The sequence below is a fragment of the Streptomyces sp. NPDC093544 genome (assembly GCF_040683495.1).
Classification (GTDB): Bacteria; Actinomycetota; Actinomycetes; order Streptomycetales; family Streptomycetaceae; genus Streptomyces.
On the sequence record NZ_JBFBEA010000010.1, the window covers coordinates 38,116 to 95,786 of the forward strand.

The 57,671-nt window shown below is 69.6% G+C and carries 50 protein-coding genes and 3 pseudogenes (1 of these 53 running past the window's edge); 14 read left to right on the forward strand and 39 right to left on the reverse strand.

From position 1 onward, the window contains the following. Nucleotides 1–719 precede the first annotated feature (719 nt). Nucleotides 720–1,922, forward strand: a complete 1,203-nt coding sequence (locus tag AB0N66_RS16700) for an amino acid deaminase/aldolase (RefSeq protein WP_365434598.1) — start codon at nt 720–722, stop codon at nt 1,920–1,922. A gap of 12 nt (nt 1,923–1,934) precedes the next feature. Here the strand turns inward: AB0N66_RS16700 and AB0N66_RS16705 are convergent. The 5 genes and pseudogenes from AB0N66_RS16705 to AB0N66_RS16725 form a co-directional block, all read right to left on the reverse strand. Next, nucleotides 1,935–2,127 (reverse strand): annotated as a pseudogene (locus tag AB0N66_RS16705) (hypothetical protein); the annotation flags it as partial. Nucleotides 2,128–2,534: 407 nt separating this feature from the next. Beyond that, nucleotides 2,535–2,828 (reverse strand): DUF2510 domain-containing protein, encoded by a 294-nt coding sequence (locus AB0N66_RS16710; RefSeq protein WP_365434601.1) that lies wholly within the window; start codon nt 2,826–2,828, stop codon nt 2,535–2,537. A 59-nt stretch (nt 2,829–2,887) separates the two neighbouring features. Continuing rightward, nucleotides 2,888–3,679, reverse strand: coding sequence for a 3-oxoacyl-ACP reductase (locus AB0N66_RS16715; RefSeq protein ID WP_365434604.1), 792 nt, complete (start codon nt 3,677–3,679; stop codon nt 2,888–2,890). Next, complete coding sequence (locus AB0N66_RS16720; protein WP_365434607.1) at nt 3,676–5,055, reverse strand: aldehyde dehydrogenase family protein; 1,380 nt, start codon at nt 5,053–5,055, stop codon at nt 3,676–3,678. The genes AB0N66_RS16715 and AB0N66_RS16720 overlap by 4 nt, the downstream gene beginning before the upstream one ends. An 8-nt stretch (nt 5,056–5,063) precedes the next feature. After that, complete coding sequence (locus AB0N66_RS16725; protein WP_365434610.1) at nt 5,064–6,434, reverse strand: glutamine synthetase family protein; 1,371 nt, start codon at nt 6,432–6,434, stop codon at nt 5,064–5,066. A 77-nt stretch (nt 6,435–6,511) separates the two neighbouring features. On the opposite strand from AB0N66_RS16725, the gene AB0N66_RS16730 reads away from it, so the two are divergent. Next, nucleotides 6,512–7,249: an FCD domain-containing protein gene (locus AB0N66_RS16730; RefSeq protein WP_365434613.1), complete on the forward strand. Its 738-nt coding sequence runs from the start codon at nt 6,512–6,514 to the stop codon at nt 7,247–7,249. Nucleotides 7,250–7,324: 75 nt separating this feature from the next. Next, complete coding sequence (locus AB0N66_RS16735) at nt 7,325–8,008, forward strand: gamma-glutamyl-gamma-aminobutyrate hydrolase family protein (RefSeq protein ID WP_365434616.1); 684 nt, start codon at nt 7,325–7,327, stop codon at nt 8,006–8,008. Here the strand turns inward: AB0N66_RS16735 and AB0N66_RS16740 are convergent. Next, nucleotides 7,977–8,942, reverse strand: coding sequence for an aminoglycoside phosphotransferase family protein (locus tag AB0N66_RS16740; protein ID WP_365434619.1), 966 nt, complete (start codon nt 8,940–8,942; stop codon nt 7,977–7,979). The genes AB0N66_RS16735 and AB0N66_RS16740 overlap by 32 nt on opposite strands. A 192-nt stretch (nt 8,943–9,134) precedes the next feature. Further along, nucleotides 9,135–10,166, reverse strand: coding sequence for a LysR family transcriptional regulator (locus AB0N66_RS16745; protein WP_365434621.1), 1,032 nt, complete (start codon nt 10,164–10,166; stop codon nt 9,135–9,137). A gap of 70 nt (nt 10,167–10,236) precedes the next feature. Between AB0N66_RS16745 and AB0N66_RS16750 the strand changes: the two genes are divergently transcribed. Beyond that, nucleotides 10,237–11,370: a TDT family transporter gene (locus AB0N66_RS16750; RefSeq protein WP_365434624.1), complete on the forward strand. Its 1,134-nt coding sequence runs from the start codon at nt 10,237–10,239 to the stop codon at nt 11,368–11,370. Here AB0N66_RS16750 and AB0N66_RS16755 read toward each other — a convergent pair. The 6 genes from AB0N66_RS16755 to AB0N66_RS16780 all read right to left on the reverse strand — a co-directional run bounded on the left by AB0N66_RS16755 (nt 11,339) and on the right by AB0N66_RS16780 (nt 18,481). Then, nucleotides 11,339–12,058, reverse strand: a complete 720-nt coding sequence (locus AB0N66_RS16755; RefSeq protein ID WP_365434627.1) for a helical backbone metal receptor — start codon at nt 12,056–12,058, stop codon at nt 11,339–11,341. The genes AB0N66_RS16750 and AB0N66_RS16755 overlap by 32 nt on opposite strands. Next, on the reverse strand, nt 12,058–12,855 hold the full coding sequence (locus AB0N66_RS16760) for a class I SAM-dependent methyltransferase (protein ID WP_365434630.1): 798 nt from the start codon (nt 12,853–12,855) through the stop codon (nt 12,058–12,060). The genes AB0N66_RS16755 and AB0N66_RS16760 overlap by 1 nt, the downstream gene beginning before the upstream one ends. A gap of 88 nt (nt 12,856–12,943) precedes the next feature. After that, nucleotides 12,944–13,522, reverse strand: coding sequence for an XRE family transcriptional regulator (locus AB0N66_RS16765; RefSeq protein ID WP_365434634.1), 579 nt, complete (start codon nt 13,520–13,522; stop codon nt 12,944–12,946). Between the two features lie 149 nt (nt 13,523–13,671). After that, nucleotides 13,672–14,643: a hypothetical protein gene (locus AB0N66_RS16770; RefSeq protein ID WP_365434637.1), complete on the reverse strand. Its 972-nt coding sequence runs from the start codon at nt 14,641–14,643 to the stop codon at nt 13,672–13,674. A gap of 156 nt (nt 14,644–14,799) precedes the next feature. Next, complete coding sequence (locus AB0N66_RS16775) at nt 14,800–17,409, reverse strand: ABC transporter permease/substrate binding protein (protein ID WP_365434640.1); 2,610 nt, start codon at nt 17,407–17,409, stop codon at nt 14,800–14,802. After that, nucleotides 17,402–18,481, reverse strand: coding sequence for a glycine betaine/L-proline ABC transporter ATP-binding protein (locus tag AB0N66_RS16780; RefSeq protein ID WP_365434643.1), 1,080 nt, complete (start codon nt 18,479–18,481; stop codon nt 17,402–17,404). Before AB0N66_RS16780 ends, AB0N66_RS16775 begins: the two co-directional genes overlap by 8 nt. Before the next feature lie 246 nt (nt 18,482–18,727). Between AB0N66_RS16780 and AB0N66_RS16785 the strand changes: the two genes are divergently transcribed. After that, entirely contained in the window at nt 18,728–19,657 is a 930-nt protein-coding gene (locus AB0N66_RS16785) for a 5'-3' exonuclease (RefSeq protein ID WP_365435263.1), read from the forward strand. Nucleotides 19,658–19,719: 62 nt separating this feature from the next. Further along, the gene (locus AB0N66_RS16790; protein ID WP_365434646.1) at nt 19,720–20,556 is read left to right on the forward strand and encodes a siderophore-interacting protein; all 837 of its coding nucleotides are present in this window, start codon (nt 19,720–19,722) and stop codon (nt 20,554–20,556) included. A gap of 70 nt (nt 20,557–20,626) precedes the next feature. Here AB0N66_RS16790 and AB0N66_RS16795 read toward each other — a convergent pair whose 3' ends face one another. The 3 genes from AB0N66_RS16795 to AB0N66_RS16805 all read right to left on the reverse strand — a co-directional run bounded on the left by AB0N66_RS16795 (nt 20,627) and on the right by AB0N66_RS16805 (nt 23,268). Then, complete coding sequence (locus tag AB0N66_RS16795) at nt 20,627–21,403, reverse strand: ABC transporter permease (RefSeq protein WP_365434649.1); 777 nt, start codon at nt 21,401–21,403, stop codon at nt 20,627–20,629. After that, a complete protein-coding gene (locus AB0N66_RS16800) occupies nt 21,400–22,413 on the reverse strand; it encodes an ATP-binding cassette domain-containing protein (RefSeq protein WP_365434652.1) in 1,014 nt (337 codons plus the stop codon). Before AB0N66_RS16800 ends, AB0N66_RS16795 begins: the two co-directional genes overlap by 4 nt. Nucleotides 22,414–22,611: 198 nt before the next feature. Beyond that, entirely contained in the window at nt 22,612–23,268 is a 657-nt protein-coding gene (locus tag AB0N66_RS16805; protein WP_365434654.1) for a PadR family transcriptional regulator, read from the reverse strand. A 223-nt stretch (nt 23,269–23,491) separates the two neighbouring features. Between AB0N66_RS16805 and AB0N66_RS16810 the strand changes: the two genes are divergently transcribed. Further along, nucleotides 23,492–25,045, forward strand: coding sequence for an amino acid permease (locus AB0N66_RS16810; protein WP_365434656.1), 1,554 nt, complete (start codon nt 23,492–23,494; stop codon nt 25,043–25,045). A gap of 4 nt (nt 25,046–25,049) precedes the next feature. Further along, nucleotides 25,050–26,018 carry an RluA family pseudouridine synthase gene (locus AB0N66_RS16815; RefSeq protein ID WP_365434658.1) on the forward strand — a complete coding sequence of 323 codons (969 nt, stop codon included), beginning with the start codon at nt 25,050–25,052 and terminating at the stop codon, nt 26,016–26,018. Here the strand turns inward: AB0N66_RS16815 and AB0N66_RS16820 are convergent. From AB0N66_RS16820 to AB0N66_RS16845, 6 genes are all read right to left on the reverse strand, one after another. Further along, on the reverse strand, nt 26,012–27,496 hold the full coding sequence (locus tag AB0N66_RS16820) for a cytochrome P450 (RefSeq protein WP_365434661.1): 1,485 nt from the start codon (nt 27,494–27,496) through the stop codon (nt 26,012–26,014). The genes AB0N66_RS16815 and AB0N66_RS16820 overlap by 7 nt on opposite strands. Before the next feature lie 93 nt (nt 27,497–27,589). After that, on the reverse strand, nt 27,590–28,210 hold the full coding sequence (locus tag AB0N66_RS16825) for an ATP/GTP-binding protein (RefSeq protein ID WP_365434664.1): 621 nt from the start codon (nt 28,208–28,210) through the stop codon (nt 27,590–27,592). Then, nucleotides 28,191–28,655 carry a DUF742 domain-containing protein gene (locus tag AB0N66_RS16830; protein WP_365434667.1) on the reverse strand — a complete coding sequence of 155 codons (465 nt, stop codon included), beginning with the start codon at nt 28,653–28,655 and terminating at the stop codon, nt 28,191–28,193. The genes AB0N66_RS16825 and AB0N66_RS16830 overlap by 20 nt, the downstream gene beginning before the upstream one ends. After that, the gene (locus AB0N66_RS16835; protein WP_365434670.1) at nt 28,652–29,059 is read right to left on the reverse strand and encodes a roadblock/LC7 domain-containing protein; all 408 of its coding nucleotides are present in this window, start codon (nt 29,057–29,059) and stop codon (nt 28,652–28,654) included. The genes AB0N66_RS16830 and AB0N66_RS16835 overlap by 4 nt, the downstream gene beginning before the upstream one ends. After that, on the reverse strand, nt 29,056–30,642 hold the full coding sequence (locus tag AB0N66_RS16840) for an ATP-binding protein (protein ID WP_365434673.1): 1,587 nt from the start codon (nt 30,640–30,642) through the stop codon (nt 29,056–29,058). The genes AB0N66_RS16835 and AB0N66_RS16840 overlap by 4 nt, the downstream gene beginning before the upstream one ends. Nucleotides 30,643–30,959: 317 nt before the next feature. Continuing rightward, on the reverse strand, nt 30,960–31,586 hold the full coding sequence (locus tag AB0N66_RS16845; RefSeq protein ID WP_365434676.1) for a helix-turn-helix domain-containing protein: 627 nt from the start codon (nt 31,584–31,586) through the stop codon (nt 30,960–30,962). Nucleotides 31,587–31,801: 215 nt separating this feature from the next. Here AB0N66_RS16845 and AB0N66_RS16850 point away from each other — a divergent pair, with 215 nt between their 5' ends. From AB0N66_RS16850 to AB0N66_RS16870, 5 genes and pseudogenes are all read left to right on the forward strand, one after another. Beyond that, complete coding sequence (locus AB0N66_RS16850; protein WP_365434679.1) at nt 31,802–32,626, forward strand: urea amidolyase associated protein UAAP1; 825 nt, start codon at nt 31,802–31,804, stop codon at nt 32,624–32,626. Continuing rightward, nucleotides 32,623–33,222 carry an urea amidolyase associated protein UAAP2 gene (locus AB0N66_RS16855; RefSeq protein WP_365434682.1) on the forward strand — a complete coding sequence of 200 codons (600 nt, stop codon included), beginning with the start codon at nt 32,623–32,625 and terminating at the stop codon, nt 33,220–33,222. The genes AB0N66_RS16850 and AB0N66_RS16855 overlap by 4 nt, the downstream gene beginning before the upstream one ends. After that, a complete protein-coding gene (locus AB0N66_RS16860) occupies nt 33,219–36,731 on the forward strand; it encodes a 5-oxoprolinase/urea amidolyase family protein (RefSeq protein ID WP_365434685.1) in 3,513 nt (1,170 codons plus the stop codon). Before AB0N66_RS16855 ends, AB0N66_RS16860 begins: the two co-directional genes overlap by 4 nt. A gap of 113 nt (nt 36,732–36,844) precedes the next feature. Further along, a pseudogene (gene atzF / locus AB0N66_RS16865) lies at nt 36,845–38,515 on the forward strand (allophanate hydrolase); the annotation flags it as partial. Nucleotides 38,516–38,755: 240 nt separating this feature from the next. Beyond that, the gene (locus AB0N66_RS16870) at nt 38,756–39,874 is read left to right on the forward strand and encodes an LLM class flavin-dependent oxidoreductase (protein WP_365434688.1); all 1,119 of its coding nucleotides are present in this window, start codon (nt 38,756–38,758) and stop codon (nt 39,872–39,874) included. Between the two features lie 239 nt (nt 39,875–40,113). Here the strand turns inward: AB0N66_RS16870 and AB0N66_RS16875 are convergent, their stop codons facing one another. The 12 genes from AB0N66_RS16875 to AB0N66_RS16930 form a co-directional block, all read right to left on the reverse strand. Continuing rightward, nucleotides 40,114–42,978, reverse strand: a complete 2,865-nt coding sequence (locus AB0N66_RS16875; protein WP_365434691.1) for a DEAD/DEAH box helicase — start codon at nt 42,976–42,978, stop codon at nt 40,114–40,116. Nucleotides 42,979–43,019: 41 nt separating this feature from the next. Further along, nucleotides 43,020–43,910, reverse strand: a complete 891-nt coding sequence (locus AB0N66_RS16880; protein ID WP_365434694.1) for a diacylglycerol kinase — start codon at nt 43,908–43,910, stop codon at nt 43,020–43,022. A 31-nt stretch (nt 43,911–43,941) separates the two neighbouring features. Continuing rightward, nucleotides 43,942–44,892, reverse strand: a complete 951-nt coding sequence (tatC, locus tag AB0N66_RS16885) for a twin-arginine translocase subunit TatC (RefSeq protein WP_365434697.1) — start codon at nt 44,890–44,892, stop codon at nt 43,942–43,944. A 47-nt stretch (nt 44,893–44,939) separates the two neighbouring features. Then, a complete protein-coding gene (gene tatA, locus AB0N66_RS16890) occupies nt 44,940–45,233 on the reverse strand; it encodes a Sec-independent protein translocase subunit TatA (RefSeq protein ID WP_365434700.1) in 294 nt (97 codons plus the stop codon). Nucleotides 45,234–45,472: 239 nt separating this feature from the next. Next, on the reverse strand, nt 45,473–45,667 hold the full coding sequence (locus AB0N66_RS16895; RefSeq protein ID WP_365434703.1) for a hypothetical protein: 195 nt from the start codon (nt 45,665–45,667) through the stop codon (nt 45,473–45,475). A 65-nt stretch (nt 45,668–45,732) separates the two neighbouring features. Beyond that, nucleotides 45,733–46,071: a hypothetical protein gene (locus AB0N66_RS16900; protein ID WP_365434706.1), complete on the reverse strand. Its 339-nt coding sequence runs from the start codon at nt 46,069–46,071 to the stop codon at nt 45,733–45,735. Nucleotides 46,072–46,091: 20 nt separating this feature from the next. After that, a complete protein-coding gene (locus AB0N66_RS16905) occupies nt 46,092–47,120 on the reverse strand; it encodes a WYL domain-containing protein (RefSeq protein WP_365434709.1) in 1,029 nt (342 codons plus the stop codon). 16 nt (nt 47,121–47,136) lie between these two features. Then, nucleotides 47,137–48,090 carry a WYL domain-containing protein gene (locus AB0N66_RS16910; protein ID WP_365434712.1) on the reverse strand — a complete coding sequence of 318 codons (954 nt, stop codon included), beginning with the start codon at nt 48,088–48,090 and terminating at the stop codon, nt 47,137–47,139. Between the two features lie 170 nt (nt 48,091–48,260). Next, entirely contained in the window at nt 48,261–48,632 is a 372-nt protein-coding gene (locus AB0N66_RS16915) for an FKBP-type peptidyl-prolyl cis-trans isomerase (protein WP_365434715.1), read from the reverse strand. A 69-nt stretch (nt 48,633–48,701) separates the two neighbouring features. Beyond that, nucleotides 48,702–49,703 (reverse strand): FKBP-type peptidyl-prolyl cis-trans isomerase, encoded by a 1,002-nt coding sequence (locus AB0N66_RS16920; RefSeq protein ID WP_365434718.1) that lies wholly within the window; start codon nt 49,701–49,703, stop codon nt 48,702–48,704. 213 nt (nt 49,704–49,916) lie between these two features. After that, nucleotides 49,917–51,278, reverse strand: a complete 1,362-nt coding sequence (gene pafA / locus AB0N66_RS16925; RefSeq protein WP_365434721.1) for a Pup--protein ligase — start codon at nt 51,276–51,278, stop codon at nt 49,917–49,919. A 9-nt stretch (nt 51,279–51,287) separates the two neighbouring features. Next, nucleotides 51,288–52,547 carry an MFS transporter gene (locus AB0N66_RS16930; protein WP_365434724.1) on the reverse strand — a complete coding sequence of 420 codons (1,260 nt, stop codon included), beginning with the start codon at nt 52,545–52,547 and terminating at the stop codon, nt 51,288–51,290. A 110-nt stretch (nt 52,548–52,657) separates the two neighbouring features. Here AB0N66_RS16930 and AB0N66_RS16935 point away from each other — a divergent pair, with 110 nt between their 5' ends. Next, the gene (locus AB0N66_RS16935) at nt 52,658–53,674 is read left to right on the forward strand and encodes a LacI family DNA-binding transcriptional regulator (RefSeq protein ID WP_365434727.1); all 1,017 of its coding nucleotides are present in this window, start codon (nt 52,658–52,660) and stop codon (nt 53,672–53,674) included. A 283-nt stretch (nt 53,675–53,957) separates the two neighbouring features. Here AB0N66_RS16935 and prcA read toward each other — a convergent pair whose 3' ends face one another. From prcA to dop, 5 genes and pseudogenes are all read right to left on the reverse strand, one after another. Beyond that, on the reverse strand, nt 53,958–54,704 hold the full coding sequence (gene prcA / locus AB0N66_RS16940) for a proteasome subunit alpha (protein WP_365434730.1): 747 nt from the start codon (nt 54,702–54,704) through the stop codon (nt 53,958–53,960). A 122-nt stretch (nt 54,705–54,826) separates the two neighbouring features. Next, nucleotides 54,827–55,642, reverse strand: coding sequence for a proteasome subunit beta (prcB, locus tag AB0N66_RS16945; protein WP_365435266.1), 816 nt, complete (start codon nt 55,640–55,642; stop codon nt 54,827–54,829). Beyond that, a pseudogene (locus AB0N66_RS16950) lies at nt 55,624–55,704 on the reverse strand (recombination endonuclease VII); the annotation flags it as partial. The pseudogene AB0N66_RS16950 and the gene prcB, both read right to left, overlap by 19 nt. 115 nt (nt 55,705–55,819) lie before the next feature. Beyond that, nucleotides 55,820–56,038 carry a ubiquitin-like protein Pup gene (locus AB0N66_RS16955; RefSeq protein ID WP_365434733.1) on the reverse strand — a complete coding sequence of 73 codons (219 nt, stop codon included), beginning with the start codon at nt 56,036–56,038 and terminating at the stop codon, nt 55,820–55,822. Between the two features lie 168 nt (nt 56,039–56,206). Continuing rightward, nucleotides 56,207–57,671 carry the 3' portion of a depupylase/deamidase Dop gene (dop, locus tag AB0N66_RS16960; RefSeq protein WP_365434736.1) on the reverse strand. It continues 47 nt past the right edge of the window, so the window shows 1,465 of its 1,512 coding nt (coding positions 48–1,512); its start codon lies beyond the right edge, outside the window — the gene reads right to left on this strand; the stop codon is at nt 56,207–56,209.

The window sequence follows — 57,671 nt, forward strand, 5'->3', positions numbered from 1 at the left end:
GCAGGCTGATCGGGAGTCCACGGCCGGCCCGGAGTCGGCGACTGATCCGGCCTCGGAGGCTGAGCAGGCGTCGGAGGCTGGTCCGGTGGCGGCAACTGGTCCGGCCTCGGCGGCTGGTCCAGCCTCGACGACTGACCGGTCGTCGGAGACTGCTCCGGCCGCGACGAATAACCCGGCCCCGCAGGCTGATCGGGAGTCCACGGCCGGCCCGGAGTCGGCGACTGATCCGGCCTCGGAGGCTGAGCAGGCGTCGGAGGCTGGTCCGGTGGCGGCAAGAGGTCCGGCCTCACGGGCTGGTCCGGAGTTCGCAGGTTGTCCGGAGTCGAGGGCTGGTCCGGAGTCGGAGGCTGGTCCGGGTGGGGAGGGGTCGCCGGGCGGGGTGGGACCGGTGGGCGTGGGGGAATTGAGGCGCGGCGCGCTTCCGTGCTCATGCACCCCCCGTTCCCTCGTACCCGGGCCATCGGCTCGCCTCGGAGCTCTTCCGGGCCGTCGTAGCTGTGCGGGGAGGGCGTCCGTTCGGGTCGCCCGTCACGGGCACGCATACCCGCACCGGGGGGCCGTCACCCCGGGCGCACCCCGCCCGGGCAAGGTCGTTCCTCCCTGCGTGCGCGTCACTCTACGGGTTGACGTGGGCCCGAAGGGAACCAGTCCGCAGGCCCGTGGCATCTGCCCGGATCGTCCCCCTACCCTGCGGTAATCCTGTCTGGCAGGCTTCGGTCATGACTGCCCGCGCCGCAGACCGGGCCCGCTACGACCGGGCCACCGCTCACCTCGACGCCCCCGTTGCGATCGTGGACCTGGAGGCCTTCGACGCGAACGCGGACGATCTCGTCCGCCGGGCCGGTGGCAAACCGGTCCGCGTCGCCAGCAAATCCGTCCGCTGCCGCGCCCTGCTCGAACGCGTCCTCGCGCGGGACGGCTTCGCCGGAATCATGTCCTTCACCCTCGCGGAGTCGATCTGGCTGGCCCGCTCCGGCTTCGACGACATCCTGCTCGCCTACCCGTCCGCCGACACCAAGGGCTTCGCCGAGCTGGCCTCCGACCCCAAGCTCGCCGCCGCCGTGACCGTGATGGTCGACGACCCGGCCCAGCTCCACTTGATCGACGCGGCACGCCAGGGCGGCACCGAAGTCGTGCGCGTCTGCCTGGAGTTGGACACCTCCCTCCAACTGCTCGGCGGGCGGGTCCGCGTCGGCGCACTCCGTTCGCCGCTGCGCTCCCCCGCCCAACTCGCCGAGATGGCTCGTACGGTGACCCGACGGCCCGGGTTCAAGCTCGTGGGGATCATGGCGTACGAAGGCCACATCGCCGGCGTCGGGGACTCGGTCGACGGGCGGCCCTTCCGCTCGCGTGCCGTCCGCCTGATGCAGGCCACGGCCCGCAAGGAACTCGTCCAGCGGCGTGCCGAGGTCGTTCGCGCCGTACGGGCCGTGGAGCCCGACCTGGAGTTCGTCAACGGCGGCGGTACCGGCAGCGTGCAGCACACGGCGGCCGAGGACGCGGTCACGGAGATCGCGGCGGGGTCGGGACTGTACGTACCGCGGCTCTTCGACAACTACACCTCGTTCAGCGGGCGTCCGGCCGCGCTCTTCGCCCAGCCCGTGGTCCGCCGGCCGGGCGTCGGAATCGTGACCGTCCTCGGCGGCGGCTACCCGGCCTCGGGTGCCGCCGGTCCCGACCGGCTGCCCGTGCCCTACCTCCCGGAGGGGCTGAAGTACGACCCCCAAGAGGGTCCGGGCGAGGTGCAGACTCCGCTGATCGGCGCCCCCGCGGACGATCTGCTCATCGGCGACAAGGTGTGGTTCCGGCACGCCAAGGCCGGGGAGTTGTGCGAGCGGTTCGACACGCTCCAACTGGTGACGGGCGACTCGGTGACGGCGTCCGTCCCGACATATCGCGGAGAGGGGCACACCTTCCTCTGACGCCCCCGGTGTCTACTGGGACGGGCCGATACTGCTGCCCACACCCCCACCGATGTCCGCGTCGCCCACCGGCCGGAACCCCTTGGTGATCCTTTCTATGCCAGTGAGCGGCGGCCCGTCCTCGTCCGCGCATCGAAGACGAAGCGGACGGTGACGAGCGCCTGCGAGCCATGCTGGACGAGAACGCCAGCGACTGGACGTAACCGTTCCTCTCGACTGGGCGGGGTTGTTGATCCCGGTCAGCCGCACGCCCCGAACGGTCTTGGGCGCACTGGTCCCCGGCATACTCAACCCCGGGGCGGCGACACGGATCCTGTCCGTGGTCCGGGCCCGGGAGGCCAGTTCCCTGTACGACCTGGCCTGGTGGACGCGGCCAGAGGCGACGGGGAAGCCCTGACCCATCACTCCGGTGGAGCAGTGGCCCCGCACGCTGGCACCGCACCCGGCGTCCCAGATCGCACAATCACGCTAACCCGGACGGCCCAGGACACCGCAAGCATTGGAGTCGACCATCACACGATCGAGCTAACTGGGCGTGGGTACCCGGCAGGGTCACCACAACGACGTCCTCGGCGACCTACCGAGGTCTGACCAAGCCGGCGAGCAACGACGTCACGATGCCGCTGAGTTGATCGACAACGCCGGACGGGTCTTCGGGCGTCGGTTGGAAGGTGAACGGCGAGGGTAACGGAGTAGCGGCCACCATGGACGGGCGTGGTCCGCGGCAGTGAGCGCCACGGACTTGACACGGCCGGGGCCGTCGCTGACGAGTTCCGGCGGCACCAGGGACACTTGAGGTACCTCTAGCCGACGCCGGTGGTCGGTCCAGGCGGTCCTGCCCCACCAGCGCTCGACGAGCGGGTACGACGGATCGCGGTACCAGCCGGGCGGCGGCGTCATGCTCATCCCGGCACTCCAGGACGTGCGCCGAAGATCGGTACACGGTATCCAGGCCACGTCGTCCGCTACAGCGGCGTGACGTAGGCGCCCGAGATTCCGCCGTCCACCAGGAAGTCGCTGGCGTTGACGAAGGAGGAGTCGTCGCTGGCGAGGAACGCGACCGCCGCGGCGATCTCGTCCGGCTCCGCGAAACGGCCGACCGGGATGTGCACGAGCCGGCGCGCGGCCCGCTCGGGGTCCGTGGCGAACAGCTCCTGGAGCAGCGGGGTGTTGACCGGTCCCGGGCAGAGTGCGTTGACCCGGATGCCTTCCCTGGCGAACTGCACGCCCAGTTCACGGGACATGGCCAGCACGCCGCCCTTGGAGGCCGTGTACGAGATCTGCGAGGTCGCCGCGCCCATCCGGGCCACGAAGGACGCCGTGTTGATGATGGAGCCCTTGCCCTGGCGCCGCATGTAGGGGATCGCTGCCTTGCAGCACAGGTAGACGGAGGTGAGGTTGACGTCCTGGACCCGCTTCCAGGCCTCAAGTCCCGTCTCCAGGATGGAGTCGTCGTCGGGCGGTGAAATGCCCGCGTTGTTGAAGGCGATATCGACGGAGCCGTAGGTGTCGTACGCCGTCTTGAAGAGCGCCTCGACCTGCTCGGGGTCGGTGACGTCGACCTTGACGAAGATCCCGCCGATCTCCTCGGCGGCCGCCTTGCCGCTCGTCTCGTCGATGTCGCCGCAGACGACATGGGCGCCCTCGGAGGCGAGGCGCCGCGCGGTGGCGAGGCCGATGCCGCTGCCCGCGCCGGTGATGACGGCGGTACGGCCGACCAGACGGCGGCAGATGATGTCAGGGGTGTCTGCGGTCACTGTGCGGGGCCCTCCGTGCTGATGAAGACGTTCTTGGTTTCGGTGAAGGCGGTGAGGGCGTCCGGGCCGAGTTCGCGGCCGATCCCCGACTGCTTGAAGCCGCCGAACGGGGTCCAGTAGCGGACGCTGGAGTGGGAGTTGACGGACAGGTTCCCGGCGCGGACGGCGCCCGACACACGCAGGGCGCGGCCGACGTCACGCGTCCAGATGGAGCCGGACAGGCCGTACTCGGTGGCGTTGGCCAGCCGGATCGCGTCCGCCTCGTCCTCGAAGGGGAGGACGACGGCGACCGGGCCGAAGACCTCCTCGACGGCCACCCGCGCGTGGGGCTCGACGTCGGTGAGGACCGTGGGCGGGAACCAGAAGCCCGGGCCCTCGGGGGCCTTGCCGTGGATGCCCGGCGCGTCGGCGGCGACGTACGAACGTACGCGTTCCAACTGGACCTTGGAGATCAGCGGGCCCATCTGGGTGCGCTCGTCGGACGGGTCGCCGACGACCACGGACGCGAGGGCCGGGGCGAGGAGTTCGAGGAAACGGTCGTACGCGGAGCGCTGGACGAGGATGCGGGTGCGGGCGCAGCAGTCCTGGCCGGAGTTGTCGAGGAAGGACATGGGGGTGGCGGCCGCGGCGGCTTCGATGTCGGCGTCGGCGAAGACGATGTTCGGGCTCTTGCCGCCGAGTTCGAGGGTGACCCGCTTGAGGAGGGCGGAGCCCTTTGCCAACACCTGTTTACCCACGGCCGTTGACCCCGTGAAGACGATCTTCGCGACGCCGGGGTGTTCGACGAGCGCGTTGCCCGCGACGGGACCCAAGCCTGGGAGCACCTGGAAGAGGTGCTCTGGAAGACCGGCCTCCAGGCCCAGTTCGGCCAGTCTCAGAGCCGTCAGAGGTGTCGTCTCGGCGGGCTTGAGGATGACCGCGTTCCCGGCCGCGAGCGCCGGTGCGGTGCCCCACGCGGCGATCGGCAGGGGGAAGTTCCAGGGGGCGATGATCCCGACGACACCGAGCGGTTCGAGGATCGTGATGTCCAGGCCGCCGGAGACCGGGATCTGGTGGCCGGTCAGCCGCTCCACTCCCCCGGCCGCGTAGTCGAGCAGATCGCGGACGTTGCCGACCTCCCAGCGGGCGTTGCCGATGACGTGACCGGCCTCTCTGACCTCCAACCGGGCCAGTTCTTCGAGGTGTTCGTCGACGACGACGGCGAAGCGGCGCAGCAGCCGGGCGCGCTCGCCCGGAGCGAGGGCGGCCCAGCGGGCCTGTGCCGTTCCCGCCCGTACGACGGCGGCGTCGACGTCCTCCGCAGTGGCGCCCGGGACGGTGGCGATGACCTCCTCGGTCGCCGGGTTGAGGACATCCAGTTCGTGCAGCTGCGACAAGTTCGGCCTCACAGACGTTCGAAGGAGCGGCGCAGCTCCCAGTCGGTCACCGCGGCGTCGAAGGCGTTCAGCTCGACGCGCGCCATGTTGCGGTAGTGCGCGACCACCTCGTCACCGAAGGCGGCCTGGGCGATCGGGCTGTTCTCCCAGAGCTCGGCGGCCTCGCGAAGGGTGGTGGGGACGTGCTCGTAGTCGGCGGCGTACGCATTGCCCGCGCACACGTCCGGCAGCTCCAGCTTCTGCTCGATGCCGTACAGGCCGGCCGCGACGAGTCCGGCGACGGCCAGGTGCGGGTTGACGTCACCGCCGGGGAGCCGGTTCTCGAAGCGCATCGAGCGGCCATGGCCGACCACACGGAGGGAGCAGGTGCGGTTGTCGTAGCCCCAGGCGACGGCGGTCGGGGCGAAGGAGCCCGGCTGGAACCGTTTGTAGGAGTTGATGTTCGGGGCGTAGAGGAGCGAGAAGTCGCGGAGCGCGGCGAGCTGCCCGGCGAGGAAGTACCGCATGATCTCCGACATGCCGCCCGGGTCGTCGGAGGAGCCGGCCATCACATTCGTGCCGTCCTTGTCCGCGAGCGAGAGGTGGATGTGACAGGAGTTACCCTCGCGCTCGTTGTACTTCGCCATGAAGGTGAGCGAGACGCCCTCCTGGGAGGCGATCTCCTTGGCGCCGGTCTTGTAGACGGCGTGCTGGTCACAGGTGACGAGGGCCTCGTCGTACTTGAAGGCGATCTCGTGCTGGCCGGGGTTGCACTCTCCCTTGGCGGACTCGACGACGAGGCCCGCCGTCTGCATGTCGTTGCGGATGCGGCGCAGGAGCGGCTCGATCCGTCCCGTCCCAAGGACCGAGTAGTCGATGTTGTACTGGTTCGCCGGGGTGAGGTCCCGGTAGTGCGCGTCCCAGGCCTGCTCGTAGGTGTCCTTGAAGACGATGAACTCGAGTTCCGTGCCGACCTGGGCGGTGAGGCCGAGTTCGGCGAGGCGGTCGAGCTGGCGGCGCAGGATCTGGCGGGGCGCGGCCACCACCGGGGAGCCGTCGTTCCAGGCGAGGTCGGCGATGAGCAGGGCCGTGCCCTCGTTCCAGGGCACCCGGCGCAGCGTGCTCAGGTCGGGGTGCATGGCGAAGTCGCCGTAACCCCGCTCCCAGGAGGACATCGCGTACCCGTCGACCGTGTTCATCTCGGTGTCGACGGCGAGGAGGTAGTTGCAGCCCTCCGTACCGTGTTCGAGGACGTCGTCGAGGAAGAAGCGCGCGGCGAACCGCTTGCCCTGGAGCCGTCCCTGCATGTCGGGGAAGGCCAGGACGACCGTGTCGATCTCGCCGCCCGCGACCAGGCTGCGCAACTCCTCGACGGATAGCGGGGGTGTGCGGTCTGCCACCGGAAAAGCCTCCTTGGGTCAGCCGAGAGTCATAAGGTATTGCTGAGAACCATTGCTTGGGAAGGGGGCGCGACCGGATGACGTGGGCGGAAACCGACGGCGGGGCGGACGACCGGCTGACGCCGGTGCTGCGGCCGGTGCGGGCGGGCAACGGTTTCGAGGAGGCGCTGGAGCAGATCCTCCAGGTCGTCCGGCTCGGTCTGGTGCCGGGTGGTGAACGGCTGCCCGCCGAGCGGGAGTTGGCGGAGCGGCTCGGGATCAGCCGGGTGACGCTGCGCGAGGTGCTGAAGGTGCTGCAGGACCAGGGGCTCGTCGAGTCGCGGCGCGGCCGGTACGGCGGCACCTTCGTGCTGCCGAGGGCCGACGCGCCCGGCGAGCACGAGCTGCGGCGCCGGGTCGCCGAGGTCGACATCGAGGACGTACTGCGCTTCCGCGAGGTCCTTGAGGTGGGCGCGGCCGGCCTGTGCGCCACGCACGGCCTCGACGACGAGCAGGCCGACCGGCTGCGCGAGGCCCTCGCCCGCACCCAGGACGCGCCGCTGGCCGACTACCGCCGTCTGGACACCATGCTGCACCTCACCCTCGCCGAACTCTGCGGCTCCCCTTCACTCACCGCCCAGTACGCGGCCGTACGCGCCTCCGTGAACGACCTCCTCGACTGCATCCCGCTCCTCGTCCGCAACCTGGAGCACTCCCAGCAGCAGCACAGCGCGCTGGTGGAGGCGGTTCTCGACGGGGACGCGGACGGGGCGCGGGAGATGATGCGGGAGCACTGCGGGGGGACGGCGGCGCTGCTGCGGGGGTTCCTGACGTGAGCCGGTAGGGCTTGATTTCCATGCGAGCGTCCGGCAAAGGTACGGACGCGTTCCATTGAGTGCGGAGGAGGCAGCGTGGGCGGCAGACCGCTGATCGGCGTGAGTACGTATCTGGAGTCCGCGGCGCGCTGGGGCGTGTGGGAGCTGGAGGCGGCGTTGCTGCCGGTCGGCTATCCGCGTCTCGTGCAGCGGGCCGGCGGGCTCGCCGTGATGCTGCCGCCCGACGATCCCTCGTACGCGGCGGCGGCCGTCGCCCGCCTCGACGGGGTCGTCGTCGCGGGTGGGCCGGACGTCGAGCCCGCCCGCTACGGCGCCGAGCGCTCGCCGCGCACGGGGCCGCCCGCCGCGGAACGCGATGCCTGGGAACTCGCCCTGATCGAGGCCGCGTTGGCGTCCGACACCCCGCTCCTCGGCATCTGCCGGGGCATGCAGCTCCTCAACGTCGCCCTCGGCGGCACGCTCGTCCAGCACATCGACGGGCATGTGAAGGACGTCGGGGTGTTCGGGCACCATGACGCGACCCCTGTGCCGGGGAGTCTGTACGCCGGTGTCGTGCCAGAGACATCGGCCGTGCCGACGTACCACCACCAGGCGGTGGACCGGCTCGGCGAGGGGCTGCTGCCCTCGGCGCACGCGGCGGACGGGACGGTGGAGGCCATCGAACTTCCCGGACCCGGTTGGGTGTTGGGGGTGCAGTGGCATCCGGAGATGGGTGAGGATCTGCGGGTCATGACGGCCCTGGTCCGAGCCGCTTCCTGAGCCATTCCACGGCGGCGTCACCCTGGGCACGCTGGAAGGCGCGGATGGTCGGCAGACCAGGCGGGTCCGGTTGCAGCGACTGCTGTACGAAGTATCCGGCGACCGCCGCCAGGGTCGCCGTCACGCCCTTCGGATCGGCGTCGCGGCCCAGGAGGTGGGAGGTGAACACCTCGTCGGGATCGGGGCCGCCCTGGGCCCGGACACACGGCAGCATGACCAGCAGGTCGAACCAGGGCGCGGCGCGGACGGCGTGCGGCCAGTCGACGAAGACGACGCCGTCGTCGGCGGTGAGCAGCAGGTTGTCGGCGCGCAGGTCGCCATGCGCCAGGGTGTCACCGGACGCGAACTCGGCCCAGGGGGCGGAGAGTTCGGCCAGCCGGCGGAGGTTGCGGGCCACCCAGGGGTCGAGAGCCGAGACGTCGGAGTCCGCCGCCCCGATGAGGCGCTCCCAGCCACTGAAATGCTCGGCCAGGTGCTCGCCGACCGGCGGAGCGGCCACGGAGGACGGCGTGAGGGCTCGGCCGAGGTCGGCCACCGCGTGCAGGACCCGCTTCAACTCGTGCGCGCGCCAAGGGACATGAGGCTGGCGCCCGTCGACGTCCTCGAAGACGAGAGCGACCCAGGTGCCGTCGTCGTAGCTGCCGAGAAGGCGTGGCGAGGGGGTACCGGGCGGGAGCGCGGCGGCGTTTCTTGCCTCCCTGCGGTGGAGTGCGGGGCTGTGGGGGTTCGTGTCGCCGCTCACCGCCTTCACGAACGCGCGGTGCCGTTCCGCTGTGGTGACGCGGGCGGCCACGCCGGGTGAGAAGCCGCCGGATTGGGTCACCGCCTCGGTCACCGGGGCGCCGAGCAACTGCGCGACCGCGTCGCGGACGGGGTGAGGTAGGGCTTCCCAAGGGGTGCGGACGCCTGCGGCGGACGGGGCGGTCGGGGTCATGTCCCGCATGGTTGCGGGGGCGACTTGGGTTGCGCCAGCGGTTTTTTCGCCCCCTCCGCCCCAGACCCCGCTGCGCGGGGTTCAGCCCGTCCGGCGTTTGAGGACGAGGCCGTCCAGGCCGAGAGCGGGGGCCTCAGGGCGGCAGCCCCCAGATACGGGACGGGTAGGGGCGGAGGGGGCGAAAAACACCCCTCAAGCCCCCCGCGTCAACGACAACAGATCCCGCGCCGGCCCCGTGGGCCGATGGCCGGTAGGCCAGACCGCACGGAGGGACCGGCCCAGTTGCACGTCGGACAACGGGATGCTCACCAGGCGGTGAGCCGAGAGTTCCTCGCCGAGGGCCAGCTCGCTCAGAACCGCCGGGCCCGCCCCACTGACCGCCGAGGCTTTGACCGCCGTCGTCGAGTTGAGCTCCAGGAGCGGCCGGGCCAGGCTACCGAGCGCCGCGTCCAGAACCTGGCGGGTGCCCGACCCCTTCTCACGCAGGATCAGCGGTGTCGACGCGAGCTCCGCCGCGCCCAGGGGCTTACGGCGGTGGGCCCACGGGTGCTCCGGCGCCGTCACCACGATCAGGCGGTCGTGCGCGATGACCACCGAGTCCAGGCCCGTCGGCACCGTCAGACCCTCCACGAAACCCACGTCCGCCTCATCCGCGAGGAGGCGTTCGGCGACGGCCGCGGAATTGCCCGCGAGGAGCGACACCGCCGTGTCCGGGTGCTGCCCGCGGAGCGCGATCAGCCAGCCCGGCAGCAGGTACTCGGCGATCGTCATGCTCGCGGCCACCCGAAGCCTGGAGTCCCGTCGGTCGCGCAGTGCCTGCGCACCCGCGTCGAACGCATCGGCGGCCTCCACGACGCGCCGCGCCCAGTCCGTGACCAGTGCGCCCGCGTCCGTGAGGCGCGAACCCCGCGGTGAGCGGTCGACGAGCGCGACCCCCAGCTGACGTTCCATCGAGCGGATCCGACTGCTCGCCGCCGGCTGTGAGATTCCCAGTTCCCGCGCCGCCATCCCCAGACTCCCCAGCCGCGCCACGGCCAGCAACAGCTCCAGCGCACCCAGGTCCGGCACTCGGCGCGCGACCCCGACGGAGTGGTGTGCGACCCCGGCCAGTCCCTCAGCCTTGCCTGCGGCCGGCCCTTCGTCCTTGCCTGCGGCCGGCCCTCCGCCCCCGGACCCGGCCGATTCCTCAGCCCTGTTTCCGATCGGCTCCTCAGGCATCCTCATAAACCCAGCTTATGCCCTCATAGAGCAGCACTCCCTGGTGAGGAACCCGGCACGGCGGGACGGTGGAGACATGGTTACCGCAACGCAGCCCCTCAGGCTCCACAAGGCGGCGACTCCCCGCACGACAGGGACCCGCCGCGCCGTCGCCGTCCGGCATCTCGGTCCGAACTGGTACGCCTCGGTGATGGGCACAGCGATCGTCGCCACGGCGGGAGCGGGGCTCCCCGGGAACACGCCGGGCCTGCGAACCGCCCTCGCCGCCGTATGGGCGCTCTCACTGGCCATGCTCGTGGTCCTGCTCGTCGCCCGGACCCTGCACTGGACGTACCACCGCGACCAGGCTCGCGCCGAGTTCCTCGACCCGGCCGTGGCACCCTTCTACGGCTGCCTCGCGATGGCACTGCTCGCCGTCGGCGGCGCCGGCCTGGTCGTCGGCCAGGACTGGATCGGTACGGCAGCGGCGGTCGCCCTGGACGCGGTCCTGTTCACCGCCGGAACGGTGATCGGTCTCGTGTTCGCCGTGGCCGTCCCGTACCTCATGATCGTCCGTCACCGCATCGAGCCCGGCCAGGCAAGCCCCGTATGGCTGCTGCCCATCGTGGCCCCCATGGTCTCCGCAGCGCAGGGTCCCCTGCTCGTGCCCCATCTCCCGCCGGGCCAGGCTCAGGAGACCCTCCTCCTCGCCTGCGTCGCGATGTTCGGGCTCAGCCTGCTGGCCACCCTGGTGATGCTGCCGTTGATCTTCGCCCGGCTCGTCACCTCGGGCCCGCTGCCGCTCGCGGCGACCCCGCTCCTGTTCCTGGTTCTCGGCCCGCTCGGTCAGTCCACGACCGCCGTCGGCAAGTTCGCGGATTTCGCGCCCGGCGTGGTTCCCGCTCCGTACAACCAGGGCTTCGGCATGCTCGCCGTGCTCTACGGCGTGCCCGTGATGGGCTTCGCGCTGCTCTGGCTGGCACTGGCCGCCGCGATGGTGGTGCGCGCCCGGCGCCGGGGCATGGGCTTCTCCATGACCTGGTGGGCGTTCACCTTCCCGTTGGGAACCTGTGCGACCGGAGCCGAAAGCCTGGCAAAGCACACCGGGCTCGCCGTGTTCGACTGGCTCACGGTCGCCCTGTACATGCTCCTTGTGGCCGCCTGGGCCGTCGCCGCGGTCCGCACGGCCCGCGGTCTGGTCAACGGCCGGCTGCTCGCAGCGCCTCACTGAGCACCCGCGGAGCCGCCGTCAGCGAAGGCCCGTACCAGGTGAGAGCGCGACCGTCGACGAGCGCACAGGGCACGCCCTCGAAGGCCTCCGGCCCGTCGTCGGACGTGAAGCGGTACGGCTCGTCGGGCAGGACGACGAGTTCCGGAGCGGCGGCCCTCAGCTCCTCGATCGCGATCCGCGGATAGCGTTCCGGGTGCGTCGCGTACAGGTTGTCGACGCCCAGGCGCGCCAGCATGTCTCCCGCGAAGGTGTCACGGCCGAGGACCATCCAGGGCCGCCGCCAGATGGGCACGATCGCGGTCGTACGACGGTCCGGAACCGGTGGATCCTGCCAGGCACTCTCCGCCTCGTCGAGCCATCGCGGCCGGGCCTTCGCGCCGCACGCGCCCAGCACCCGCCCCAGCTCGCGGATGGCCCCCGGCACGTCCCGCACCTCGGTGACCAGGACCTCGACTCCCGCTGCGCGCAAGGCCGTCAGGTCGGGCTCACGGTTCTCCTCCTCGTTGGCGACGACCAGGTCGGGGGCGAGCTGGATGATCCTGTCGACCTTGGGATTCTTGGTGCCGCCGATCCGCACGACGTCGAGGTCCGCCGGGTGGCTGCACCAGTCGGTCGCGCCGACCAGGACGCCGGGCAGGGAGACGGCCACCGCCTCCGTCAGCGACGGTACGAGTGACACGACGCGCATCACGGGTGCCTCCCCCACGTCGTGATCAGCGGATAGGAGTTGACCGCGAAGGCAGGGTCGTCCAGGAGGTGCAGACAGCGGTCCAACTGCTCCTCGGTCAGGCCCTCCTCGACCAGCCGGCTCTCCAGTTGGCGCATATTGATCTGGTGCAGCCGGCTGCCGGGCGAGCCACCGCGCCAGGACTCGGCGTACGTGGACGACGCCACGCCGACGAGCCCCGCCCCGCGCAGTGCCGCGTACGCGTGCAGCCCCCAGCGGATGTCGGCGCCCGCCCGCGTGACGACGCCCATGACCGCGTCGTGCATCTTCTCGAACAGTTCGGCCGCCCCTGGCCAGGGTGACGCGAGCACGGGGACATACCCGCAGTCGAACTCGTCCAGGACCAGTGACCCTCCGGGCCGCAGCGCCCGCACCAGCCGGCCGAGGGCCGCCATCCGCTCGGGCACGTGCAGCAGGACGAGCCGGGCGTGGATGAGGTCGAACTCGTCCTCCGGCAGCTCGTCGGTGCTGATGTCGTGCCGCAGGACGTGCAGGTTGCCACGCTCGGGGAGGCCGTCCATCCAGCGCGGTTCGATGTCGGTGACGAGGACGGAGCCGGTCGGGCCGACCCGGTCGGCGAGCCAGCCGGCGACGGAGCCACCGCCTCCGCCCAGTTCCAGGCAGCGCATCCCCGGGCCGACGCCCAGCTCGGTGAGGCGCGCGAAGGTCACCGGGTCGTAGCAGGTCTCCAGGGCGTCGAAGCGCCCACCGGCGTGCTCAGAGGTGTTGTCGAAGGCGTAACCGGAGGTACCGGACATGGAGTCAGTATCGCAGCGGTACCCGGAACGGGGATGGGTCGCGGACAGGTCGGCCCCACCCGAAAGCGTGCCGGGCTTCCACCCGGCGTCAGCGCTTCCCGAAGCTGTGCCGGTCCTCCACCGCGTCGATGTGGTCGGCGACCTCGACCACGATCACCCGGGTGTCCGGCACGGTCGCCCGCCACCGGTGCCGCACGCCGCCCGTCAGATACATGGTGTCGCCGCGCCCGAGGCGATGGGCACGGCCCTCCGCCTCGACCTCGACGGCGCCGTCGACGACGTACATCAACTTGTCGTTGCGGAGCTGGAGTTCGCGCCCCTCGTCGTGGTCGCCGGTGAACTCGGTGGCGTGCAGCTGGTGGTGACCGCGCACCAAGGGGCGCACCCGTGCCGTGGGGGCGCACTCGGCGGATTCGGCGCGCACGACATCGACACTGCACGCCGGGTCGGCCGCGGCGAGCAGTTCGACGGCGGTGGTGCCAAGCGCGTCGGCGACTCTTTCCAGCGAGCTCTTGCTGGGCCGGGCACGCTCGTTCTCGACCTGGCTGAGAAAGGGCACCGACAGGCCGCTGCGCTCGGCCACGACGGCGAGGGTGAGGTCCAGTGCACGGCGGCGGCGCCGTACTGCCGCGCCCACCCGAAGGGGTTGTTCTTTGTGGTCGCCCATCGCTTCGGATCCCTCCCTTGCGTCGTCGGTCCCTACTACGGCTAGTGCTTCGGCCCACTACTTCTGAAGAGTTGTTTGCACCCTACGCATGTTCGGCAAACCGTTTCACGCACCCGTCACATCGCTGACACACGGAAGGAGGGTGAGGGTTACAGTTCGCGCCAATAGAGGAGCTGGCCCGCCTCTCCGGGCGCCGCGCCCTCGCTCGGGACGAAAAGGCTGACCAGCAGGGCCGGATGCCCCTGCGGGTCGGCGAGAAGGGTCGCGGACGGATTGGCGAAGGCCTGGCTGCCGCCGTTGGTGCGCAAAGTCAGCCGTTCGGCCCGTCCGGTCGCCGGATCGTAGGCGTACGTCCGCCAGCTCCCGAAGTCCTCGCGCAACTGCTGCCCCTCTATCAACACCAGCTCCGCGCCGCCCAGTTCGAGGGACGAGCGGTCGCCTATGTTTCCGCTGGTCCCCCAGGCCTCCAGCGCCCGGTCCAGGCGCTGGTCGGGCTCGGCGTGCCAGGTCGTGAAGTCCGTGAGTGTGGCCCGGAGTTGGCGGTCGGTGTCGCACTGCGCCCGATAGTGGCCGGTGAGTTCGATCGTGCCGTCGTGCACGGAGGTGATGTCCGGCGTGCCCTCGGCGCAGCGCGAGAGAGAGCGCGGCGCGTCGTAGGCATGGTCGGCGTGCCCGGCCAGCAGGGCGTCGAGATCGGCGTAGCCGCGTACCGCGATGTGGTTGTCCGGATCCTTCTCGTACGCCAGTACGTAACCACCGGCGCCGTCGGCGGCGAGTGTCGGCTGACTGGTGCCCGCGCCGAAGTCGTGGCGGCGGGTCCAGGTCAGCAGATCCGTGGAGGTGGCGACGGCCGAGTGGAAGCGGCCGTCGGCGAGGGTCGAGTGGTAGACGGCGAGATAGGTGCCGTCCGGCGCCTGGGTGATCTCCGCGGTGTCCATCGTGTGGCCGGAGTCGTCCCGCAGGCCGTACACATCGCCGTCGGCGTCGCGCACGTCCCCGGCCAGGGACTCCAGCCGCGCCGTGGCGGCGGACACGGGCTCCGCGTGCGCGCCCGGCGGCACAGCCGTCAGCAGCACCACGAGGAGGGCGACGAGGCGGCCGGAGCGGGGCAGGGATCGCACGGGGTCTCACAGGAACGCAGGGAGGAGAGGAGCCGAGCGTACGGACCGGTCGCGGGCCCCGGGAACTCCACGAGGGGTGGCCTTCGCCACACGGGACACCCGACCCGCGCGACGAAGATCCACCCCTCGTCGGACCACCTGAGAACTACTGGCGAACTACTGCGGAGTCATCCGCTCCACCATGTCCGGGTGCTCCTTCAGCCACGCGGCCACGGCGTCCTCCTCGTTCCCCTGGCCCTGATCCTTGATCTCGGCCTCCAGGCTGCCGAGTTCGTCCTCGCTCATCTTGAAGTTCTTGATCCACTCGGTGAGCTGCGGATACTGCTCGGGGAAGTTCTTGCTGGAGATCGTCCGGATCGTGTTGCCCTCGCCGAACAGCTTCTTGTCGTCCGCGAGCTTGGTGAGCTCGTACTCGCTGTACGCCCAGTGCGGGGACCACAGGACGACGGCGACGGGCTCCTTCTTGGCGTACGCGCGCTTCAGCTCGGCCAGCATCGCGGGCGTGGAACCGTCGACGACCTTGTACTCCTTGTCCAGGCCGTAGCCGGGCAGCACCTTCGTCTTGAGCAGGTTCATCTCACCGGTGCCCGGCTCGATGCCGATGATCTTCCCGCCGAAGGTGTCGCCCTTGCCCTTGAGATCCGCCAGGGACTTGACGTCCTTCACGTAGCTGGGCACGGCGATCTCCAGGGAGGTCGGTTCGTACCAGGTGCCGAGGTCTCTCAGGTCGTTCTTGTGCTGATCCCAGTAATTGGACTGGGCGTACGGCAGCCACGCGTCGAAGTTGAGATCGAGGTCACCGGAGGCCAGTCCCGTGTAGACGGGGCCGACGTCCATCTGCTTCAGGTTCAGCGTGTAGCCGCGCCGCGCAAGGACGTTCTTCCACAGGTAGGTGACGGCGACGTCCTCGTCCCAGGGGAACCAAGCCACGTCCAGCGCGCGCTTGGTCTCAGCGCTGGCGGCGGTGGTCTTGACCGGGGCCAGCTTGTCGACGACGCCGGGGTTCTTCTTCAGCCAGGCGCGCACGGCGTCCTGCTGCTTGCCCTGGCCGGCCTTGTTGATCTCCGACTCGAGGCTGGTGAGCTGCTTCTCGGTCATCTTGAAGTTCTTGAGCCACTCGCCGACGACCGGGTTCTCCTTGGCGAAGCCCTTGCGGGAGAGCGTGTGCACGCCGTCGCCCGAGCCCCACGCACCCTTCGGGTCCGTGAGCTTCTTCAGGTCGTAGTCGCTGTACGCCCAGTGCGGCGACCACAGTGTGACGACGACGGGCTCCTTCTTGGCGTACGCGCGCTTCAGCTCGGCCAGCATCGCGGGCGTGGAGCTGTCGACGACCTCGTACTCCTTGTCGAGCCCGTACTCCTTGAGGACCTTGGTCTTGAGCAGGCTCATCATTCCGGCGCTGGACTCGATGCCGGTGATCTTGCCGCCGAATTCGTCGGCCTTGCCCTTGAGATCCGCGAGGGAGTTGATGTCCTTCATGTACGAGGGGACGCTCAGCTCCAGCGACGTCGGGCCGTACCAGGAGCCGAGGTCGTCGAGCTGCTTGCCGTACTTCTTCCAGTATTCCGCGTGGGTGGTCGGCAGCCAGGAGTCCGTCTCGAAGTCGATGTCGCCCTGGGCGAGGGAGGTGTAGAGGGGGCCGGCGTCGAGTTGCTTCGTCTCGACCTCGTAGCCGCGCTCCTCCAGGATCTCCTGCCACAGGAAGGTGGAGGCGACGCCCTCGTCCCACGGGATGTAGCCGATGCTGATCTTCTTGCCCTGGCCGACGTTCTTGCCGTCGGCGGCGGTGGACGTGGAATCCGTACCGCCGAAGAGGCCCATGCCACCCGCGACCAGCGCGAGCACGACGACACCGACGACGGCCACGACCGGGCGGGGGCGGTAGGTCCAGAGCTTCAGGCCCTGCGCGGCGCGCAGCCTGGCGGCGGCGCGGCGGCCGAGCGGCGAGACCTGGGTGCCCAGGGCGCTGGTCATGCGGTCCAGGTAGATCGCCAGGATGACGATGGCGACGCCCGCTTCGGAGCCGAGGCCGACGTTCAGCTGGCCGATGGCCTGGTTCACGTCGCCGCCGAGGCCGCCGGTGCCGACCATGCCGGCGATCGCGGCCATGGACAGGCCCAGCATGATGACCTGGTTGACGCCCGCCATGACGCTGGGCAGGGCCAGTGGCAGCTGGATGCGCAGCAGGGTGTCGCGCGGGGTGGTGCCGAAAGCGTCGGCGGCCTCGACCAGGTCCTTGTCGACCTGGCGGATGCCCAGCTCGGTCATACGGACGCCGGGTGCCAGCGCGAAGATCAGGGTGGCGACCATGCCCGCGGGGGCACCGGTGCCGAAGAACAGGATGGCCGGGATGAGGTAGATCATCGCGGGCAGCGTCTGCATGAAGTCGAGTACGGGGCGGACGACGCTGCTGACCCGGTCGGAGCGTGCCGCCCAGATGCCCACGGGCACGGATATGACGAGGGCGATGACGGTCGCCACAAGGACGAGCGAGAGGGTCACCATCGCGTCCTCCCACAGTTCGAGGGAGTCGATGAAGGCGAATCCCACGAAGGTGAGGACACCGGCGGAGGTGCCGCGCAGCCAGAACGCGATCACGGCGAAGATGGCCGCGAGGAGGAGCGGTTCGGGTGCCTGGAGGACGGCGTTGACGCCGTCGTAGGCACCGTCGAACACGGTCTTGAGGAAGTCGAAGAACCACGCCATGTGGTTGAGCAGCCAGTCGACGGTGTCGTTGACCCAGTCACCGAACGGAATCCTAGGCACCGGCCTTCACCGCCTCGTCGCGCGGCGTGACACAGGGGACCGGGGTCCCCTGCTCATCGCCCAGGTAGCCGACGAGCCGCTGTCTGGGGACGACACCGACCAGCGTCTGTTTCTTGTCGAGCACCGCGACGGGGTGCGACACACGGGCGCTGATCGCGCAGAGTTCGTTGAACGGCGTGCCGGGGGTGGCGGTCTCGCAGGCGCAGTCCGCCTCGTCGCCGCGTAGGTCGGTGTCCATGACGGACTCCGCGGTCAGCACACGGGAACGGTCGACGTCCTGGGTGAAGGAGGCGACGTAGTCGTCCGCGGGGCGCACCAGGATGTCCTCGGCGGTGCCTATCTGGACGATACGGCCGTCACGCATGACGGCGATCCGGTCACCGAGCCGCATGGCCTCGTTGAGGTCGTGCGTGATGAAGACGATGGTCTTCTTGAGCTTCTTCTGGAGTTCGATCAACTGGTCCTGCATGTCGCGGCGGATCAGCGGGTCGAGGGCGCTGAACGACTCGTCCATCAGCAACAGGTCGGCGTCGGTGGCGAGCGCGCGTGCCAGGCCCACGCGCTGCTGCATACCGCCGGACAGTTCGTCGGGCCAGGACTTCTCCCAGCCCGCGAGGCCGGCCAGCTCCAGGGCCTTGGTGGCGCGCTCGTTGCGCTCGGCGCGCGGCACGCCCTGCACCTCAAGGCCGTACGCCGCGTTCTCGCGGACGCTGCGGTGCGGAAAGAGCGCGAAGTGCTGGAAGACCATGCTGATCTTCCTCGCCCTGACCTCGCGCAGTTCGCGGGCGCTGAGCTGCGTCAGGTCCTGACCGTCGAAGCGCACATGGCCCCCGGTCGGCTCCAGCAGTCCGTTGAGCATGCGCAGCAGTGTCGACTTGCCGGAACCGGAGAGGCCCATGACGACGAAGGTCTGGCCGGGCTCCACCGTGAAGGAGACGTCGATCACCGCGGCAGTGGTGCCTTCGGCACGGAGTTCCTCACGGTCCGCTCCCTGATGGAGCCGCTCCATCGCCTCTTCGGGTCGTCTGCCGAACACCTTGTACAGATGCTCGGCTTCTAGCCTGGATGACACGTGTGCCTCTCGTCCGGACGGTTTGAGCGCTTCGACGGTGGAGCGCTTGAACTGTGGAGCCCTTGAACAGTTGATCCGTTACGTCTGAACAAATGGTTCGCTGAACTTCGGTGGAACGACGGTTGAAGACGCAACCGGCTTTACTCAGAGGCGGCGCCTGCCCACGCTTATCCGGAGCAAACGTGAGAAGCACCGGAGTGGTTCAGGTCACTGTCGGAAGCGTCGCTGTCAGTGGCGTACGGCATGATGCAAAGCGTGACCAGACGCCTGATGCTGCTCGACACCGCCTCCCTCTACTTCCGGGCCTATTTCGGGGTTCCCGAATCGGTGAAGGCCCCTGACGGCACGCCGGTGAACGCCGTGCGCGGGCTGCTGGAGTTCATCGACCGCCTGGTCAAGGACCACCGCCCCGACGACCTGGTGGCCTGCATGGACGCGGACTGGCGCCCGCAGTGGCGGGTCGACCTGATCCCGTCCTACAAGGCACACCGCGTCGCCGAGGAGACCGAGATCGGCCCGGACGAGGAGGAGGTGCCCGACACCCTGTCCCCGCAGGTGCCCGTCATCGAGGACGTCCTCGACGCGCTCGGCATCGCCCGGGTGGGAGTGGCCGGTTATGAGGCGGACGACGTGATCGGCACGTTCACCGGACACGCCACCGGCCCTGTCGACATCGTCACCGGCGACCGCGACCTGTACCAACTGGTCGACGACAAGCGGGAAGTCCGCGTCCTCTATCCCCTCAAGGGCGTCGGCCTGCTCCAACTCACCGACGAGGCATGGCTGCGCGAGAAGTACGGCGTCGACGGCCCGGGGTACGCGGATCTGGCGCTGCTCCGCGGCGACCCCAGCGACGGACTGCCCGGCGTCCCCGGCATCGGGGAGAAGACGGCGACCAAGCTTCTCGCCGAGTTCGGTGACCTGGCCGGAATCATGGCAGCGGTGGACGACCCGAAGGCCAAACTGACTCCCTCGCAGCGCAAGCGCCTCGACGAATCACGGCCGTACGTCGCCGTCGCGCCCACGGTCGTCAAGGTCGCAGGCGACGTCCCCCTGCCGGACGTCGACACCGCGCTGCCCCACGCGCCACGCGACCCGGCCGCGCTGGACGAACTCGCCGCGCGGTGGGGTTTGGGCGGTTCGTTGCACAGGTTGCTCTCGACTCTTCAGGTTTGAGGTGTTAACTAGAGAGAGGTGCTAACTTAGGCAAGCCTAAGCTCGTTAATTGGGAGGCCGTCATGGCAGAGCGTCCGGAACGCAGGACCCCGAAGCCCCACTCCGCGCGGGTCGTGCGGACCGAGCGACTGACCCCGCACATGCAGCGGGTCGTCCTCGGAGGCGAGGGCCTCGCCGAATTCACCGCGGGCTCCAGCACCGACCACTACGTGAAGCTGCTGTTCGGGGCGGAGGGCGTCACCTACCCCGAGCCCTTCGACATGAAGGTCATCCGCGAGGAGTTCCCGCGCGACCAGTGGCCCGTGACACGCACATACACGGTGCGCCACTGGAACCCCGAACACCGCGAGCTGACCCTCGACTTCGTGGTGCACGGCGACGAGGGCCTCGCCGGGCCCTGGGCGGCGAACGTCCAGCCGGGCGAGCTCGTACGGTTCAACGGCCCCGGCGGCGCGTACGCCCCCGACGCGAGCGCGGACTGGCATCTGCTCGCCGGTGACGAGAGCGCCCTACCCGCGATCGCTGCCGCTCTGGAGGCGCTGCCGGCGGGCGCCGTGGCCCACGCCTTCGTGGAGATCTCGGACCCCGCCGAGGAACAGAAGATCGACTCCGATGTGGATGTCGTCTGGCTGCACCGGGGAGACCGGCCCGTCGGTGAGGCGCTCGTCGAGGCCGTGCGCGCCCTGGAGTTCCCGCAGGGCCGGGTGCACGCGTTCGTGCACGGCGAGGCGGGCTTCGTGAAGGAGCTGCGCCGGCTGCTGCGGGTCGAGCGCGAGTTCCCGCGCGAGGACCTCTCGATCTCCGGCTACTGGCGGCTCGGGCACAACGAGGACGGCTGGCAGGCATCGAAGCGGGAGTGGAACGCCCAGGTGGAGGCGGAGCAGGAGGCGTCCGCCTGAGCCCAGCCCGGGCGAACGCCGAGAGGCGGCCACGCGTCACGCGAGCCGCCTCCTGACGTTTCCGGGTGGGCTACACCGACCGTTGGTACGACCTGAACGTCCGGATCGACAGCCACACCGCGACGATCGCCAGCGCGAGCAGCGCACCGCCCCGGTTGAGCACGTCGCCCCAGTCGGGGTCCGCGGACAGCGCCGAACGCCCCGCGACCATCGCCCAGTTGAGCGGATTGAAGTCCGCGATGTGCCGCATCCAGCCCGGCATCTGGGACGACGCCATGAACGCCGTGGACAGGAACGTCAGCGGCAACAGCAGGAACGTATTGATGCCGATGATCGACTCGCGCTCCTGGACCAGCATGCCCAGCGCGTTGGACAGCGCCCCGAAGATCGTGCCGAGCAGCACCGAGGCGACAACCAGGATCGCGACCCCGCCGATCCCGCCCGGATAGTCCGCGCCGCCCAACAGCCCTAGCAGCACGATGATGACTGACTGCAGGGCGGTCACCAGACCGTTGTTGACGACATTGCCGTTCATCAGGGCCGCCCTGCTGACGGGCGTGGTCAGGAAGCGGTTGAGCGTGCCCCGCTGGATCTCGTCGAGCGTGGTCATGCCCGCCCACATGTTGGAGCTGAGCGCGCTCATCACGACCACCCCGGGGACGAGGTAGTCCAGATACGAGGTGGTGCCGAAGCCGCCCAGCTCGACGACCTTCTTGAAGAGGCTGCCGAACAGGAACAGCCAGACGACTGGCTGGATCAGCGTGATCAGCAGGAACGCCGGCTGCCGCACGAACACCATGAGTTGACGCTGGGTCATGTACCAGGTCTGGGAGACGGCTGTGCTCATCGCACACCTCCGGCGAGGACGAGGCCCTCGGTGCCTGCTGCTTCCGCCTCGGAGTAACGGCGGCCCGCGTAGCGGAGGTAGACGTCGTCGAGGGAGGGCCGCGCGACGGTCGCGGTGGCGACACCGACGCCTGCACGGTCAAGTGCCCCGAGAAGCGCGGGCATCGCCGCCGCACCGTCGTCGGCGCGGACACTGATGCGGCGGCCGTCGAACTGCGCTTCGTGCACACCTGGCAGACCGGTCAGCGCACCGTTCAACAGCGTACGACCGGCTTCGCCGACCGCTTCACGCAACTCCAAGTGGACGGCGTCGCCGCGTAGTTCACCCTTGAGTGCGTCGGGTGTGCCCTCGACGACCACCCGGCCGCGGTCGACGATCGCGATGCGCTCGGCGAGCCGGTCGGCCTCTTCGAGGTAGTGCGTGGTGAGCAGGATGGTCAGGCCCTCGTCCCCGGCGAGACGGGCGATCTCGTCCCACATCGCGGTCCGCGCCTCGGGGTCGAGGCCTGTGGTGGGCTCGTCGAGGAAGAGCACCTCGGGGCGGTGGACCAGGCCGAGGGCGACGTCGAGGCGGCGCTGCATGCCACCCGAGTAGCCCTTGACCGGTCGCTTCGCCGCGTCCGCGAGCTTGAAGCGGTCGAGCAGTTCGTCCACCCTGCGGTTGAGGCCGGCGCCTTTCAACCCGTAGAGCCTGCCTTGGAGTTGAAGGTTCTCCCGGCCGGTCGCCACCGGGTCGGCGCCCGAACTCTGGGCGACCACACCGATCGCACGGCGCACCCGGTCCGGGTGGCGCAGCACATCATGGCCGGCGACGGTGGCAGCACCCGAGTCGGGGCGCGCCAGGGTGGTGAGGATCTTGACGGTGGTGGACTTGCCGGCGCCGTTCGGGCCGAGCAGCCCGAAGACGGTGCCTGCCTCGACGGTGACGTCCATGCCGCGCAGCGCGGTGACGTCACCGGGATAGGTCTTGATCAGCTGACGCGCCTCTACCGCGGGCGCAGGGGTATTCATGACGACTGCTCTCCTTGTGAGCGGATGACAACGAATCCGCAGGCAGCGGATGTGGACCGATCCGCGTGAAGAGCGCCGGGCTATCCTGGGTGTGCCGCACCTCGATCGCCTGGCCTGCCTCACCGCGGGTCCGGTTCGGGGTTCGAGACCCTGGCGGGGCTGCTCCAACAGTCCTGCCGGGGTCTGTTCATTTCAGGGTCACTTGCCGATGGGTCGCTCCTCCGAGTCCTGGAACTCCTGGAACTCCGGCGGGATCTCGCCGGTTTCATGGAAGCTCCGCCACGCCTGCACGCCGGGCAGGGCGCCTCCCTTGATCTCCTTCAGGAAGCCACGGACCCACTCCGCCTGCGCCCGAACCATGTGCAGTTGGTACTCGGTCTCCACAAGGAAGATCCGGGGCAGCGTCTCGTACAGCTTCTCCAGAGCCCCCCGGCCGCTCGCGGCCTGCACCTCAAGGGAGTTGAGCCGCCCTTCGAGGAGCCGGGTCACCTCGTCGGGATGCAGCGCACCCATCAGTGAGAGCGCGGTCTCGAAGATCGGATACTCCCGCGCCGGGACGGCCATCAGGTCGGAGAGCCATTCGGTCATCTCCACGCGCCCGGAGTCGGTGATTCCGTAGACCGTGCGCTCCGGACGGTTGCCCTGCCGCTCCACGTCCGTGACCTCGACGAAGCCGTGCTTCTCCAGGTTCTGCACGACCGTGTAGAGCGAGCCGTAGTTGATCTTCGTGCTGGTGTCCTTGCCCTGGCGGCGCAGCGTCTGGGCGATCTCGTAAGGATGCATCGGCTTCTGCCAGAGGGTCGTCATCACGGCAAGCGCCAGCGGGTTGCTCAGCTTGCGCCGCTTCATCACCATGACAACCTCACCTCGTCACCGAATATCCGTAGCCGAACATATCGCGACCGAGTCGGACCGTCAATACACACGATGTATCGCGATTTCACGCCGACCGCAAGGGCGTGAGGACTTAGGCCCGCCGCGGACACGGCCGCGTCACGCGAGCGAAACAGCCCCTCCCTAATTTCTGTCACCCGACAGGAATTCAGCCCACCCTTCCGCGCCGAAGGCAGGTGCCACCGTGACCACCACCGTCCCCTCCGACGTACGCCCGGACCCACCCGAGTCCCCCGGCGACCATTCCCTCGCCGAGTTCGGCTACCGCCAGGAACTGCACCGCAGCCTCGGCCGGTACGCCTCGTTCGCCGCCGGGTTCTCCTTCATCTCCGTACTGACGACCGTCTTCCAGTTCTTCGCCTTCGGGTACGCGTTCGGCGGCCCCGTCTTCTTCTGGACCTGGCCGGCCGTCCTGGTGGGCCAGTTGCTGGTGGCCGCTTGCTTCGCGGAGCTGGCCGCGCGCTATCCGATCTCGGGCGCGATCTACCAGTGGTCCTCACGGCTCTCGAACCTCTCCTTCGGCTGGTTCGCCGGCTGGATCATGGTGATCGGGCAGATCGTGGTGGTCGCCGCGGCGGCGCTCGCACTGCAGATGGTGCTGCCCGCGATCTGGTCCGGCTTCCAGCTGGTGGGCAGCGACCCGACGCCCACCAGTGCCGACGGCGCGGCCAACGCGGCGGTCTTCGGGGTGATCCTGCTCGTCCTGACCACGCTGGTGAACCTCCTCGACAACCGGGTGATGTCCCTGGTCAACCGGGTCGGTGTGACCGCCGAGATCATCGGCGCGGTCTTGATCATCGTGTTGCTGCTGACCCACTCCGAGCGGGCTCCCGGCATCACCTTCCACACGGCCGAGGGCAGCACCGGCCTGTTCGGGGCGCTGATGGTGGGCTCCTTCATGGCGGCGTACGTGATGATCGGCTTCGACAGCGCGGGCGAGATGAGCGAGGAGACCCGCGATCCACGCCGTACCGCGCCTCGTACGATCCTCACCGCGCTCGGCGCGGCGGGGCTGCTCGGCGGCCTGATCGTCCTCGGCGGACTGCTCGCGGCCCCGAGCCTCACGGACGGACGTCTCGGGGTGGAAGGCCTGAGCTACGTGCTGACCAGCACCCTCGGCGACGGAGTCGGCCGCGCCCTCCTCGCCGACGTGGTGGTGGCCATCGCGGTGGCGACCCTGGCGATCCAGACGGCCGCCGCCCGCATGCTCTTCTCCATGGCCCGCGACGGCCAGCTCCCCTTCTCCGCCCGCCTCGCCAAGGTCAATCCCCGTACCGGCATGCCGAACGCCCCGGCCCTGGTCGTCGGCGTCCTCGCCGCCGCCGTACTGCTCCTCAACTTCGCCTCCCCGGAAGCCTTCCTGGCCATCGGCACCACCTGCATCGTGATGCTGTACCTGGCGTACGCGATGGTCACCGGACCGCTCCTTGTCCGACGCCTGCGCGGACAGTTCCCCGGCGCGGACGGCGTCGACGAGGAGGGCCGCCCGCTCTTCTCCCTCGGCCGCTGGGGCGTCCCGGTCAACGCGATCGCCCTCGTGTACGGCCTCTTCATGACCGTCAATCTCGCCTGGCCCCGCGCCGCGGTGTACGACCCGGCGGGCGGGCACTGGTACTTCCAGTGGTTCACCGTGCTCTTCCTGGGCGTGACGGTGGTCGCGGGCGTGGCGTACCGGGCGTACAAATCGCGTACGACGGTCACGGAGGCGCAGGAGGCGGTTCCGGCCTCGTACGCTTGACCAGGTGAGACGCAAATCCCGGATCCCGCCCTCCCCGCTGCCGCAGCGTGACGGGGTCGATCCCGTGCGGATCAGGCTGCCGGAGGGCGGGGGGTGGGTCACCGTGCGGGAACATCTGGTGGAACGGCTCTCGCCGCGGGCCGAGGTGATCGACCAGCTGCTCCGGGACGGGCTGATCGTCGGGGCGGACGGGCAGCCGGTGGCGGGCGACACGGCGTATGTGCCGGGGATGTTCGTGTGGTTCCACCGTGAGCCGCCCGACGAGGAGCGGGTGCCGTTCGCGCTCGATGTCGTGTACCGCGACGAGCACATCGTGGTGGCCGACAAACCGCATTTCCTCGCCACCACCCCGCGCGGCAGCCATGTCGCGGAGACCGCCCTCGCCCGGCTGCGACGGGACCTCGGCATCCCGGCGCTCGGCGCCGCGCACCGCCTCGACCGGCTGACGGCCGGGCTCCTGCTGTTCACCGTGCGGCCCGAGGAACGCGGCGCGTACCAGTCGCTGTTCGGCGCGAAGCTGGTCAGGAAGGAGTACGAGGCCCTCGCCCCGTACTCCCCCGGCCTCGCTCTGCCGTGCACCGTCCGCAGCCGGATCCTGAAGGAGCGCGGGGTGATGGCCGCCCAGGAGGTCGAGGGCGAGCCGAACGCCGTCACCCGGGTCGAACTGCGCGACCGTCGTGACGGCGTCGGGCGCTACCGGCTGACGCCCAGCACCGGGCAGACCCATCAACTCCGGGTCCATATGAACGCGTTGGGCGTGCCGATCCTCGGCGATCCCCTCTACCCGGTGGTGACCGGCCCCGTGCCGGCCGGTGACTTCCGGCGTCCGCTCCAACTGCTGGCACGGAGGCTCGAGTTCACCGATCCGGTCACGGGGCACGAGCACCGGTTCGTCAGCGGGCGGGTGCTGGAGGCCTGGGCTTCGTACGACGAGTGGGCGTCCCCGGGCCCCCTGGAGGAGACGGCTCAGTAGCCGCGCCACCAGCGCAGGAAGCGCTGCCAGGCGCCGAGTCGGTGTGCGGGCTCCGGTGCATACGCGGGCTGCGGGGCCACCGGCTGCGGCGCGGGTACGGGCGTCTCCGTCCTGTCCGTCGTGACCTGCCAGGTCGGCCGCTGGCGCGGCATCGCGTGGAGGGCGGGCAACTGCGTGACGTCCTGCGGAGGTTTCGGCTCGAACCGCACCGGCAGCTCCACCAGGTGGCGTGAGGACATCGACGCCCGCCAGCGCAACTCGTGTTCTTCGCAGTCGAGTTGGATGTCGGGTACCCGCATCAGCAGCGCGTCGACACCGACATCGGCGATGGCACGTCCGATGTCCTGGCCCGGGCACTCGTGGGGGCCGCCGCCGAAGGCGAGGTGGGACCGGTTGCCCTGCATGTTGGCGGCGAGGTCGGGGCGTACCTTCGGGTCGACGTTGCCCGGCGCGATCCCGAAGAGCAGTCCGTCGCCCTTGCGGATGCGCTTGCCGCCCAACTCCGTGTCCTGCTTGGCGAAGTAGCCGAGTACGGCGCTGAACGGCGGCTCGTCCCACAGGGACTGCTCGACCGCCTCGGGCACCGTCATCTGCCCGCCGTTCAACTGGGCACGGAAGCGCGGGTCGGTGAGGACCATCCGCAGCACGTTGGCGATCAGGTTGGCGGTGGCCTCGTACGCGGCGAGCAGCACGAGCCACAGGTGCTGGGTGACCTCGTCGTCGCTGAGCCGCGCCGGGTGGTTGATGAGGTGACTGGTGAAGTCCTCCTCGGGCTGGGCGCGGCGGCGGGCTGTCTGTCGCGACAGGACGCCCTGGACGTACTCGTTGCTCGCGATCGCCGTCTCGGTGCCCTTGAGCAGGTCGCGGGTGGCCTGCACGATGCGGTCGTTGTACTCCTCGGGCATGCCGAGGATCTCGCACATGACGGCCATCGGCAGGTGCTCGGCGAACTGGCCGACCAGCTCGGCCCTGCCCTGCTCGCAGAACTCGTTGACGAGGCGCTGTGTGGCGCGGTTGATGTGGCGCCGCAGACTGCGGTGGTCGATGGTCGACATGGCGCCGGTGACCGCCCCGCGCAGCCGTAGATGCTCGTCGCCCTCGGCGTGGGAGCAGATGGGCTGCCAGGCGATGTGCGGCGCGAGCGGGTGGTCGGGGCCCGCCGTGCCGTCCTGTACCGCGGTCCACAGGCGGCTGTCGCGCGCGTAGTGCGAGGGGGTGCTCACCATGTGCAGGTTCTCGCCGTGGCCGAGCACCACCCAGATCGGCACGTCGTTGTGGAGCAGCACGGGGGCGACGTTGCCGTGTTCGGCGCGGAGTTTCTCGTACAGGGCTCCCAGGTCCTCCGCCTCGGGTCCGTACAGCCGGCGCAGCCCGCCGGGACCGAGGCCGTGGGCGGGGCAGCCGGGCGGCGGGTCGAGCGTGAGGTCGTCCATACCGGTCGGGGACGTACCGGTCGGGGAGTGGGATTCAGGCGTCACGGTGATCGCTCCGAAGCTGAAGTAGATCCGGTGTCTTGGGAGTTGGCGTACGTGCCGGTGCGGGGCTGCGTCCTTGTCGGTTCCGTACGGGGCTCAGGCGCTCGACGAGGTCATCGCCAGCGAGTGCAGGAAGCGCATCAGCGTCATCAGGACGTCGCGGCTGGAGGCCCTGCGGCGCGCGTCGCACTGCACGATCGGGATCTCGTCGGCCAGGTCGAGCGCGGCCCGCAGGTCCTCGATCGGGTAGTCGGGAGCGTCGGGGAAGGTGTTTATGGCGACGACGAACGGCACACCCCGTTCCTCCAGGCGGCCGATCACATCGAAGCTGACCTCCAGGCGGCGGGTGTCGATCAGCACGACCGCGCCGAGCGCTCCCTCGAAGAGGCCGTTCCACAGGAACCAGAAGCGCTCCTGGCCCGGCGTGCCGAACAGGTAGAGCACCAGCTGTTCCGTGATCGAGATCCGGCCGAAGTCCATGGCGACGGTGGTGGCCGTCTTGGTCTCGGAGCCGTAGTTGTCGTCGACCCCGATCCCGGCCTGCGTCATGGTCTCCTCCGTGGTCAGCGGCTTGATCTCGCTGACGGAGCCCACCATGGTCGTCTTGCCGACTCCGAAGCCGCCGACGATGACGATCTTCACGGCTGCCTGGGTCGTGTGCGGCAGATGGTCCTCGGCGCGAGGGCCCGTGATGGTGTCAGAGCTTTTGAAGTCCATGCATCACCGCTTCGAGGAGGGAACGGTCGGGGAGCGCCGAGCGGACGATCGGGGCGCGCGCCTGTACCAGTTCGGCCGCCAGCAACTCGGTGAGCAGCACGGTCACCACGCTGACCGGCAGGTTGAGATAGGCCGAGAGTTCGGCCACGGACAGCGGAGCCGTGCAGAGCCGGACCAGCGCCGACTTCTCCGGCTGGGCATTGGGCGGCGGCGCCTCGGCGCGCGCCACGATCAACGTGACCAGGTCGAGGGCGGCCCGGTCGCCGCCCTCGGCCCCGCCGGTGAGCAGATACAGGCGCTCGGGGTTCTTCGGGTCCTGGCCCTCCTTCGGAGATCCCTCGTTCGGGGGTCCCCCTTGGGAGGGTTCCTCGTTGAGGAGTCCCTCGTCGGGGGGGCCCGCGGGTTCTTCCTTGGGGTAGCGCCGTCGGCGTTGCGGAGGAGTCATACGGTCTGCCCGTTGCGCCGCGGCGGACTCGTCAGATGGGCTCCGATCCGGACGACCAGGTCGCGCATGCGGTTGCTCATCAGTCCGGGCTCGGCGGTCTGGTTGGCGAGGACCGCGAGGTAGGCGTTGGGCCCTGCCGACATCAGGTAGAAGTAGCCGCCGTTGATCTCGATGATGACCATGCGCATCCGGCCGTCGCTGTTGGGGATCTCGCCCGCGACGGCTCCGGCCAGGCTCTGCAGGCCCGCGCAGGCCGCGGCGACGCGGTCGGCGGCGTCCGGGTCACCGCCGTACCGGGCGATGCGCAAACCGTCGGCGGAGAGCACCACGATCTGCTGGACACCCGGTACGCCGTCGGCGAGTTCCTTCAGCATCCAGTCGAAGTTGGCGCGCTGCTGGATCACTTGAGGTCCCCTTCGTCGTCGGCCTCCACAGGGGCCGGCTTGGTGTTCGTGCCGGATGCGGCGGCCGGGTCCGGGTCGCCCTTTAGCCCTTCCATGAACGCCTCGACCCACAGGCCGGGTTCGGGCTCCTTCTCTTCCGGGACGGGGGTGGCCGCCCACGCGGGAGCCGCGGCGGCCGCCTCCGCGGCCTCGGCGTCCGCCCGGGCCTCGGCGATCCGCTGATGGAAGGAGACCTTGACCCGACTGCGGCGCTGCGGCAGGCCGTTGGCCGTCCACTCGGTGACCTGCGGGACGTCGTCCTCCAGGGCGCCGAGCGGGGTGGAGACCCGGGGGCCGGTGGTCGGACGGCGCTTCTTGGGCTTGCGGTTGGGGCCCTCGACTCCGTCGGTGTCCATGGTCGGGACGGAGGCGATGCCGATGCCGTGCGCGAGGCCGGGAGCGTCGTCGGTGGTGAGCATGACGCGCGGCGCGACGAGGACGGCACGGACACCGCCGTACGCGGACTGCCTGAGCGAGACCTGGAGGTTGTACATCTTCGCGAGCCGGCCGACGACGGCCATGCCGAGCCGCGGAGTGGCGCCGAGGGAGTCCATGTCGACACCGAGGGCGGCCTGCCTGAGCAGGTCCTCGGCCTTGTCGCGTGCCTCGTCGCTGAGGCTGACGCCGCCGTCCTCGATCTCGATGGCGATGCCGGTCTGCACTTCGAGGGCGGTGACGTGCACCTTGGTGTGCGGGGGCGAGTAGCGCGTGGCGTTGTCGAGGAGTTCGGCGACCGCGTGGATGAGCGGTTCGACGGACACGCCGTTGACGGCGACCTCGACGACGTTGTGCAGCTCGATGCGGCGGTACTCCAGGATGCGTGACATCGCGCCGCGCAGCACGCTGAACAGCGGTACGGGCTCGGGCCATTGACGTCCGGGGCGGCCGCCGCCGAGCACCGCGATGGAGTCGGCGAGGCGGCCGATCAGCGCGGTGCCGTGGTCGATGCGCAGGAGGTCGTCGAAGACCTCGGGGTTGCGACCGTGGTCCTCCTCCATCTCGCGGAGTTCCTTGTTCTGCTGGTGGACGATCGCCTGGACGCGCCGGGCGATGTTGACGAAGGCGCGCTGCGCGGAGTCGCGCATCGCTTCCTCGCGGTCGATGATCTTGAGCACCGTCTTCAGCAACTCACGCTGAGGCCCTGGGAGTTCTCCGAGATCCGGATCGGTCTCGGGGAGGGTGCGAATCACCTCGGCGGGATTTGCGCCGGCGTGCAGTCGGGCGAGCCCGACGGGCAGCACCTCGTGGGTGAAGTACAGGATCTCCTGGTCATGGGCGGCGATGCGCTGTTCCAGGTATGCGGTGCGGCGGGCCAGATCTGCGCGCAGGTCGCGGGCGACGCGGCCGCGCCGGACGGCTTCGGCGCCGATCGCGATGACCAGGAGCGTCGCGATGGCTCCGCACCAGCCGACGGCGGCACGGGCCGGATCCGTCACCACGGCGACGGCGGCTCCGGTCGCCGCGGCCATCACTATGGCCGGCAGCAACAGCACGCGCGCGTAGGGAAGTTCGCGGCCACCGGGAGGCGATTGAACACTCACCATGTATGCCCTCTGAGACAGATCGACTGGGGGATCGGGGAGGTTTGCGTGGGAAACGGAATGGATCAAACTGAATCTTCGTAACTTTTGGGAACAAGCGCACGAATACATCTCAACTCGGTGCGCTGCGGGCGAGCTTAGTCCGACCGGATCATCGCCGTGTCATATTCAGCAAGCACCTGAAATCGCCCTCGCGACAGGAGTACTCTCGGCTCCATTTACACGCTACGGCTTCATTCGAACACGGCGCGTGACGGCGTACGGGCATACGAAACGCACCCCGAGCGGGCGTGCGAGGTCAGATTCCGGCTCGCTCCGGCTCAGACTCCGGCGATGCGGAGCGCCGCGTCCGCGGTGGCCTCGGCGAACGCGGACACGGGCCGTTCCGGATCGGAGCGGTGCACGAGGATCACGCCCTCGATGAGGCCGAACACCAGATCCGTGCGAAGATCCAGCTCACTCTTGGCGAGCGTGCCCCCCGCGGCTGTCGCCGCGAGCAACTGCCGGTAGGTGTCCTTGAGTTCGGCCCGTACGGCATGGAAGCCGGCGAAGCGTTCGGTGCGCACCTCGGGCAGCAGATAGAGCCCGCCCAGGTTGTGCGGGCCGTCGCAGAGAAGCTCGACGTCCGCGCGGCACAGCTCCCAGAGCCGGCCCTCGGCCGGCGTCGCGTCGTCCGCGAGGAGTTCCCGGGCGAGCGCGAGCGAGGGCGTGACCGTGGACTCCAGGAGCTCGGCGAGCAGCTCCTCCTTGCCGGAGACGTAGTGGTACATCGACGCCTGGCGCATACCGGCCCGTTCGGCGACGGCACGGGTGGTCGTGGCGGCGTATCCCCGGGTCGTGAACAACTCGGCGGCGGCGTCCAGCAGTTCATCGCGCGGCGACAGACCACTGTCCGGCCGCTGAGCCGCCCGCGGCCGGCCGACCCGTCGTCCACCACCGGTTCCCATGTGTTCGATCCTCGCACACCGGGTCACACGACGATCACCGTGAGGGATCGGTAACCGGACGGCAACGCATGAGACACGGCGCCGACCCTCTCCCCTCCTAATTTCTGTCGAGCGACAGAAATTACGTCGACCGACAGGAACACCAGAGATCGTCGACCGACAGAACCACCGGAGAACGTCGCACCGAGAGAAACACCGGAGCCGGAGGACCCGCGATGGCGACAGCAACCCCACACGGCGCACGCGCCCACGCCCGCTCCCAGGACGGGACCCGCACCGAGGCCATGCCCGTCGTCCCGGCGAGCGGCTGGCCCGCGCCGCCCTGCGAGGCCGGTCATCTGGTGTGGGCGGAGACGGTGGCGGGCGGCAACTACACGCACCGGCTGCTGGCCCGCGGCACCGAGCTGCGCCTCACCGACCTGACCGGCGACGCCTGCGCGCATCTGCTCCTGTACGTCGCCGACCGCCCCTGGGAGCGCCTGAACGTGGCGGACACGGTCAAGGTCCAGTGGAACGCCTACCTGGGCGAGGGGCAGCTCCTGCTTTCCGACCAGGGCCGCGTGCTCGCCTCGCTGATCGCCGACACCTCCGGACGGCACGACGCACTGTGCGGCACCTCCACGCTCGTACGGAACACCGAGCGGTACGGGGACGGGGCGCCGCAGTCCGCGACCCCGGCCGGCCGCGAGCTGTTCAAACTGGCCGCCGCCAAGAACGGACTCGAACCGCGCGATCTGCCGCCCTCGCTCTCCTTCTTCCAGGGCGTGGCGGTACGCGACGACGGCTCCCTCGACTTCACCGGCTCGGCCGGTGAGGGCGGCAGCGTGACCCTGCGCGCCGAACAGGACGTCACCGTGCTGATCGCGAACGTGCCGCACCCGGCCGACTCCCGTGCGGAGTACGTCAGTTCACCGCTGGAGGTGCTCGCCTGGCGCTCGGAGGCGACCAAGCCGGGCGATCCTCTGTGGGAGGCCACACCCGAGGGCCGCCGCGCCTTCCTGAACACCGTCGAATTCCTTGCCGCGAGGGGGCTCGTATGAAAACCGTGGAAGTACCGGACCGCGCCGCCTGGTCCGCCGTCGTGCGCGAGGGCGAGACGCTCACCATCACCGACCTGCACGGCAACCAGGCCGTCGACTTCCTGGTGTACGACGCCCACGACACGGCCGTCCGCTACAGCGCGCCCGACACGATCCACGCTCAGGGCAACCTCTTCCTCACCACCGGCAGCGTGCTCATGTCCAACGAGCACACCCCGCTGATGACCGTCGTCGAGGACGAGGTGGGCCGGCACGACACGGTCGGCGGCGCCTGCTCCAAGGAGTCGAACACGCTCCGGTACGGGCATCACACCTGGTCGCAGCACGCGTGCGTGGACAACTTCCTCGCCGAGGGCGCCAAGTACGGCCTGGGCAAACGGGACTTGGTCTCCAACATCAACTGGTACATGAACGTGCCGGTGGAGAAGGACGGCGCCCTCGGCATCGTCGACGGCATCTCCGCCCCCGGGCTGAGGCTGACCCTGCGCGCCGAGCGCGAGGTGCTCGTGCTGGTCTCCAACTGCCCCCAGATCAACAACCCTTGCAACGGCTTCGAGCCGACGGCGGTCGAGATGACCATAGGGGCACCGGAATGAGCTTCGACACGCTGCTCGTCGCCAACCGGGGCGAGATCGCGGTCCGGATCATCCGGACCGCGCGCGAACTCGGCCTTCGTACGGTGGCCGTGTACTCCGACCCGGACCGCTCGGCACCCCACGTACGGCTGGCGGACGAGGCGGTGCGGCTCGGACCCGCGCCCGCCAAGGAGTCGTACCTCGACGCCGACCTCATCCTCAAGGCGGCGAAGGACACCGGCGCCGGTGCGATCCACCCCGGCTACGGCTTCCTCTCCGAGGACTCGGCCTTCGCGCGGCGCTGCGAGGAGGCGGGGATCGTCTTCGTGGGGCCCACGCCGGAGCAGCTGGAGCTCTTCGGGGCGAAGCACACTGCGCGGGAAGCCGCGGAGGCGGCCGGGGTGCCCTTGGCGCCGGGCACGGGGCTGCTCGCCGACCTGGCCGAGGCCCTGCGCGAGGCCGGGCGCATCGGCTATCCCGTGATGCTCAAGGCCACCGGTGGTGGCGGTGGTATCGGTATGTCGGCCTGCCGCTCAGCCGATGAGTTGACCGAGGCCTGGGAGAGCGTGCAGCGCGTCGCCGCGGCCTCCTTCTCCTCGGCGGGGGTGTTCCTGGAGCGGCTCGTGGAGCGCGCCCGCCATGTCGAGGTGCAGGTCTTCGGCGACGGCCGGGGCCGCGTCGTCACCTTCGGCGACCGCGACTGCTCGCTCCAGCGCCGCAACCAGAAGGTACTGGAGGAGGCCCCCGCACCCGGGCTCCCCTCCTCCGTGCGCGACCAACTCACCTCGGCTGCACGCGACTTGTGTACGTCGGTCGACTACCGCTCGGCCGGAACCGTCGAGTTCGTGTACGACGCCGTCCGCGAGGAGGCGTACTTCCTGGAGGTCAACACCCGCCTCCAGGTGGAGCATCCGGTCACCGAGGAGATCTACGGGGTCGACCTCGTCGCCTGGATGCTGCGCCTGGCGCTCGGGGAGTCGGAGGTCGTACGGGACCCGGGGGCGCCGCGCGGTCATGCCGTCGAGGCGCGCGTGTACGCCGAGGATCCCTCGCGCGAACACCGGCCAAGCGCTGGCCTGTTGACCCGGGTCGAGTTCCCCGGGGGCGTCCGCTTGGACGGCTGGGTGGAGACGGGGACGGAGGTCACGACCTCGTACGACCCGATGCTCGCGAAGGTCATCGCGTACGGCTCGGACCGGGCGCACGCGCTGGAACGGCTCGGCGAGGCGCTGGCCAGGACCCGGGTCGACGGTATCGAGACGAACCTAGGGCTGGTGCGCGCGGCACTGTCGCAGGAGTCCTTCCGGGCCGCCACGCATTCGACGGCGACGCTCGCCGAGGTCTCCGATCCGACCCCGCGGATCGAAGTCGTCTCGGGCGGAACGCTCACCACCGTCCAGGACTGGCCGGGCCGCACCGGCTACTGGCAGGTCGGCGTGCCGCCGTGCGGCCCGATGGACGACCGGTCCTTCCGCCTCGGCAACCGGGCCCTCGGCAATCACGAGGGCGCACCCGGTCTGGAGTGCACGCTTCAGGGCCCGGCCCTGCGCTTCAGCCACACCACGACCGTGTGCGTGACGGGTGCTCCGGCGCCGGTCACCGTGGACGGTGCGGCGATCGCGCAGTGGGAGCCGGTCACCGTGCCGGCCGGGGCCGTACTGGAGGTCGGCGCTCCCGCCGAACACGGACTGCGCACGTACGTTCTCCTCGCGGGCGGCGGCCTGGACGTGCCCGCGTTCCTGGGCAGCGCGTCCACCTTCACGCTGGGCCGCTTCGGCGGGCACGGTGGGCGGGCCCTGCGGACGGGGGATGTGCTGCACGGGGGCTCGGTGGTCCCTGGCACTCCGGTGGCGGCCGACGACCGACCGGTCCTCGGGACACGCTGGCACGTCGGCGCGCTCGAAGGGCCGCACGCCGCACCGGAGTTCTTCACCGAGGAGGACATCCACGACTTCTACGCCGCCGACTGGAAGGTCCACTTCAACTCGGCCCGCACGGGCGTACGGCTGATCGGTCCGAAGCCCCGCTGGGCACGCAAGGACGGCGGCGAGGCGGGCCTGCACCCGTCCAACATCCACGACACGCCCTACTCGGTGGGCGCCGTCGACTACACCGGCGACATGCCGGTGCTGCTCGGCCCGGACGGTCCCTCGCTCGGCGGCTTCGTCTGCCCGGCGACGGTCGTCAGCTCGGAGCGCTGGAAGCTGGGGCAGCTGCGCCCCGGTGACACGGTACGGTTCACGCCGGTCGCCGATGACGGCCGGGCGCGGGCCGCGATCGTCGACGGCGGCGTACTCGCACGGGACGGGGACGTGACGTACCGGCGCAGCGGCGACGACAACCTGCTCGTCGAATTCGGCCCCATGCAACTCGACTTGGCCCTGCGCATGCGGGTGCACGCCCTGATGGAGGCGGTGGCCGGAGCCGCGCTGGACGGCGTCACGGACCTCACCCCGGGCATCCGTTCCCTACAGATCCAGCTGGATCCGCGACGCCTGCCGCAGCGCGAACTTCTCGCGGCCGTACGGCAGATCGTGGAGGAACTCCCGCCGAGCGACCAACTGGTGGTCCCCTCCCGTACGGTCCATCTCCCCCTGTCCTGGGACGACCCGGCCACCCGTGAGGCGATCGCCCGCTACATGGCGGGCGTCCGCGACGACGCGCCCTGGTGCCCGTGGAACATCGAGTTCATCCGCCGTGTGAACGGCCTCGACTCGGTGGACGACGTGTACCGCACGGTCTTCGACGCCGAATACCTCGTACTGGGCCTCGGCGACGTGTACTTGGGCGCGCCCGTGGCGACGCCGCTGGACCCGCGCCACCGCCTGGTCACCACCAAGTACAACCCGGCGCGCACCTGGACCGCCGAGAACTCGGTCGGCATCGGCGGCGCCTACCTCTGCGTCTACGGCATGGAGGGCCCCGGCGGCTACCAGTTCGTCGGCCGTACGACCCAGGTGTGGTCGCCCTGGCAGCAGCGCGGCGCGTTCGAGCCCGGCTCGCCCTGGCTGCTGCGCTTCTTCGACCGCGTCAAGTGGTATCCCGTCGAGCCTGACGAACTCCTCGACCTGCGCGCCGACATCGTCTCCGGCCGCTTCGTCCCACGGATCGAGGAGGGCGAGTTCTCCCTCGCCGCGTACGAGTCCTTCCTCGCCGAGAACGCCGACTCCATCGGGGAGTTCCGGGCCCGGCAGGGCGGCGCGTTCTCCGCGGAGCGGGACGCCTGGGAGGCGGCGGGCGAGTTCACGCGGGTGGAGGCCGCGCCGGCGCCGACAGCTCCCGCGGCCGAGGTGACCGTCCCCGAGGGCGGCCGCGTGATAGAGGCCGAATTCGCCGCGTCCGTATGGCAGTTGAACGTCCGTCCCGGCGACGAGGTCACCCTCGGCCAACCCCTCCTCGCCCTGGAGGCCATGAAGATGGAGTCCAGAGTGCCCGCCCCGATGAACGGCGTGGTGTCGGAAATCCTGGCGAAGCCGGGGGACCAGGTGGAGGCGGGGACGGCGCTGATGGTGTTGGCGCCCTCGCCATGAAACCCGCCCGGTGGTCTGTGGGCAGCACTACGAATCCCGCCCGGTGGTCTGTGGGCAGGCGTTCCGCACGGCGGAACGGGTGGGCACAGACCACCCACCGGCCCGCAGCCGGAGAACAAGGAGCATCGATGACCACCCTCACCCGAGTCCACAGGGCCTACGCCCGCGTCAAGGCCGTCGACCGCCCCGAGGTCTGGATCGACCTGCGTCCCCAGGCGGAGGTAGAGCAAGAAGCGCGCGTCATCGACGGGCGAGTCGCCGCAGGCGACCGCCTCCCCCTCGCAGGCAAGCTCTTCGCCGCGAAGGGCAACATCGACGTGGCAGGCCTCCGGACCACCGCCGGCTGCCCGGCGTACGCGTACGCCCCGGAGGACGACGCCCCCGTGGTCGCCCGCCTCCGCGCGGCCGGTGCGATCGTCCTCGGCACCACGAACCTGGACCAGTTCGCCACCGGCCTGGTCGGCACCCGCTCCCCCCACGGCGCCGTACGCAACGCCCTCGACCCGACCAGGATCAGCGGCGGCTCCAGCTCGGGATCGGCCGTCGCCGTCGCCCTCGGAATCGTCGACTTCGCCCTCGGCACCGACACGGCGGGATCGGGCCGCGTCCCCGCCGCCTTCAACGGCATCGTCGGCCTCAAGCCGACCCGCGGCCTGGTCCCCACGACCGGCGTCGTCCCCGCCTGCGCCTCCCTCGACTGCGTGACCGTCTTCGCCCGTACGCTCCCGGAGGCCGAGCAGGCCCTCGCACACATGGCCTCTCCGTCGGGACGTGACCTCCCCGCACTCCCCCAGCGGACGCCCGGCCCCTGGCGCATCGCCGTCGCCACCCCGGCACAACTCGGCGAGCTGGACGAGGGCTGGGCAACGGCGTACGAGGAGACGGTCGCCCAACTGCGTTCGGCCGGTGCCGAGTTGCGCACCATCGACCTCAGCCCCTTCACCGAGGCGGCCGCGATGCTCTACGAGGGCGCGTTCGTCGCCGAGCGCTACACCGCCGTAGGAAGCTTTGTCGACAAGTTGATGAGCGAGGGAGGCGAGGGTCTCGATCCGACGGTCGCCGGGATCATCACCCGCGCCCGGGACATCCCGGCCCACCAGCTGTACGCCGACCAGGACCGTCTGGCGGCACTCCGCACCCGCGCCCTCGTCCAACTCGGCGACACGGACGCCCTGTTGCTGCCAACGACCCCGGGCCACCCCACCCTCGCCGAGGTCGCCGCCGACCCGCTGGGCGCCAACGCCCGCCTCGGCCGCTTCACCAACTCCACGAACCTCTTCGACCTGGCGGCGGTCGCTGCGCCCGCGGGCACCGTGGCCGGACTGCCGTTCGGCGTGATGCTGATCGGCCCGGCGTTCACCGACGAACGCCTCGGCCTGATCGCCCGCCTGCTCCAGCCGCAGCTCCGGATCGCGGTGGTGGGCGCGCACCTGTCGGGCCAGCCCCTCAATGGCCAACTCCTCTCCCTGGGCGCCGAGTTGGAACGTACGACAACCACGGCACCCGCCTACCGCCTGTACGCGCTGTCCACCACACCGCCCAAGCCCGGTCTGGTCCACGTCGGCGACGGCGGCGCCGCCGTCGAGGCCGAAGTGTGGCGGCTCCCCGCCGAGGGCCTCGGCCGCCTCCTCGCCGAGCTGCCCCGCCCGATGGCCCTCGGCCGCGTCGAACTCGCCGACGGCGGTCACGTACCCGGCTTCCTGTGCGAACCGCCCGCGCTCGAAGGAGCCGAGGACATCACGGCGTACGGAGGCTGGCGCGCCTACCTCCAGTCACGCGCCTGAGGACACACACGGCAGACGACCACGCGTCCGCCGAACACCCCTCCATGCCGCGAGACTTGGTTGACTCGGCACACACGTGCCTGTTCCACTGAGCTCATGCGCCCTCAGCTGCGGCTGGTCACCCGCGACCACATCGACTTCGGTCGCGTCTGGTCCGCGGCGTGTAGTGCCTGACGAGAACCCACGCCCTCTCCGTCACCGCACCGCACCTCCGCACAGCTGAATCGAGGCCACATCCCCATGCCCGTCGAATTCCTCGGCATCGCCGCAACCAACGAAGGCTCCGAAGTCACCGCGCGCAGCGGCGCCTCCTTCAACAAGGAGTACACGCTCCGGCTCGCCCGCGCCCACGAGGACCACGGCTGGGACCGGGTGCTGTTCGCATACGGTTCGGGCTCCCCCGACCCGTCCCCGGCCGCCGCGTACATCGCCGCGCACACGGAGAAGCTGCAGATCCTGGTCGCCCATCGGCCGAACGTCTCCTACCCCACGTTCGCGGCGAAGACCTTCGCGACGCTGGACCACATCAGCGACGGCCGCCTCGCCGTGCACTTCATCACCGGCGGCAACGATCACGAACAGCAGCGCGAGGGCGACTTCCTCACCAAGGACGAGCGGTACGCCCGTACCCGCGAGGCCATCCAGATCATCAAGAAGGCCTGGACCTCCCACGAGCCCTTCGACCACGAGGGCACGTACTACCGCTTCAACGACTTCGTCAGCGATACCTTCCCCGTCCAACAGCCGCACCCGCGCGTCTCGTTCGGCGGTTCGTCCCCGGCGGCGTACGAGGCCGGTGGCGCCGAGGCGGACATCTACTGCCTCTGGGGCGAGCCCCTGGCCCAGACCGCCGAGCAGATCGAGTCGGTCAAGACCGCGGCGAAGGCGGCGGGCCGCACGGACGTCCCCCAGATCCAGGTCGCCTTCCGCCCGATCATCGCGCCGACCGAGGAACTGGCCTGGGAAAAGGCACACGACACCCTGGCAAGGATCAGGACCCGCAGGTCCGGCGGCGGGCTCCTCAACCGCCGCTACCCCTTGAAGAACCCGGAGAACACGGGATCCCAACGCCTTCTGGCGGTAGCCGCCGAGGGCGACCGCCACGACCGCGCCCTGTGGACCCCGACGGCGGCGGAGACAGGCGGCGCCGGTAACTCGAACGCCCTGGTCGGCACCCCGGAAACAGTCGCCCAAGCCCTCCTCGACTACTACGACCTAGGCGTCAACATCCTCTCCGCCCGCGGCTACGACCTCCTCGACGACGCCATCGACTTCGGCCGCCACGTCATCCCGATAGTCCGCGAGGAGGTCGCGAAGCGAGACGCGACTCGAGAGGGCCACAGCCCCTCCGCCGCTTGAGAGGTGGGGTTCAAGGGGGCGCGACTTCAGGCGGGATTCAGGGGGCGCGCAACCCCAGGCAGGGATCCAAGGGGCGCACCTCCTGTCAGGGGTCCTAGCAGGGGTCCTGGGGCTCCGCCCCCGGGCGGGGCCTGGGGCGGAGCCCCAGAAGGACGGGCAGGGTAGGGGCGGAGGGGGTGAAAAAAACTCCCCCACTCCCCCACCCGCACCCCCAGACCAAACCCCACCCCCACCAAAGCTCACCCCACCGACGAGTACGCCACCACCCCCCGCAACAGCCCATCCACCGCCTTACGCGCGTTCTTCGCGACGGTCGATCCCGCCGCCGCCCCAGAAACAGGCGCAGCGGCCGAAATCTGCCCCAGCACGTCAATCACCTGCTTACACCACCGCACAAAGTCCCCCGCAGGCATCTCCGCCTCACGCAGCACCTCATCAAGCCCCTTGCCGGAGGCCCACTCGTGGGCGGCCCACGCGAACCCAAGATCCGGCTCGCGCTGTCCGACCCCCTCGGTCTGAGTGATCCCGAAGTCCTCCTCCAGGGCGTCGAGCCGCCCCCAGATCCGCACCATCTCCCCGAGCGCGGCCTTCGCCTTACCGGACGGCACCTTCGGCGCCATCGCGTCGTCGGCGACCCGGGACTCGTACACCAACGCCGAAACACAGGCGGCGAGTTCAGGCGGACTGAGCCCCTCCCAGACCCCGGCCCGCAGGCATTCACTGGCGAGCAGGTCGAGTTCGCCGTACAGCCGCGCGAGCCGCTTGCCGTGCTCGGTGACGTCGTTGCCACGCAGGTAGTCGAGCTCGGTGAGAAGCGCGACGATTCGGTCGAAGGTGCGTGCGATCGTGTTGGTCCGGCCCTCGATACGCCGCTCCAGCTGCGAGGTGTCACGCAACAGCCGGTGGTAGCGCTCGGCCCAACGGGCGTGGTCCTCACGGTCGCTGCACCCGTGGCAGGGATGCGCCCGGATATCCGAACGCAGCCGCGCGATCTCGCGGTCGTCGGCGGCCTCGGCCCGCTTCTTGCGGTGCCGGTCGGTGACGAGGTGCCCGGCCTTCGTGCGCAGCGCGGACGCCAGATCGCGACGCGACTGCGGTGAGCGCGCGTTGAAGGTCTTCGGGATCCGCATCCGCTCCAGCGCCTCGACCGGCACCGGAAAGTCCATCGAGGCCAGCCGCTTCACCTGGCGCTCGGCGGTGAGCACCAGCGGGCGCGGCCCGTCGTGCTGCTCGAAGCCCCGGTGGCCGTTCGACCGGCCGGCGGGCAGCCCTGGGTCCAGCACCAGCGCGAGACCCGCGTACTTGCCGGTCGGGACGTGGATGACATCACCGGGCTTCAGCTTCTCGAGCGCGACGGCCGCCTCCGCGCGCCGCTGCGCCGCACCCTGCTTGGCCAGTTCGGTCTCGCGGTCCTTGAGCTCGCGGCGCAGCCGCATGTACTCCTCGAAGTCCCCGAGGTGGCAGGTCATCGACTCCTTGTAGCCGTCGAGACCCTCCTCGTTGCGCTGCACCTGCCGGGAGATCCCGACGACCGACTTGTCGGCCTGGAACTGCGCGAAGGACGTCTCAAGCAGCTCGCGCGAGCGGTGCCGCCCGAACTGTTCGACCAGGTTGACGGCCATGTTGTACGACGGCTTGAAGCTGGAGCGCAGCGGGTACGTGCGGGTGCCCGCGAGTCCCGCCAGGTGATCGGGGCTGATGCCGCGCTGCCAGAGCACCACGGCGTGGCCCTCGACATCGATGCCACGGCGTCCTGCGCGGCCGGTCAGCTGGGTGTACTCGCCGGGTGTGATGTCGGCGTGCTGCTCGCCGTTCCACTTGACGAGCTTCTCCAACACCACCGAGCGGGCAGGCATGTTGATGCCCAGCGCGAGGGTCTCGGTCGCGAACACCGCCTTCACCAGGCCGCGTACGAACAGTTCCTCGACGACCTCCTTGAAGGTCGGCAGCATGCCCGCGTGGTGGGCCGCGATGCCGCGCTCCAGGCCCTCCAGGAACTCGTAGTACCCCAGGACGTGCAGGTCCTCGGTCGGGATGGAGGCCGTGCGCTCCTCTACGAGTTCGCGCACCCTCACGCGTGCGTCGTCGTCGTTCAGCCGCAGGCCCGCGTACAGGCACTGCTGAACGGCGGCCTCGCAGGCCGCGCGGCTGAAGATGAACGTGATGGCGGGCAGCAGCCCTTCGGCGTCCAGCCGCTCGATGACCTCGGGCCTGCTCGGCGTCCAGACCCGCGAGCGCTGTCTGCGCTCGCGCTCCCGGTCCGCGTCGCGCATCGCGCGGCCCCGTCTGCGGTCCTGGTACGAGGGGCGGCTCGCCTCCATCCGCGCCAGGCGCGTGAGGTCGGGGTTGACCGCCTTCTTGTGGCCCTCCCCCTCCTCGAAGAGGTCGTACATCCGCCGCCCGGCCAGCACATGCTGGAACAGCGGCACGGGCCGGTGCTCGGAGACGATCACCTGGGTGTCTCCGCGCACGGTGTCCAGCCAGTCGCCGAACTCCTCCGCGTTCGACACGGTCGCCGAGAGCGACACCAGGGTCACCGACTCGGGGAGGTGAATGATCACTTCTTCCCAGACGGCCCCCCGGAAACGGTCGGAGAGGTAGTGCACCTCGTCCATCACGACATAGCCGAGTCCGAGGAGGGTCTGCGAGCCCGCGTACAGCATGTTGCGCAGCACCTCGGTGGTCATCACGACCACCGGAGCTTCGGAGTTGACGCTGTTGTCACCGGTGAGCAGGCCGACCTTGTCCGCGCCGTAACGGCGGCAGAGGTCGGCGTACTTCTGGTTGGAGAGCGCCTTGATCGGCGTCGTGTAGAAGCACTTCTTGCCCTGCTGGAGGGCGAGGTGGACGGCGAACTCACCGACGATCGTCTTGCCCGAGCCGGTGGGTGCGGCGACGAGCACCCCCTTGCCCGATTCGAGGGCCCGGCAGGCCTCGATCTGGAAGGGGTCGAGGCCGAAGTCATACATCTCGCGGAAGCCGGCGAGAGCGGTGGCCTGCTCGACAGCGCGCTTCCGTGCTGCCGCGTACCGCTCGGCCGGAGAGAGTTCCTCTGTCATCGTGCTTTCGAGACTACCGGGAGCCACTGACAACACAACGATCAATATCCGGATCCACACCCGCGAAACCCGGAGGTCCCCGCAGCTCAGGCAATCGCCACCCGCACCGCACCGCGCACGCACTCCGCCGTGAGCGGCAGCGGCCCGAACGGCTCCCCGTCCGCGTACCCCGTGACACCGTCGGCGACCAGCGCGACCCTGGCCGCCCGGTACACGGTGACCTTGGGGTGATCGAGATGCGTGCCCCGGTAGACCTTCGGGAACACCTTGAGCAGTGTCGTACGACTGCAGTCCCCGACCACGGTCACGTCGAACAGTCCGTCGCCCAGGTCCGCGCCCGCGCAGATCTTCATACCGCCGCCGTACGACGATCCGTTGCCGACCGCCACAAGTGTCGCCTCGACCTCCTGGGCCTCGCCGTCGTCCAGCGTGATCCGGTAGGGGACGGGCTTGAAGGCGGCCAGTTCGGCGAGCATCGCGAGGTCGTACTTGAAGCGGCCGGCGGGCCAGCGCATGCGGTTGCCTCGGTCGTTGACCCGTGAGTCGAAGCCGGAGGCGAGAACGGTGCCGAACCAGGTGCCGCCCACCCTGCCCAGGTCGACGTCACGCAGCCGTTCGCTCTTGAGGGCCTCGGCGATCAGCCGCCCCGCGGCCGTCGGATCGCGTACGGGCAGGCCCAGGGCCCGCGCGAAGTCGTTCCCGGTACCCACGGCGACCAGGCCGAGCGGGGTGCGCGTCCCGGCGACGGCCTGCAGTGCCAGGTTGGCCATGCCGTCCCCGCCCACGGCGATCAGCGCGCCCGTTCCGTCCGCGACGGCGCCACGCGCACGCGTGAGGGCGTCCTCGGCGTTCTCCCCGAGGACCGTACGGACGGAGAATCCCGCCGCCCGCAAAGCAGAAGCGGCCGGCTGCGCCGCGTGGGCGCCCCGGCCGCGTCCCGCGGTGGGATTGACGAAGAGGGTGATCTCGCTGGTCACGAGCCCGACCCTATGATCTCTCCGCGCTTGATCAGGTCACGTCGTCATAACCGTTGACGCGCTCCGTGCTCGCCTGTTCGGGCAATGTCGCCCGGCTCGCCGACACCGTCTCGATCTCGCCGATGGCCTCGGGAGTGAGGTCCAGTTCGGAGGCCTCGTCGTCGGCCGGTCCCGAGGCGTCGCGCCGACGCCTGCGCCGGTCGTTCAGCAGCGAGAAGGCGACCGCGCCGAAGTACAGGATCCAGATCGGCCCGGCGAGCGCCAGCATGGTCAGCGGGTCGGTGCTGGGCGTGGCCACGGCCGCGAAGACCGTGATGCCCATGATCATGCCGCGCCACCAGCCGAGCATCCGCTTGCCGGTGATCGCCCCGGTGAGGTTGAGGAAGACCAGCAGCAGGGGCAGTTCGAAGGAGAGGCCGAAGACGAGCACCATGCGCGTGACGAGGTCGAGCAGGTCGTCCAGCGGCAGAAGGTTGGACGTCTGGTCGGGGGTGAATTCGAGCAGCACCTTCGCCGTGGTGGGCAGCACCGTGTAGGCGAAGTAGGCGCCGCCCAGGAAGAGCGGGGCGCCCGTGCCGACGAACGCGTAGGCGTACTTCCTCTCGTGCCGGTGCAGACCGGGGGCGACGAAGCCCCACAGCTGGTAGAGCCAGACCGGCGAGGCCAGCACGACACCGGCCGTCAGCGACACCTTCAGCGCCAGCGTGAAGGGGGTGAGCAGACCGTTGATGGTGATCTGCGCGCACGGCTCGGTCGACGACGACTTCGCCAACTGCTCGAAGCTCTGCTGGCAACCGACCGAGTCGAGGATCGGCCTGGTGATGAGATTGATGATGTCGTTGTAGAAGAAGGCGGCGACGACAGTGATAGCGACGATCGCCAGCATCGCCTTCGCAAGCCGGTTGCGGAGCTCACGAAGGTGTTCCGCAAGGGGCATCCGCCCCTCGGGATCCTTCTCCTTCTGGCGGGCAGGCTTCAGCAACCCACGTTCCCATCTCGTGCGGCGGGCCGGAGGTCACCGGCCCTGCGTCAGCGCTTGGTCGTCGAGTCCGTCGGCTCGGTGACCGGGCGGGAGCTGGTCACGTCGCCGGGCGCGGCCTGGATGGTGCGCTGGGCCGGGGGCTGCTCGTCGGTGGCCGGCGGGGCGGCCGGAGCGGCGCCCGTGTCCTGGCCCTCCGTCTTCATGGCCTTGGCCTCGCTCTTCAGGATGCGCGCGGACTTGCCGAGGGAGCGCGCCATGTCCGGAAGCTTCTTCGCGCCGAACAGCAGGATGATGACGACGAGGATGAGAATGATCTCGGGAGCTCCGAGCCTTCCGAACATAAGTCTTTACCTTCTCACCGAGGCGGCATGGATTGGGGGCTGTCCGATCGATCGGACATGTGTCCGACCGTCGCGCTGACAGCGATCGTAACGCTCAGGGGTAAACGCGGGGCAATCCCTGTGCGTACTCCCAGTTCGCGACCCGCGCCTCGTTTATCGGGGCCGCGACCAGCAGCGTACCTGCCGTTCCCGGAAAGGTGACAGGGCGAAAGCCACTCAAAGCGCGGCGAACCCACGACTCACAGGGCGTCCACGGAGCGAGCCGTGGTCACGGCCGCGCGCTCCAGGTCCTCGGCGGCTCTGTTGATGCGCTGTGCGGAATCGGACACCTGCCTGCCCAGACGCTCGGCTTCGAGGAAGACTCGGACAGCCAGCACGCCGAGGACGGCGATTCCCAGGAAACCCACAGCGATCGCAAACATCGGCCAGAACATGACACCGACCCTAGACGACCGTGGACGGCCTGGGGACCGCCCTCGACTTCCCCCAGGCCATCGGCTCAGACCGTCGAGTGCAGGCGCAGTGTCCGCACTCCGCCCCCGGTGAGGAGCTCGACGATGCGCTCACCGGCGGGCTTGCGGACGGCGGTGCCGCACTCCGGGCAGGTGAAGGAGTAGAAGGTGGTGCGACTGGATGCGCCGATGGCCAGCATCAGGGCGCTCGCCCTGAGCTCGAAATCGGTCCGGCAGTCGGGGCAGCCGGCCCTGAAGATCGTCTCGACCACCCTTCTCATCCCGGCGAAGGCCGTGACGACGGACACCTCCGGGACGCTCGAGGACGCACCGGCAGCCCGATCCGAGGCACCGGCCTTCCCAGCCACGCCAGTCTTCTCCGACACACCAGACATCGACGACGTGCTCAAAGCCCCTGCTCCTGCCTGTCGTACGGCTCGTCCTGAACTCCCCGAAGCCCGTCGTAGCCCGCGAGGGCCTCACGGGCCGCCTGCTGGGCGCTGTCCGCGAGATCCTGCGGTGACACGATCCGGCCGTCGCGGCCAAGGCGCAGCGCCAGTCTCCGCAACGACGTGGGATCGGGGGTCCGCAGGGTGATACGCAGTCCGCCGTCCGGCAGTTCGTCCGCGCTGTCGTGCGGGTAGTACTCGGCGACCCAGCGCCCGCCGGGCCCGACCTCGACGACCACCTCGGGGTCCTCGGCCGCCGGCTGCACCAGTCCTTCGGAGAGGTCCCGCATCTCGATCTCGGGCGGCGCGGACGGCTCGTCCAGGATGCGGATCTCGGCGACCCGGTCCAGCCGGAAGGTGCGGCGCGCCTCGGAACGGCGGCACCAGGCCTCCACATAGGTGTGACCGACGCTGACCAGGCGGATCGGGTCGATCTCACGCTCGGAGAGCTCGTCGCGCGAGGGCGAGTAGTAGCGGATCCACAGCCGGCGCCGCTCCGAGATGGCCCGGTCGACGTCCGCGAAGACCCCGCCCTCGGACTCGAAGGTGACCGAGAGCCGGGAGCTGGCTCCGGCCGCCTCGCCCGAGGCGGCCTCCACCTTGGCGGTGGCGCGCAGCAGCGCCTGCCGGTCGCCCTCGCGCAGTCCGGGCAGCGTGGACACCGCGCGGGCGGCCACGAGCAGCGCGGTCGCCTCGTCGGCGGCGATCCGCAGCGGCTCGGCCGCGTCCGCGCCGAGGGCACCGGGGTTGCGCCACCAGATCCGGTCGCCGTCGGTGTCGATGTCGAGCAGGTCACCGCCGCGGAAGCTGGTCCCGCACAGCGGCAGCACGTCGAGGTCGGAGATCAACTCGTCCTCGGTGATCCCGAAGGCCCGGGCTACATCGCTGACACGCGCGCCGGGGCGCTCACGCAGATACGTCACCAGGGAGAGCATCCGCCGGGTCTGGTCGATCGCGTTCGTGGGCCTGGCCGGTTTTCCTGCCACTTTCTTGACTTTCCCCTCAGCCCTTGGCCACGGCGCGCAGCCGGTCAACGACATCCGCCCGCAGCTCGGCCGGCTCCAGGACCACCACGTCTGGCCCGAACTCGACCAGCCAGGCGTCCAGACCGTGCCCGTACGGAATCTCCAACTCGTCCCAGCCGCCTCCGAGTTCCCGTACGGAGACGGCTTTTGCCCGCAGCGGGTAGCCGGCGCCGGTGCGCAGCCGGATCAGCGCGGAGCGGTCGGCGATCTCGCCCGCCCAGCCCGCGACCGTCTCGCGCACGGTGACGACGTCGGGCACGTCGGCGGTGTACCGGCCCGCCCGAGTGCGGACCTTGCCGGTGATCCGCGAGAGCCGGAAGACGCGCTCGGCTCCCCGGTCGCGGTCCCAGCCCGCCAGGTACCAGTGGCCGCGCCAGCATTCGAGGGCCCACGGTTCGACATGGCGGGGCTCGGGGCGTACGGCGGTGGCCTTGCGGTAGTCGAAGGCGACCGGGCGGTGGTCGCGGCAGGCGAGCATCAGCGGCTCGAAGGCGGCCTCGTGCACGGGAATGTACGGTTCCAGGGCGCCATGGGGCTCGTACGGGTCGACGTCCTCGGGCAGGCCGGCGGCGCGCAGCTTCTGCAGGGCACCGCTCGCGGCACCCGCGAGGCGGGCCTGCTGCCAGACCTTGGCGGCGAGGCCGAGGGCGGCGGCCTCCTCGGCGTCGAGCGTGATGGCCGGCAGCCGGTTGCTGTCACGGCGCGCGAGATAGCCGACCTCACCGTCGAGGTTCTCCACCGTCTCGATGACCAGGCCGAGTTCGCGCAGATCGTCCTTGTCGCGCTCGAACATCCTGTTGAAGGAGTCGTCCGAACTCGCCTCCAGATAGGCCTCGATGGACTCGCGCAGTTCGCGCTTGCTGAGCGGCCGCCGTGTCCCGAGCAGACACAGCGCCAGGTTCATCAGCCGCTCGGCCTTGGCAATGGCCATCGACGCCCTTCCTATGGTGCTTCCGACCGATGACCGTACCGCTCAGGAGTGTCGTGGCAAAAGCCGAGGCCCATGCCCGGACAGGCATGGGCCCCAGATGATCAAGTCCGGTCAGACCTCGCCAGATGATGTACGACGATCAGACCGCGACTCTGTCGATCAGACGCGACTCAGACCGCGACGAGGTCGCAGACGAAGATCAGCGTCTCGCCGGGACCGATCCGGCCACCGGCGCCGCGGTCGCCGTACGCGAGGTGCGCCGGGATGACCAGCTGGCGGCGGCCGCCGACCTTCATGCCCTGCACGCCCTTGTCCCAGCCGCTGATGACCTGGCCGACGCCGAGCTGGAACTCGAGCGGGGTACCGCGGTTCCAGGAGGCGTCGAACTCCTCGCCGGTGGAGAAGGCAACGCCCACGTAGTGGACCTTGACGAAGTCGCCAGCCTTGGCCACCGTCCCGTCGCCCTCCCAGATGTCCTTGATCTCGAGGTCCGCCGGGGGCTCGCCGCCCGGGAAGTCGATCTCGGGCTTCTCGATGCTCACGTCTCTAGCTCCTGCTTGTTCGCGTAAAGGCCTTTAAGCAACTCCGACAGTCTCACATCCCCGCAGGCGTTACATCTTCGCCAGGATGTCGACCGAGAACACCAGTGTGGAGTCCTTCTGGATGCCGCTGCCCTCCGGCGGGCTGTCGCCGTAGCCCAGGCTCGGCGGGACGACGATCAGGACGCGGCTGCCGACCTTCTTGCCCGTCAGGCCCTGGGCCCAGCCCTTGACGACCTGCGTGAGCGAGAACGACGTCAGCGCGTCCCTGCTGTACGTCGAGTCGAAGTCCTTGCCGTCGGCCCAGAGCACGCCCTTGTACTGCACCAGGACGGTGCTGTCGGCCGCGACCTCCGCGCCGTCGCCCTCGATGACGTAGTCCGCCACGAGCTTCGTCGGGGCGGCCGACTTCGGTACGTCGATGGAGGGGGCCTTGCCGTCGGTGTTGGTGCCGACCTTCGGGAGGTCGATGTTGTCCTGCGCGACCGTCTTGCCCTTGGCGGAGCTCTTGGAGTTGAACGTGTTCTGCACATCGACGACGAACACCAGGGTGTCGGTGCCCTTGATGCCCGCCTGCGTGTTCCCCTCCGTGCCATAGCCCCAGGTCGGCGGCACGGACAGCTCGACGCGGCTGCCGACCTTCTTGCCCACCAGGCCGTAGCGCCAGCCGTCGATGATGCCGCCCTGCGCGAGCTGGATGAGCAACGGCGTCTTGCGGTCGTAGGAGTTGTCGAAGACCTTCGCCGTCGCCCAGACCTGGCCGAGGTAGTGGGCCTCGATGTAGTCGTTCTCCGCGACCGTCTTGCCGCTGCCCGCGATGACCGTCTTGACGGCCAGGTCCTTCGACGGGTCGCCGCTGCCCTTGGCGACGGTCGGCTTCTCACCGAACTTCGCACCGGCCGTGATGGCCGGCAGCGGACCGTCGACGATCTTCGGCGGCGGCGCGGCCGAGCCGGAGGCCGAAGCCGACGGGCTGCTGCTGGACTCGGCCGTGTCCGACTTGCCGTCGTCACTGCATCCGGCGAGTGTGACAAGTCCAGCGGGTACGGCTAGAAGAAGTGAGCGTCGGCGCACGGTGGGGGCCCTCGTTCGGTCGATCTTGGTTGATGGCGTGCGCGCTACCTTACTGACGTTTGGGCACCGTCCGGAGTTCCGGCCCGCCCTGGATTACGGCCGGGGGCCAGGGCGTTGTCCCCCTGAACAGCGCTGTCGACGTGAGAAGGGCGCCGTACGGAAAACGTACGGCGCCCAGCGTTGCGCTCCGGAATCAAAGCCGGAACGCTCTACTCACATTCCCGCGATCAGCTTCTCCACCCGATCGTCGACACTGCGGAACGGGTCCTTGCACAACACAGTGCGCTGCGCCTGGTCGTTGAGCTTGAGATGCACCCAGTCGACCGTGAAATCCCGGCGCTGTTCCTGAGCGCGTCGGATGAAGTCGCCGCGCAGCCGAGCCCGAGTGGTCTGCGGGGGCACGGACTTGCCCTCGAAGATCTTCAAGTCGTTGCAGATACGGGCGGCTTGTCCCTTCCTCTCCAGGAGGTAGTAAAGACCTCGCCGACGGTGGATGTCGTGGTAGGCGAGGTCTATCTGCGCGACGCGCGGGTTGGACATGGTCATGTTGTGCTTCGCCCGGTACCGCTCGATGAGCTGGTACTTCATGACCCAGTCGATCTCGGTGCCGATCCGGTCGAGGTCCTCGGCCTCGATCGCGTCGAGTGTGCGGCCCCACAGTTCGAGGACCTGTTCGACAACTCCGGTGCGGATGCCGCGGCGCTCCACGAAGTCCACGGCCTTCTCGTAGTACTCGCGCTGCACGTCGAGGGCGGAGGCCTCCCGGCCACTGGCCAGACGCACCTTGCGCCGGCCCGTGATGTCGTGGCTGACCTCGCGGATCGCCCGGATCGGGTTCTCCAGGGTCAGGTCGCGCATCACCGTGCCCGCCTCGATCATGCGCAGCACCAGGTCGGTGGCGCCGACCTTGAGGAGCATGGTCGTCTCGGACATGTTCGAGTCGCCGACGATGACGTGCAACCTGCGGTAGCGCTCGGCGTCCGCGTGCGGTTCGTCGCGTGTGTTGATGATCGGCCGGGAGCGGGTCGTCGCGGAGCTGACGCCCTCCCAGATGTGCTCGGCACGCTGGCTGACGCAGTACACGGCACCCCGCGGGGTCTGCAGCACCTTGCCGGCACCGCAGAGCAGCTGCCTCGTCACGAGGAACGGAATGAGGATGTCTGCGAGCCGGGAGAACTCCCCGTGCCGGGCCACCAGATAGTTCTCGTGGCACCCGTAGGAGTTGCCTGCCGAGTCTGTGTTGTTCTTGAACAGGTAGACGTCGCCCGCGATTCCTTCCTCGTGCAGGCGTCGTTCGGCATCTACCAGGAGTCCTTCGAGAATGCGCTCGCCGGCCTTGTCGTGGGTGACCAGTTCGATCAGGTTGTCACATTCGGGTGTGGCGTATTCCGGATGTGATCCCACGTCGAGATAAAGGCGGGCACCGTTCCGCAGAAAGACATTGCTGCTGCGGCCCCATGACACGACACGGCGGAAGAGGTACCGCGCCACCTCGTCGGGAGACAGGCGGCGCTGTCCCCTGAACGTACACGTGACGCCGTACTCGTTCTCCAGCCCGAAAATGCGGCGGTCCATGACTGAACATTACGCCCGATCCACTGACCGCAAACGGGGTTCGACGGCACGGTTTGGATCATTTTCCGATGAGACCGCAACGACCTCCGTGTTCCCGGTAGCTGCGAGGACCCGCCCCGTGGCCAGCAGAACCACCAGCGCCGCGGCGCCCGCGGCACCCGGTACGGCGTAGCCCCACACCGCTCCGCCCCGCTCGACGACGGGGCCCGCCAGGCCCGTTCCGACGGACGCTCCCACGGTGAACGTGGTCACAAGCCAGGAGAACGCCTCAGTGACGGTGCCCTTGGGAGCGTGCCGGTCGACGAGCACGAAAGCGCACGCGATGCAGGGCGCCAGGAACACTCCGGCGAGGGCGGTGAGGGCCGTCATGGCGACCGGACCCGGCACCAGCAGCAGTGGCACATAACACACCGCCAGGAGCGCCACGAGCAGCCGCAGCCGCCGCTCGGGCGCACCCGTCCACTGCCGCGCGCCGTACACGGTGCCCCCGACGAGCGCACCGAGGCCGATGCCCGCCATCAGCCAGCCGTACACCGCGTCCCCGCCGTGGCTGTCGGAGTACGACACCGCGGCGACCGTGATCGACCCGAGCGCGATCCCGACGAACAGGAACGCGCCGAGCAGGGCCACCAGACCCGCCGAACGCAGCGCACCGAGCCAGTGCGCCTCCCGCGGCGCCGAGCGCCACGCGCGCGAGGGGGGCGACACGACTACGGAGAGGGCGCCCAGGACACCGATGACGTTCAGGACGAGCAGCGCGGCCTGGGCGGACCAGAGCGCCACGCACAGCGTCACCAGCAACGGCCCGACGGTGAACATGATTTCCTGCGCCACGGCGTCCATCGCGTACGCGGTGTGCACCTGCTCCTCCTTGCGGAGGACCGAGGGCCACAACGCCCGCAGACCGCCCTCCAGGGGCGGCGTGAAGAGCCCGGCGACCACCATGGCGACATAGGCGAGCGGCAGCGGGTCCGTACCCGAGAACGCGAAGAGCGCCATCCCGAGGGCCGAGACGAGCGCGGCCGGCAACTGGACACGCGGCTGCCCGTACAGGTCCACGAGCCGCCCGAGCAGCGGCTGCCCCACGGCATTGGCCACCCCGTACACGGCGGCCAGTGCACCCGCCATGCTGTACGTGCCACCCTCCGCGCGGATGAAGAGCACGACGGCGATGGCGGCGGTCGCGTTCGGCAACCGCCCTATGAGCGTCCCGGTGAGCAGCCGGGCCGCATGCCGCGCCCGGAGGATCTCCACATATCCCGCGGCCATGACGCGCCCTTCTCGTATATCCCGTGGCGTCCGAAGTTTTACGTATAACTTCCTCTCCCATACGTACCATGTGCGCAGTCCGCGAGTCCAGACGAGGGAGCAGGTCGACGGTGGCACGAGGTAGTACGCGCCCCACGAGCCGGGACGTCGCCCAGGCCGCCGGGGTCTCCCAGGCCGCCGTCTCGCTGGTGCTCGGTGACAAGTGGCGCGGCCGGGTCTCCGAAGCGACGGCCGAACGGGTCCGCGAAGCCGCCCAGGAGCTCGGCTACCGCCCGAACCTGGCCGCCCGCAACCTGCGCCTCGGCCGCACCCGCACCGTCCTCCTCGTGGTTCCCGCCCTGACCACCGAGTTCTTCGCGGGCGTCTACACGGGAGCCGCCCGAGTGGCCGCCGAGCACGGTTTCGGAGTCGTCCTCTACCCCTCCCCCGAGGGCATCGGCCCCGCCCGCGACCCCTTCGGCTCGGCACGCGCCGCCCTGGACGGCGTGATCGCCTCCTCCATGGCCGCCGACGCCCTCACCGCGATCCGCGGCGACCAGCTCCCCCTGGTCATGCTCGACAGCAATCCCGAGGGCAGCCTCGGCTCGGCAACCGTCAACCTCGACATCAAGGACGGCGTACGCCAGGTCGCCGAACACCTCCTGGCCCTGGGCCACCGCCACTTCCTGCACCTGGCGGCCGACATCCCCTCCTGGACCTTCGAGATCCGCGCCCAGGAACTCACCACACGCCTGGCCGAGGTCCCCGGCACACACCTGCGCACCGCCCGCGCCCCGCTCTCCATCGAGGGCGCCCTGAAGGCCGCCGAGACCGCCCTGGCAGCCCCCGGCCCCCGCCCCACCGCCCTGGTCTGCGACGACGACAACCTCGCGGCCGGCGCCTACAAGGCGGCCCGCCGCCTGCGCCTCCACATCCCCGACGACCTCTCCATCACCGGCCTGGACGACCTGGCCCTGGCCAGAGCCATCGACCCCGAACTGACCACAGTCCACCTGAACGCCGAACTCTTCGGCGAACGCGGCATGCAGGCCCTCCTGGCCGTCCTGGAGGGCCACACCCCCCTCCAAGGCGACATCCCAGTACAACTGGTCGTAAGAGGCTCCACAGCCCCACCACGTCGCCCTTAGGCCCTCAGGCCCCCGCACCCGCAAGGCGAGAGGCCCGGCAGCCGCCCACCGGCGGAAGGGGCCGGGGGCCGGTACATCAAATGCCCGTCGCGTACGTGGTCACACCGAGGCCAAGCCCTACAACAAACAAAAGTGCCCGTCGGCGACGGGCGGATGTACCGGCCACCGGCCCCGTCCCCCCACCGGCCCGCAGGCGCAAACGACGAGCGTCAGAAAACCACGCAGCCCCGGCCACCAAGGACCGGGGCACGCGATGATCAGGATGAAGACGAGGAAGACGAGGTCACTCGTCGTCCTCAGGATCCTCCGCCTCCGTAGCCGTCGACGCCCCATCCGCCTCAAGCAGCCGAGCCAACTGCCGCCCAACGATCCGCTTGAACTTCCGCTGCTGCGGCCGCGTCCGGTCCAGAATCGCAACCTCGAGCCGCTCCGCAGGAATCTCCCGCTCCCCCCCGTTCGCCTCACGCGACAGGGACTGCACGGCCAGCTTCAACGCCTCGGCAAGCGACATGCCATCTTCATGCCGCTGATCCAGATACGTACTGATCTGCTCGGCATTGCCACCCACCGCGACCGACCCGTGCTCATCCACGATCGACCCGTCGTGCGGCAGCCGGTAGATCTGATCGCCCTCGGGGGTCTCCCCCACCTCGGCGACCACGAGCTCCACCTCATACGGCTTCTCGGCCGCACTGGAGAAGATCGTGCCCAGCGTCTGGGCATAAACGTTGGCAAGGCCGCGGGCGGTCACATCGGCACGGTCATAGGTGTAACCCCGCATATCGGCATAGCGCACACCGCCGATCCGCAGATTCTCGTACTCGTTGTATTTGCCGGCGGCGGCAAAGCCGATCCGGTCATAGATCTCGCTGAACTTGTGCAGCGCACGGGACGGGTTCTCGCCGACGAACACGATGCCGTCGGCGTACTGCAGCACAACGAGGCTGCGACCACGGGCGATGCCCTTGCGGGCGTATTCCGCCCGGTCGGCCATCGCCTGCTGGGGTGAGACATAGAACGGCGTCGACACCGGCTATCCGTCCCTTTCTGTCGAAGTCACTGGATCACTTGCCAAGAAGTCGCTGTCGGAGCAGCTGCCGAGAAGTCGCTGTCATAGCAACTACCAGGCAGCCACTGCCGGGCAGCCCACTGTCAGAGCAGCGCTGCCCGTGGGCCATCGGGCTGCTCAAGGCGCCGCTCCAGGATCGAGCGGGCGATCTCGGAGGACTCCTCGTCGCCCAGACGGCGGAATCCGCCCTCGGTGATCACGGTGACGATCGGGTAGATCCGGCGGGCGACGTCAGGACCACCGGTCGCAGAGTCGTCGTCTGCCGCGTCGTACAGGGCCTGGACCACGAGAGTCGTGGCCTCCGCTTCGGCCAGGTCCTTGTGGTAGAGCTTCTTCATGGCGCCGCGCGCGAAGACGGAGCCGGAGCCGGTGGCGGCGAAGCCGTGCTCCTCGGAGCGGCCGCCGGTGACGTCGTAGGAGAAGATGCGGCCCCTCTCACGGTCCACGTCGTAGCCCGCGAAGAGGGGAACCACGGCGAGGCCCTGCATGGCCATGCCGAGGTTCGAACGGATCATCGTGGACAGGCGGTTGGCCTTGCCCTCCAGGGAGAGCGTGGCGCCCTCCACCTTCTCGAAGTGCTCCAGCTCCAGCTGGAACAGCTTCACCATCTCGACGGCCAGACCCGCCGTACCGGCGATGCCCACCGCCGAGTACTCATCGGCCGGAAAGACCTTCTCGATGTCTCGCTGCGCGATGACATTTCCCATGGTGGCTCGCCGGTCACCGGCGAGAACCACACCGCCGGGGAACGTGACGGCCACGATGGTCGTGCCGTGCGGGGCCTCGATGACGCCCTGAATCGGCGGCAGCTGCCGCCTGCCGGGGAGCATGTCGGGCTGGTGGTCGGACAGGAAGTCCATGAAGGACGACGATCCGGGCGTCAGGAAGGCAGCCGGCAGACGCCCGGTGCTACGAGGGTTGGCTTCCACGCGATTCCTTCCACGTAGGCTGCGGCCCGCCGTGGACGGCCGAGCCGATCATCAAATCTGTGCACGGACCATACCCGCGCGAACGCCGATCATCCGTCCCGGCGCCGACCCGCTGGATCAGGCCGACTCCGGGGCGGACAACGGGCGTTACTCTCCGCCCTTTTGAACGAAGGACCTCACGAAGTCCTCAGCGTTCTCTTCGAGCACATCATCGATTTCGTCGAGGACGGAGTCCACGTCGTCGCTCAGCTTCTCCTGGCGCTCCTTGAGGTCCTCGGAACCCTGCGCGTCCTGCGCCTGCTCCTCGGCCTCCTCGGTGGAACGCGTGGCCTTCTGCTGTCCGCCGTCGGTGTCCTTGGTCGCCATAAACCCTCACCCCGCTCGGTTCGACGTTCTTGATCAGACCCTACAAGCAGGGTCCGACATCGGCCCCGCAGTTGCTACAACGTCCGGGAGCCACCTCGATGATTCCCGGACACGGCTTCTTTCCACCTCGATCCGCCGCTCCGGCCGTGCGAGCCCCGGCGAGGCCGCTCAGCCGCCCGACAGGACCTTGACCAGGTCTTCAGCCGTACGGCAGCGGTCGAGGAGCTCCTTGACGTGATTACGCGTTCCGCGAAGCGGCTCCAGGGTTGGGACGCGCTGGAGCGAGTCCCTGCCCGGCAGATCAAAGATCACCGAGTCCCAGGAGGCCGCCGCGACGTCGTCCGCGTACTGCTCCAGGCAGCGCCCGCGGAAGTACGCGCGCGTGTCCTCCGGCGGCTTAGTACGGGCCCGCTCGACGTCCTGCTCGTCCAGGAGGCGCTTCATCTTGCCGCGCGCCGCCAGGCGGTTGTAGATGCCCTTCTCGGCCCGTACGTCGGCGTACTGGAGGTCGACCAGGTGCAGCCGGGCGGCGTCCCAGTCGAGGCCGTCACGGCGCTGGTAGCCCTCCATGACCTCCCGCTTGGCGACCCAGTCGAGCTCTCCGGAGAGGCTCATCGGGTCGTTCTCCAGGCGGTTCAGGGTGTCCTCCCAGCGGAGCAGGACATCCACGGTCTGGTCGTCGGCGTCCGACCCGTACCGTTCCTCCACGTACTTGCGGGCCAGCTCGAAGTACTCCATCTGGAGCTGGACAGCGGTGAGTGTCCGGCCGCTGCGGAGCGTGACCAGGCGCTTGAGCGTGGGGTCGTGCGAGACCTGGTGGAGGGTGCGTACGGGCTGGTCGACCGCCAGGTCCACGGCGATGAAGCCGTCCTCGATCATCGAGAGGACCAGGGCCGTCGTGCCCAGCTTCAGATAGGTCGAGATCTCGGAGAGGTTCGCGTCGCCGATGATCACGTGCAGCCTGCGGTACTTCTCGGCGTCCGCGTGCGGCTCGTCGCGCGTGTTGATGATCGGGCGCTTCAGGGTGGTCTCCAGGCCCACCTCGACCTCGAAGTAGTCGGAGCGCTGGCTGAGCTGGAAGCCGTGCTCGTGCCCGTCCTGACCGATACCGACGCGGCCCGCTCCGGTGACGACCTGACGTGAGACGAAGAACGGCGTGAGGTGGCGCACGATGTCCGAGAAGGGGGTCTCCCGCTTCATCAGGTAGTTCTCGTGCGTGCCGTACGAGGCGCCCTTGTTGTCGGTGTTGTTCTTGTAGAGGTGGATCGGCTGGGCGCCGGGGAGCTGGGCCGCGCGCTCGGCGGCCTCCGCCATGATGCGTTCGCCGGCCTTGTCCCACAGGACGGCGTCCAGCGGGTTGGTGACCTCCGGCGAGCTGTACTCCGGGTGTGCGTGGTCCACGTACAGCCGCGCCCCGTTGGTGAGGATGACATTGGCCAGGCCGATGTCCTCGTCGGTGAGCTGGCTGGAGTCGGCGGACTCGCGGGCGAGGTCGAAGCCCCGTGCGTCCCGCAGCGGGTTCTCCTCCTCGAAGTCCCAGCGGGCGCGGCGCGCCCGGTGCATCGCCGCCGCGTACGCGTTGACGATCTGGGACGAGGTGAGCATGGCATTGGCGTTCGGGTGGCCGGGGACG

Excerpts from the sequence above, each read along its gene's own strand:
- AB0N66_RS16700 (WP_365434598.1), top strand. The coding sequence starts at position 720 with ATGACTGCCCGCGCCGCAGACCGGGCCCGCTACGACCGGGCCACCGCT.
- AB0N66_RS16710 (WP_365434601.1), bottom strand. The coding sequence starts at position 2,828 with ATGAGCATGACGCCGCCGCCCGGCTGGTACCGCGATCCGTCGTACCCG.
- AB0N66_RS16730 (WP_365434613.1), top strand. The coding sequence starts at position 6,512 with ATGACGTGGGCGGAAACCGACGGCGGGGCGGACGACCGGCTGACGCCG.
- AB0N66_RS16740 (WP_365434619.1), bottom strand. The coding sequence starts at position 8,942 with ATGACCCCGACCGCCCCGTCCGCCGCAGGCGTCCGCACCCCTTGGGAA.
- AB0N66_RS16745 (WP_365434621.1), bottom strand. The coding sequence starts at position 10,166 with ATGAGGATGCCTGAGGAGCCGATCGGAAACAGGGCTGAGGAATCGGCC.
- AB0N66_RS16750 (WP_365434624.1), top strand. The coding sequence starts at position 10,237 with ATGGTTACCGCAACGCAGCCCCTCAGGCTCCACAAGGCGGCGACTCCC.
- AB0N66_RS16755 (WP_365434627.1), bottom strand. The coding sequence starts at position 12,058 with ATGCGCGTCGTGTCACTCGTACCGTCGCTGACGGAGGCGGTGGCCGTC.
- AB0N66_RS16760 (WP_365434630.1), bottom strand. The coding sequence starts at position 12,855 with ATGTCCGGTACCTCCGGTTACGCCTTCGACAACACCTCTGAGCACGCC.
- AB0N66_RS16765 (WP_365434634.1), bottom strand. The coding sequence starts at position 13,522 with ATGGGCGACCACAAAGAACAACCCCTTCGGGTGGGCGCGGCAGTACGG.
- AB0N66_RS16785 (WP_365435263.1), top strand. The coding sequence starts at position 18,728 with ATGCAAAGCGTGACCAGACGCCTGATGCTGCTCGACACCGCCTCCCTC.
- AB0N66_RS16790 (WP_365434646.1), top strand. The coding sequence starts at position 19,720 with ATGGCAGAGCGTCCGGAACGCAGGACCCCGAAGCCCCACTCCGCGCGG.
- AB0N66_RS16795 (WP_365434649.1), bottom strand. The coding sequence starts at position 21,403 with ATGAGCACAGCCGTCTCCCAGACCTGGTACATGACCCAGCGTCAACTC.
- AB0N66_RS16800 (WP_365434652.1), bottom strand. The coding sequence starts at position 22,413 with ATGAATACCCCTGCGCCCGCGGTAGAGGCGCGTCAGCTGATCAAGACC.
- AB0N66_RS16805 (WP_365434654.1), bottom strand. The coding sequence starts at position 23,268 with ATGGTGATGAAGCGGCGCAAGCTGAGCAACCCGCTGGCGCTTGCCGTG.
- AB0N66_RS16825 (WP_365434664.1), bottom strand. The coding sequence starts at position 28,210 with ATGGACTTCAAAAGCTCTGACACCATCACGGGCCCTCGCGCCGAGGAC.
- AB0N66_RS16830 (WP_365434667.1), bottom strand. The coding sequence starts at position 28,655 with ATGACTCCTCCGCAACGCCGACGGCGCTACCCCAAGGAAGAACCCGCG.
- AB0N66_RS16840 (WP_365434673.1), bottom strand. The coding sequence starts at position 30,642 with ATGGTGAGTGTTCAATCGCCTCCCGGTGGCCGCGAACTTCCCTACGCG.
- AB0N66_RS16845 (WP_365434676.1), bottom strand. The coding sequence starts at position 31,586 with ATGGGAACCGGTGGTGGACGACGGGTCGGCCGGCCGCGGGCGGCTCAG.
- AB0N66_RS16850 (WP_365434679.1), top strand. The coding sequence starts at position 31,802 with ATGGCGACAGCAACCCCACACGGCGCACGCGCCCACGCCCGCTCCCAG.
- AB0N66_RS16855 (WP_365434682.1), top strand. The coding sequence starts at position 32,623 with ATGAAAACCGTGGAAGTACCGGACCGCGCCGCCTGGTCCGCCGTCGTG.
- AB0N66_RS16860 (WP_365434685.1), top strand. The coding sequence starts at position 33,219 with ATGAGCTTCGACACGCTGCTCGTCGCCAACCGGGGCGAGATCGCGGTC.
- AB0N66_RS16870 (WP_365434688.1), top strand. The coding sequence starts at position 38,756 with ATGCCCGTCGAATTCCTCGGCATCGCCGCAACCAACGAAGGCTCCGAA.
- tatA (WP_365434700.1), bottom strand. The coding sequence starts at position 45,233 with ATGTTCGGAAGGCTCGGAGCTCCCGAGATCATTCTCATCCTCGTCGTC.
- AB0N66_RS16895 (WP_365434703.1), bottom strand. The coding sequence starts at position 45,667 with ATGTTCTGGCCGATGTTTGCGATCGCTGTGGGTTTCCTGGGAATCGCC.
- AB0N66_RS16910 (WP_365434712.1), bottom strand. The coding sequence starts at position 48,090 with ATGGCCATTGCCAAGGCCGAGCGGCTGATGAACCTGGCGCTGTGTCTG.
- pafA (WP_365434721.1), bottom strand. The coding sequence starts at position 51,278 with ATGGACCGCCGCATTTTCGGGCTGGAGAACGAGTACGGCGTCACGTGT.
- AB0N66_RS16930 (WP_365434724.1), bottom strand. The coding sequence starts at position 52,547 with ATGGCCGCGGGATATGTGGAGATCCTCCGGGCGCGGCATGCGGCCCGG.
- AB0N66_RS16955 (WP_365434733.1), bottom strand. The coding sequence starts at position 56,038 with ATGGCGACCAAGGACACCGACGGCGGACAGCAGAAGGCCACGCGTTCC.